This is a genomic window from Sphingobacteriaceae bacterium, from assembly GCA_002319075.1.
Classification (GTDB): Bacteria; Bacteroidota; Bacteroidia; order B-17B0; family Aurantibacillaceae; genus Aurantibacillus.
Genome location: NVQB01000001.1, coordinates 2,706,791 through 2,764,461 on the forward strand (window position 1 = coordinate 2,706,791; position 57,671 = coordinate 2,764,461).

Sequence of the window (57,671 nt, forward strand, 5' to 3'; positions counted from 1 at the left end):
ATACAAATTTCTTTAGAATGGTTTGTCTTTTTCATTGTAGCAACGGCTACAATTATTTATTTTATTCGAATGGCTTACCGTGAGGCTTCCGTTAATTACTTGGTTTTTTCTCTTACTTACGGATATATCATTTTCAATATAATTCTTACCAAGGTAATTTTTTTAAGAGATTTTTATGAAGTGATTATGTACTTGAGCCCCCTCTACCTGGTAGCTTCTATCTTGTTTTTTATAAAATGTCTCAAAGATTTTAAAAAGAAAACAAAAAATGCTGGCATACGATAAAGTCTTACTCGAAAATACCGACCTGGTTACAGAGGCCTCTGCTTTGGAAAGCGCTAATTTTATTAGTAAAGAGCAGCTGCAATTTATTGAAAAACAATTGCCCTCTTATCCTGACACAAATATTCTTGTCAGGATCGGTCTTTTTATTTTAGGCTGTTTTTTATTTTCTTCCTGCAGTGGTATTGTTGCTCTGTTTACATTATCAAGCGGGAGTTTTAATTTTGGTCCAACTCTTTTAGTGTATGCGATTTTTGGTTTTATAGGATTGGAATTTATTATTCGTAAATGGAAATATTTTGGAAATGGAATGGACAATGCTTTTCTTTTTTGTTCTGAGCTTTCTCTTATAGGCTCGGTAGGATTTTTCCTTGGCGAACACGATTACCTGGCGCCTGTATTTTTATTTGCAACAGTCGTGGGTCTGGGATGTTGTTACCGGTACGTAGATCAGTTCTCTGCAGTTGTTGCCTGCGTTGGCTTTACTGCCTTTGTTGCAAGACTTTATTTTGGACTGGGAAATTCTTTGAGCGCCTTTTTACCTTTTGTACTGATGTTGTTATCTGTGGGATATTATTTTCTTTATCTGAAAATAAAAGATAAAGTCTCTGAAATATTTTTTAGATGTCTGAATGTCTTCTATGTTTTTACTCTTGTTCTTTTTTATTTCAGTTGCAATTATTTCGTTGTACGCGAATCGTCGGAGCTATTGCTTAACATGTACTTTGCGCCGGGCGAAGAAATTCCTTTTGCATATTTGTTTTATGCTTTCACAATTCTTGCGCCTTTGCTCTATATTTATTTTGGACTTAAAAGTAAAGACCGTATTCTTTTATGGGTAGGATTTCTTTGCATGGTGGCTTCTTTATTTACCATTCGTTATTACCATAGTGTAATGCCTGTAGAAGTTGCATGCATGTTGGGCGGCTCTATACTTTTTGCCATTGCATTTTTTGCCATGCAAAAATTAAAAGGAAAGGCCAGTGGACTTACTTTTGAGCCGGATCGGTTTGCCCCGGCAGATGCCCTTGTAAACGCCGAAGTTCTGATTCTTCTGCAAAAATATGCAGTTAAGCCTGGCGCTGCGTCAGATTACTCCGGAGCAGATTTAGGAGGCGGTGAATTTGGCGGGGGCGGAAGCGGAAATAAATTTTAAGAACTAAGCGATGCCGCGTGTTTTTTTAATAGCGTCGTAAGCTTCTTGTACTTTCTGAAATTTTTCTTTAGCGCCTTTTTGATATTCTTCACCCATGTGAATAACCTTATCGGGATGATAACGGATGGCCATTTGACGGTAAGCTTTTTTAATTTCTTCTTCTGTTGCAGTAGGTTCAATTCCTAAAACATGATAATCGGAGTTTACGTCGCGGTAAAACATGTTCTTAACGCTTTCAAAATCTGTAGCGGGAACTTCTAATAAATTGGCTATGCGTTTTAACACGCGAATTTCTTCATCTGCAACATGCCCGTCGGCTTTAGCAATGCCAAATAGATAGTGTACCAGCTGAATACGCACCTCCTCTTTTGTGCGTAAAGTAATATCCCGGCAAATTTGGTCTAACGGAATTTGTTGAGCTTCTAAAAAATGTTTTAAGATCTGTAAATGCTGTTGTGTGTATTGCGCCCCGAATTGTTGTGTTAAAAAAGATTTAATGTATTCTAATTCTACTTTTAAAGGTTTACCGTCTGCTTTCATTACGGCCGCAGAGAGGGCAATTAGCATAGTAGCAAAATCTTCATGCGATTGCGATGCGTGATTACGGTAATATTCAAAAACATCTTCAGGTTTTTCGCCACCTGGAGATTTTTTACCCGCAGTAACAAAGTTGTCGATTACTGAACCAATAAAAAAGCCAATAAAAACACCGGAAAAATTTTTTAATAATAAAAGCCCTAAAATGGCCCCAATAAATTTAAACAAAGCTTAGAATTTAGAATTAGGTTGCAAATATAGCGTTTTGCAAGATTTTTGCAGAAACATAAAACGCTAATTTTGTTTAATTTAGGCAGAGGAATGCCCGGTTTAAAGCTTTAGATCAGAAGCAAATTTTAAAAAAAATGGCAGATGTTTAAGCGTTTCTATGCCAGTGAATGCAACAGTTTTACGCTATTTAACCACAAATCGTTAAGTTTTAACTTTTTTAAAATAGCGCTATTTTAAGTTCGCATTTTCAATACAGTTTAGTACATTCGTATTCCTCCTTATTTTAAGTGTTTAAAATCTCTGGAATTAGGAAACAAAATTAAGCATGAACAAATTTTTCTATTTTATTCTCAGCCTGGCTTTACCCTCAATGCTCGTTGCCCAGGCGCCTGCTTGGTTTCTACAGTTAAGCAGCAATGTAGAACTGAGAACTCTGAAACTAAGTAATAAAGCTGAACGGGAAGAACATGGACTGGGTGGCGCGAACATTGCACTTTACCAGGGCGATAAGCTGGTGAAAACCGTAAAAAGTACAGGCAGTGGCGATTTTACCATTGATGTTCCGGCAAATGGTGATTTTGTACTGGTTGTATCTTATGGCGACTGTAATGCAAAAAAATTCTCAGTAAATACTATGGGTGTTCCAGCTACCATTGGAACAGATAACTTCAGACCCACGTTTGGAATTGGTGGATTCTTAATGGCTAAACCACTTCCCGGTATTAATTATGGCATTCTGGCACAACCACTCGTGAAAGTAAAATGGATTGCAGACCGTAAAAAATTCGACCATGACGAAGGCTACACAGATCAGATTTTGGATGGTCTTGGTAAGGTAGCTGAAGCAGAGAATGCGCTCATTGAAAAATTTGTAGATGCAAACAAACAGGGAGATGAGGCTTTGAAGAAAAATGATTGCCCTCTTGCTAAGACTTGTTACGAAAGAGCTTTGGCACTCATTCCCGGAGAAATTTACCCGAAGGATCAATTAGCTAAAGTAGGATTATGTTTGAAAGGCAAAGATGACGAAGCTAAAAAACTGGCGGAAGCCGCTGCAGCAAAGGCAGCAGCGGAGAAAGCGGCCGCAGATAAGTTAGCAGCAGAAAAAGCCGCGAAAGAAAAAGCAGAGAAAGACAAATTAGCTGCAGACAAATTAGCGAAAGAAAAAGCAGCGGCAGATAAAGTTGCAGCGGACAAGGCTGCGGCAGATAAAGCCGCCGCAGATAAATTAGCGGCAGATAAGGCAGCAAAAGACAAAGAGGCTGCAGACAAATTAGCGAAAGAAAAAGCAGCGGCAGATAAAGCTGCAGCGGACAAGGCTGCGGCAGATAAAGCCGCCGCAGATAAATTAGCGGCAGATAAAGCAGCAGCGGACAAGGCTGCAGCAGATAAAGCTGCTTCAGATAAATTGGCCGCAGACAAAGCAGCAAAAGACAAAGAGGCTGCAGACAAATTAACGAAAGATAAAGCAGCGGCAGATAAAGCTGCGTCAGATAAATTAGCGGCAGACAAGGCAGCAAAAGACAAAGAGGCGGCAGATAAATTAGCAAAAGAAAAAGCTGCCGGTGAAAAAGTATCAGCAGATAAGGCAGCGGCAGATAAAGCGGCCGCAGATAAAAGTGCTAAAGAGAAAGCGGCTGCTGATAAAACAGCCGCAGATAAAGCCAATGCAGATAAACTGGCTGCAGAGAAGGCTGCCAAAGAAAAAGAAGCTTCAGATAAAGCGGCAAAGGCAAATGCGGATAAAGAAAAAGCGGCAAAAGATAAAGAAGAAGCTGATCGTGTGGCTAGAGAGAAAGCCGCGGCAGAAAAAGCCGAAGCGGATCGGATAGCTAAAGAAAAAGCCGGCAATGCAGCTAAAGAAAAACCTGTTGAAATACAACCGGCAGAAACGAAAACTACACCAACGCCCGAGCCTGCAACTACTACAACGAAGGAACCGTCTACCACGGAAAAGGATGGTTCGCTCATTCGAAAAAGAACCGGCGAATCAGATGAAAAACCTGGAAAACAAAAGAAAGGAAGTAGTAAGCATACTATTTACAAAAAACTTTAGTCTCGTTTTATTTCATGGATACTTATAGAGAATTACCCATTTTAACTGCTGTGGAATGTCGTGTATTAGGATCACTCATAGAAAAGAGTAAAACGACTCCTGATTATTATCCCATGACATTAAATGGGTTAACAGCGGCCTGTAATCAAAAAACTTCCAGACATCCGGTAACAGAGTACGATGAAGAAACCGTAGTGCTTGCTTTGAATAATTTAAAGGCGCAAAGTCTGATCGCAACTGCCGTTGGTGGTGGAAGCAGGGTAATAAAATACAAACATAATTTTACAACGGTTCACGAAATCGAAGCCAATGAACTTGCTATTCTTTGTCTTTTGATGTTACGTGGGCCACAAACACCGGGAGAATTAAATACAAACTCTGCACGTCTTTATGAATTTAAATCTCTTGATGAAGTTTATTCCGTGCTAAATAAACTCATGAGTTCTGAAACTCCTTATGTAAAAGAACTCGCAAAACGTCCTGGCCAAAAAGAAGTGCGCTATGCGCATTTATTAAGCGGCGAGATTTCAGAAGATACGGCTTCTTTTCAGTCGGATATTCCGCAAGAGCCTGCACGAAAACATGTCAATGAAATGGAGGCGCGTATCGCCACGCTTGAAACTGACTTAGCAGAGGTTAAAGAAACACTCGCAAAAATCATGAAGGAATTATTCTAATCCTTTATAAATTTCTCTTTACCGTTTTAAAGTCTTTCCTAATTTTTAGTGAGAACAATGGTTGTAATGATGAGATAGGTCATTGGAGAAGCAGAACTCATAGATTGAATATGGAACCCTTGATTTTGCCAGAGTTGAAGTTCTGTGCGAATCTTAACAAGGTTGTCACTTAAAGTTATATCAGCATCTTTTAAATAACTTGCTTTTTCAAGTGCTTTTGTTTCAATACCATTGTCGGGTTTTACAATAATGATTTTAGACTCTGCCTGAGCCGCAGCACCACCGTAAGTTGTTTCTACGAGTTTTATCAAAACCGTTTCAGGATATTTTTCTTCCTGGGATTTTAAGTTGCTGATAAAAAATAGCGTAATGACTAAACAAATAAAATTTCTGGCGTTCATAATAGAATTGGTTAAGGGTGAAAGCCAAATATAATAGTTTGCACTTGAATGAGAAATCAATCAAGGCTAAAATACAGGAAGAAAGAAGTTGATTTTATTTTCCTTCAGAAACCCAGGCAATGGCCTTATCCAGTTCTGAATGTTTAAAGCCCTTAAATTCTCCGGGAATTACAATGCTAAAAGCATCCGTAAAGGTCCGGATAGCATCCAGGTCACTCACAATGGCAGCGCGCTTCCATTTTGTGAGGTGCTTAATACCCATTAATCCGTCCTGCATCCAGGCACCCATTGTAAAGTTTTTGATAGAGGTGTCGAGAACTAACAGGTAATTCAAATGCCCTGTCTGGTCAATGACTTCTTTTACGGCAGGCATCACTGTATCAGTGAAGTCTTTTTCGGTAATAGTATCCGTAGCTCTGAAGCCAACCATGTTTGCGGGAAGATTTTCCAGTGGCGTAATCATAATATAAATTTAACTTAGCTCTGAAAAATTTATGCCAGCTCTTAAATTTCACCGTAAAGTGTTTTGGAGGGCATAAATTTTGAAAACAATAGCGTATGCAGGAAGCGGATATCATAATAATTGGCGCGGGTATTTGCGGCCTCTCAGCGGCAGCTCAACTCTCAGCGAGGGGAAAAAAGGTTTTGATTATTGAAGCACGTAACCGCACAGGTGGGCGTGTGGAAACTCACCTCGGAAAATTTGGGAATCTCTTGCAAGCTGGTCCGGAGTTTATCCATGGCAATTTACCTTTTACCAGGGCACTGATCAAAAAGGCTGGGGGAACAAGCATAGAGCATGAAGGCGAAATGTACCGTTCAGGCGAAGGAAAGATCTTTCCAATAAATGAATTTGCGCCTTTCATGGACGAGTTCATGAAAAAATTAAAGAAACTTAAAACGGACACAAGTCTTCACCATTTTTTGGCAATACACTTTCAAGGAAAAAAATACGCCCAACTGCGCCTTGCCGTTACTAGAACGGCGGAAGGCTTTGATGCTGCGGACGCAAAAAGAATCAGTGCAAAAAGTTTATTTGAAGAATGGAATGGTGACAGCATGCAGGGTGCATCACTTTTAAAAGAAGGCTATGGTATCATAGTTAGAGAATTGTCAGAACAATGTGTTGCTAAAGGCTGCGAGATCTTACTTTCAAAAAAAGTAAAGCGCATTAAATGGAAAAATAGTGCTGTGAAAGTAAGTTGCGGTGACGGAACTTCCTACACATCAAAACAAGTGATAGTAACGGTTTCTCTGGGAGTGCTGACTTCCAGGAAAAGTGATAAAGCTAACTTTCAATTTTCGCCGGCAATTCCTGATAAAATAAATGCTGCGAGGGAAATGGGTTTTGGTCCGGTGGTGAAAGTTCTGGTAGAATGCAAAAGCCGGTTTTGGAGCGACGAACGCTATAAAAAAGATCTTCAGCAAATCCCTGATCTAGCTTTCTTAATGAATGAGACTGCATTTCCGACTTTATGGTTTAGTAACGAAGATCAGATTCCGCTCATTACCTGTTGGGCAGGTGGCGGCAGAGCAGATAAACTAAAAAATTTATCAGCCAGAGAATTGGAGGCTAAAGCATTTAGCGCTCTGGCAAAGGCATTTAATTGTTCTAAAGAATTTATAAAATCTCACGCGGTTGGAATAAATGTTTTTAACTGGGCTAAAGACGAATTTTCAAAAGGAGCATATTCTTACACAACACCAAAAACGGAAGTATCGAAATTGATTTTAAGACAACCTTTAGAAAACACTGTTTTCTTTGGCGGAGAAGCATTAGGAAAAACGAGCGGAACAGTGGAAGCTGCCTTGGAAAGCGCGTCAGATCTTGTTAAGATGCTCAGTTGAATTAATTTATTGAAGCTTAAATAAGAAAGGTAAACGAAAATAAGTTTTAACTGCCTTGCCTTTGAGTCTCGCAGGCTTCCATCGCGGCATGGCATTTAATACACGCACAGCTTCTTTGTCGCAAGCCTGGCAATTTTCAATGCCATTTTCCACAGAAATTCGCTCTATGCATCCTTCTGTATTTATGACAAATTTTAGCATCACCTTTCCCTGGATTTTTTTCTCCCTCTCAGCTTTGGGATACTTGGTAGTACGCATTATAAACGTCATCATGGCCTGCAATCCGCCGCTGAATTCGGCATTTTCCTGCTCCAGATTTTCCTCAGGCACACCTTCTTTATTCCAATTTACATTCACCAATATGTTTTGCGCGTTGTATTTTAACTCTAGTTTTTGTGGCATATTCTGCAGTGTATAAATAATATAACTGAAGTTTGTTACGGTGCTGTCTGAATGATAGTCGACAATGGTTGTGCAAAAACGAAGTGTATCTGATCTTAAAGTTTGTATCCTGAACATCTCTTGTGATTCTTTATCTCCCAGGATGCCCGCAGCCATAAGATCTTCGAAGTAACCTGTTTTGTTATCTAATTTTAAACGCGCCATAGCCCTGTTGAAATAGGCGTCGGGATGCTGAGAAAGCCTCACAGATAGCGTGTAAAGACTATCTGCTTTTACGAATTCATTTTTTTTAAAAGCAAGCACTCCCTGATTGTAAAAAGCTACTGCGGGATCTTCCTGTGCGTTAAAGTTCTGAGCTAAACAAAGTATAAAAAGCAGAAATATATGTTTCGCCATAGTAAGTGTAAATATTTCTAAATATACCCTTAAATCTATCTTCAGAGATTTTAAAATGCTAATTTCGAGGTATGCAACAACTCAAAAATATTCTTATCCCAGGAAGCAAAGACAAACCTGTTTTACTGGATTGTTTTTTCAGGAGTGATGGTGAATTAAAACCGATTGTAATTTTTTCACATGGCTTTAAAGGCTTTAAAGATTGGGGACATTTTAATTTTGTGGCTGAACAATTTGCAGAGGCGGGTTTTGTATTTATAAAGTTTAATTTTTCACACAACGGCACAACACCCGAAGATCCTACAAATTTTAGCGATCTGGAAGCTTTTGGAAATAATAATTATACCCTTGAGCTAGATGATCTTAAAAAGGTTATAGACTGGTCGCTGACTTACGAGCCTTTAAAAAAAGAGGCCGATCCAACTAAATTGTATTTATTAGGACATAGTCGCGGTGGTGGAACAACCATTTTAAAAGCCGGAGAAGATTCTCGCGTTAAGAAAATTGTTACCTGGGCTGCAGTGAGCGATATGATGCGCAATAAACAAAGAACCATCGAGACCTGGAAGAAAGATGGAGTAGTATATGCCAAGAACGCGCGCACAAACCAGAGCATGCCTTTATATTATCAATTCTACGAAAATCAGGTTGCGAATAAAGAACGTTTAAACATTCACCATGCTTTAAAACGGTTTGAAATCCCGTTTTTGATCGTGCACGGTACTGCCGATCAAGCAGTTCCTTTTCACGATGCAGAAGATCTTTTGAAGAGCGCCAGGCACGGTAAATTATTAAAGATAGAACAGGGCGATCATACTTTTGGAGCGCGACATCCCTTTGATGGCAATTTGAATGACCAGGCCAGGGAAGTTCTTGAAAAGACGATTTCTTTTCTAAAGAAATAGCGCCCTCTGGCATTAACTTTGCGAAAATTAACGTGAGTATAAAAATTAAATTCTGAAATTTGAATATGAACTGGAATCAGCTTAACACTATAGATCAATTAAAAACAATCGACGACTTATCAAATACAAAGCCGGTTTTAATCTTGAAACACAGTACCACCTGCAGTATCAGTGCAACTGCGCTAAACAGGCTAGAACGTAATTGGAAAGAAGAAGACAGGATTTTCGTTGAACCCTACTATTTAGACCTTCTTTCGCACCGCAACGTTTCCAACGAAATAGCGAGTCATTACAATGTACAACATCAATCCCCACAAGTGCTTCTTATTAAAGAAGGCAAATGTGTATACTCTGAAACTCACATGGGTATTAACCTGGCTGAGATTATGAGTCATTTGGTGGGCTAATGTGAGCCTCATTAGAGTCGTTTTTAAAGAATTTAAGTGAAGATTCTGTATCTACAACTCAAGTCCTAAATTCAACAACTCATAGTTTTTACGTTTCTGAAGTAAATCTTCGTAGGTAGTTTTGATGCATAATTTAAACCCCTATGAAAAATTTTACATTAATTTTTATTTTAGCAAGCTTTATCTGCCCGGTTTTAGTAAAAAGTCAAACAAGCAATGTGACTTCACAAACCATTCGCGGAGTGGTGGTCGACAAGCAATCGCAAACACCTATTCCGGGAGCAAATGTTATTTTGCCCGGAACCGACCCTGTTAAAGGTTCGGTAACTGATACCGAAGGCCGTTTCAAAATTACAGACGTAAAGGTAGGACGCTACGACCTCAAGATCTCTTACCTGGGCTACAAGGAAATTGTAATGCCAAACGTTATTGTATCGGCGGGAAAAGAAGTGGTTATGGAAATCGGTATGGAAGAAAATATTTCTTCACTGCAGGAGGTAGTTGTTGCGGGAACTAAAAAGAACGAAACACAAAATGAAATGGTTTCGGTAAGCGGGCGTTCTTTTTCAATGGAAGAAGTCAACCGCTATGCTGGTGGAAGATCAGATCCTTCAAGGCTTGCGGCGAACTTTGCAGGTGTTAGTTCTCCCGATGATTCACGGAATGATATTGTTATCCGCGGAAATTCTCCAACAGGTGTTTTGTGGCGCATAGAAGGTCTGAATATTCCAAATCCAAATCATTTTTCTACAGTAGGTACAACAGGCGGACCCGTAAGTGCTATTAATACTAACGTTATTAAGAACTCTGATTTTTTTACTTCTGCCTTTCCTGCTGAATATGGAAATGCAAATGCCGGTGTTTTTGATCTGGGTTTTAGAGCTGGTAATTCTGAAAAACGCGAACATACTTTGCAGTTGGGCGCTCTCACAGGGGTAGAGGCTATGACGGAGGGTCCGCTTAATAAGGAAAAGGGCTCGTCTTACTTGTTAGCTTACCGCTATTCTTTTACGGGTGTGGCCCAAAATCTCGGCATTCCTATCGGCACAGCTGCTACTCCTTTTTACCAGGATCTTTCTTTTAAAATTGTAGGTGGACAAACAAAATTTGGAAAGTTCACACTTTTTGGATTAGGTGCAAAAAGTAAAATAGAATTCAAACACGATAAAATTGACGAGACTGATCTTTTTGCGAATCCCACGCGCGATACTTATTTCACGAGTGATATTGGTTTAGCAGGTATAAAACATTTCATTAAAGTGAACGAACGTTCTTATGTGAGTACGATTATTGGTGTAACTTATAATGGAAGCAATTACCTGGAAGATAAAATAGCTACCAGTTTAAAACCCTTAGAGCGCAATGTAGAAAACAAAACCAGCCAGATTCATTATTCTATAAACTCTTCTTACAATGTAAAAGTAAACGCAAGACTTTTTATAAAGGCGGGAATTATATCTGAGGTCATAGCCCTGCAGCTCGATGCCCGCGACAAAGATTCCAATTCTAACTGGAGACAGTATTGGGATTTTAATGACAAAACATCTTTGCACCAGGCCTATGCACAAGCTAAGTACAAATTCAACGATAAACTCGTTTTAAATGCAGGTCTGCACACGCAATTTCTCGCTTTAAATAATTCTACTTCTATTGAACCACGCGTGGGATTAAAATATCAGTTAACGCAGAAACATTCATTTAGCGCTGGTTTCGGTATGCACAGTCAGATGCAGCCGATAGACGTTTACTTTTACAGAACACGTTTACAGGATGGAACTTATATTCAGACAAATAAAGATCTGGGGTTTACGCGCAGTCAGCATTTTGTTGTAGGATATGATTTACTTCCTGCCAAAGATTGGAGAGTTAAAACCGAAGTTTATTATCAGCTGTTATCTAATGTACCGGTAACTCAGGACCCGTCCAGTTATTCCATGTTGAACGCCGGGGCCAGCTTTTTTCCGAATGATCAGAATTATTTGAAGAACGGCGGTACAGGCACAAACTACGGAGCAGAATTGACACTGGAAAAATTCTTCACTAAAGGATATTACGCTTTACTCACCGGAACAATTTACGAATCAAAATACAAAGGCAGCGATGGTATCGAACATAACACAGCGTTTAATGGAAAATTTGTTTACAACGTTTTGGCAGGGAAAGAATTTAAAGTAGGCAAAGAGAAAAGAAACGTAATCTCTATAGGTTTTAAAATGACACAAGCCGGCGGACGGTATTATACTCCTGTTGATCTTGCAGCATCACAGTTGGCCAATACTCAGGTAGTGCAGGGCGATGACGTAGCTTATAGTCAACGCAATCCTGATTTTTTCAGACTCGATATTAAAACGGGTTTTACTTTAAATGCAAAACATTCCAAACTTTCACAATCGGTCTTTTTAGACATTCAAAATGTTACAAATAACAAAAACGTATTTGCTCAGCGCTACAATCCTGTTACAAATACCGTAAATACAGCTTATCAGATTGGCTTTTTTCCAAACTTCGTTTATAAAATTCAGTTTTAATCCAAATACATTCTAATGAAAAAAATTCTGGTGATAAATGGGCATCCCACTAAAGACAGTTTTTGCAACGCAATCAGTGATACTTATGCCTCTGCGGCTGTTGCTCAGGGCAATCAGTTGGTTGTTCTAAACCTTTACGACCTTGAATTTGAAATTAATTTCAAAAGCGGTTACTCTAAACGCGAAGAGCCGGAGAACGATATTTTATTAGCCCAGCAAAAAATCAAATGGGCCGATCACATTGTTATCGTTCATCCCGTTTGGTGGGGCTCTGTACCAGCTCTGCTCAAAGGGTTTTTTGATACTGCGCTTTTGCCTGGATTTGCGTTCAAGTATAGAACGGAGGGTCCGTGGTGGGATAAATTATTGAGTGGAAAAACGGGTCACATTATTTATACTGCCGACACACCAATCTGGGTTTACAAGTATTTTTTTATGGCTCCATCTGTAACGCAGGTTAAAAAAAGAACACTACAGTTTTGCGGGATTAGCAAAGTGAAAGTAACCGGTATTGGACCTATACGTAAATCAAAACCAGAGTTCAGGCAAAAGTGGATCTCAAAGATTATGGAGCTTGGAAAAAAAGCTGCTTAGTAAAACTTTTATTACTTTTAAATCATGAGGAAAAAGAGAATAAGGTTAATATACATGATTTTGGTTGGAGTGATTATCTCTTTTTTACTTGAGACGATTGCTGTCGAAAAAAACGCGAGTAATCGATTTTTAGGTCTTCTGACTTCTATTATAATTACGATTTTTGTTTGGGAAGGGAATTTGATCATAGATGAACGCCTGAATAAAAAATTCTCCTGGGAAAAAAATCCGGCAAAACGTATTTTTGTTCAACTATTCATTTGTCTTTTCTTTAGTAGCAGCATTATTTATCTTTCAATGCTGGCGTTTGACAAGTATCTCTGTCATTTTCCGGAAGCCGCAAGAGATCGATTTATGGTAGTGGCAGTTATTGTGGGCATTATGGTGTCTCTTATTTTGCTATCTATTGATATTGGCTCGCAGTTTTTTGGCCATTGGAAGCGTTCTTTGGTGGAAGTGGAAAAGTATAAAACAGAAAGTCTCCAGGCCCAACTACAAAATCTTAAAGATCAGATCAACCCGCACTTTATGTTCAACAATTTGTCGGTACTTTCTTCTTTGGTTTATAAAGATCAGGACAAAGCAGTTGACTTTATTAATCAACTTGCCAAAGTATACAGGTATGTTTTGGATAGCAGGAACAGCGAACTTGTAACGCTGAAAGAAGAATTAACTTTTACAGAATCTTATACCTATCTTTTGCAAATACGTTTTGATAAAAATTTAATTTTTAACGTGAATCTTTCCGAAGAGTTCGAAAATTTACTTCTCCCACCTATGGCCTTGCAGATGCTCATCGAAAACGCCATAAAACACAATGAGGTTTCTTCGGAGTTTCCGTTAACTATTTATATAAAGATCAACCATGGCAAATTAGAAGTTAGCAATACGCTTTTATTGCGCGGCACGCCAGAGGTAAGTTGTAAAACCGGATTAAAAAATATTAAAGAACGTTATAAATTTTTCAGCGAAGAGCAAGTGGAAATAGAAGAAACAAAAAATACATTCACCGTACGCTTACCTTTATTAAAAAGTAAATGAGAGCAATAATCATTGAAGACGAAAAATTGTCAGCCGAACATCTGGCAACTTTATTAAAGAAAACTGATCCGGCTATTCAGATTATGGCAACCTATGACTCAGTTAAAAAAAGTCTGGAAGCATTTAACAAGGGTGTACGAGCCGATCTTCTTTTTGTGGATGTTCATTTAGCGGATGGTTTAAGTTTTGATATTTTTTCGAAAATCTCCATCGATACACCAGTTATCTTTACGACAGCCTACGACGAATATGCTATCAGGGCCTTTAAGATTAATAGCGTAGATTATCTTTTAAAGCCAGTGGGTCTTTCAGATCTAAAACAAGCTCTCGACAAGTTCAGGAAATGGAGTGGCCACGATCAGACTGCCGTTTTGGAAAACATAAGCAATGCTTACCAGACTATTACCAAACAGCATAAAAACCGGTTTATGGTAAAAATCGGAGATACAATTTCGTCTATTAAAACAGAAGATATTTCTCATTTTATTTCTGAAGATGGTGCGGTGCTTTTAGTCACTGAGAATAAACGGTATGTTGTTGATTACACGCTTGACAATTTAGAAACACTGATCTCAGCCGAACTGTTTTTCAGAATAAACCGGAAAGTTTTAATCAACATAAATAGCATTCAAAAAGTAAGCTCCTATTTTAACGGACGCTTAAAATTAAATCTTGACTTTTTAAAGGATGAAGATGGTATTGTAAGTCGGGAAAGAGTCGGCGATTTTAAGTCCTGGTTAGACAAATAGCCTTTTTTGGTCGACAAAGGGTTGTTATGCATGCATAAAATCCTGCGAATCGCTTACTATGTAATGGTTTCAGAGTACTTACCAAAAGTCAAGTTTCCTTACATTTATAAGATCTTTCACGAATCTTAACGTTATTTGCGCAAATCAGTGCTTATCTTTGTTGTAAGAAATTTTAAGATTAAGAAATAGTAGAATGGTACTTGCGGAATTTAATAAACTCGATTTTGATCATAGATGCGATGCTATCTGGGAATGGGGTTTTTATATAAGCAGAAATAAAACAGATGAAGTTACAAAAGTCCTTTATTCTCTAAACGGATTTTTCGCAGAGATGGTTATCCGTTCTGTGGATAATAAAATTATGGAGGTTAATGGCTTTGAAAAAGTAAACCAGGATGAACAAACTGGGTATTTTATAAAAAATGATAATCCCTTCATGAGGGTTTCTTAAATAGAATCGGGAAATTTACAATCCTTAGTGGCTCCGGTACAATTCTTTTTTTGGGTTTAAAAGATTGACGATTGCTGGTTTTTGTGTGTAAACAAAGTCATCAAATAAGACGATAGTTCTTTTTATCGCTACCGGAGTTGCTAAGGTTTTTTTACGAAAAATTTTAAGTACATTTTGCTACAGCGGGCGCTGATTCCGCAGATCGGTAAATTCAAAAATTATGTCGATCAATTAATCGAAACGTGATAAGTCGTCTTTATAATTTGTAAATACAAATTTAAGCGGGGATCGGCGAAAATCCAAGAAATCTGCAGATGGTATTTAGGCAGCGGTTATCAATCTCTCCATCACCGCATCAGCAATCCCATATTCTACAGACTCTTCAGCGCTCATAAAATAATCGCGGTTAAAGTCTTTTATAATGCGTTCTACCGTCTGGCCGCAATTTTCCGCTAAAAGTCTTGCGCTTATTTCTTTTGTTTTTAATAATTCTGATGCTTGTATTTCAATATCCGCTGAATTTCCGCCAGTACCACCGCTGGGTTGATGAATCATAACTCTTCCGTGTTGCAAAACAAATCTTCTTCCTTTTGCTCCGGCTGATAAAAGTATAGATGCCATAGAAGCTGCAAATCCACTGCAAACTGTTGATACAGGACTCTGAATGGTTTTAATCGTATCGTAAATAGACATTCCTGAAGTCACGTAACCGCCAGGACTGTTAATTATCAATTGAATTTCTTTGCCAGGATCTCTCAATTCGAGGTAAAGCAAACGTTCTACAACATGCTTTGCAGAATTATCATCCACTTGTCCCCACAAAAAAACTTTTCGATTACTCAGAAGCTTTTCGTCAATCATATCTTTTAGTCTGGGTGCGCTCATAAATTGAATTTAAAAATGGATAAAATTTTATGTTTAAAGGATGTATATTTTTTTTCGGAAAAAAGTTTTTGATGCACCAATTCGATTTCTGCTTTAAGTTTCTTGCGTCCAAATTCCTGAATAAGGATATAAGTAGTTTTCTGCCACTGTAAATTAGTACACAGATCTGAATTTAAAAGGAGACGGGCTTCCGTCAGTAAGCGCTCTTCAGGCTCTTGTGCTTTCTGAATGTAATTTTCTAATTCTTGTATTTCAGTCATAAAAATCTTCTTTGTTTAATGATTTTTCTTTTATGGCATTACGAACTTTTTCAAGGCACTTGTATTTTTGTGTAGTTGCTGACCTCTCGCCAGAAAAACCGAACTGTAGAGATAAATCTTTCATATTTAGTTTTTCGTAATAAAAGGCTTTTAAAAGTTCCATGCATTTTTTGCCGGATACTTCAACAAATTGCAGAAGATTTTTAGATACTTTAGGGTCTTCTTCTTCTTCTGTTTTGAGATCGGCTATACTGCTTAAGGACTTGGTTGATTTACTATCGCGGTATTTTTTATACCACAAGTGTCGCGCGATGCCTGTAATATAATGAGCTGAAGAATGTTCTTGCTCAAAAGGTTGTGTTCTTGTTTTTTCGTAATAAATAACAAGTGCATCCTGAAAAATATCTTTTGCTTCGTCAAAATTTCCGCCCATCTTTTTTACAAAAAGCGAGACTTTCGGAAAAGCCGTTTTATACGCATGAACAAAGATCTCTTCATTTGTCTGCGCCTTTTTTGTTTCTGTTACCATAGTCTTTATACTTATGTGTCAAAATCGAATAGTATATCACCCTAAAAAGTAAAAAATTTACCTTATTCTAAGGTAAGACTTTTGATCAAATGAACTTTTTAGAGAACAGTTTTGTTTAGGGAAGCTGGAAGCATTTAAAAACCACTGTGATATAATTTAAAATAAACTATATTTGTTGCGAATAAGTTCTTTTTCTTTATTTCATCATCAACCGGAAAAGGTTTCACTTAGCTGTAGATTAAAAGGGAATCGTGTGCAAATCACGAACTGTCGCGCAACTGTAAGTAACTCAAAAGTTTTTACCAATAAAAAGTCCACTGTTCAGACACCAGAAGGGGAAGGAGGGTAAAAATGTTACAAGTCAGGAGACCTGCCTGTTCCGAATTGACAAGTGCTTTCGCGAAATGAAGCAGGGTCAGGTCAGATGTATTAAGTCGCAATCATTTAAAGGACAGACCTGTCTGTATTGTACTTTATTATATTTACTTTCTTTATTATTTCACAAGCATTCGAAGTTCAGCAAAGAGCTTTTAAAAGATTTATTAATCATTTAGAAAAAAATGCAAACAACTACTTTTGTCTGCCAGCAATTGTTGGCGGCATAGAATTCAGAAAAAGCCTGTGAGCACTATTGGTGCGGCAAAATGGTAGTAACAGCAAAAGAAGTTAGAGAGTCGTAAAAATTCAGTAGCGTGATAAAGACCGGTAGGCGCAATGGTTGCCGGTTTTGTAATTAATTTTAGAACTTATCGTGGAAATAAAAAAAATATATTTGAACTGGAGCAGTGGTAAAGATTCAGCTTTAGCCCTGTATTATTTATTGCAGAATAGAAGTTATGCTGTAGACTATTTGCTTACATCCGTTAATGCTTTTCACAATAGGGTAAGTATGCATGGACTCAGAAGAGATTTATTATTGGAACAGGTTCAGTCGATTGGTATACCTCATGGCACCATTGACCTGCCCGAGCAGCCGTCTAATGAAGAATATGAAGCATTAATGAAAAACAAAGCCGAAGGTTTAAAAGCTAAGGGTTTTGAATACGCTGGTTTTGGGGATATTTTTTTGGAAGATCTCAGGAAGTATAGGGAAGAAAAGCTTTCAACTTTAAGTATCAGGACAGTTTTTCCTTTGTGGAAGAAAGATACGCATGAACTTCTTAATGACTTTATTGAGAAAGGTTTTAAAGCAATCGTTATTTGTATAAACGCAGATGTCTTGCCTGTTTCTTTTATCGGGAGAGTGATAGATAAAACTTTTATTAGTGATTTGCCGGAGGGAGTGGATGTTTGCGGCGAGAATGGAGAGTTTCATACTTTTTGTTTTGATGGCCCCATATTTAACTACCCTGTTAAATTTTCTGTTGGAGAAACTGTTTTTAAAGAGTATGACAGTGCTGAAAAAAAACATGGATTTTGGTTTTTGGATCTTTTACCGCTTAAAGAATAATAATTCACGCAAGATGAACAGAGATAAAAAAAACAATGCTGATTTAAATAGCATGATGTGTCTGGATATTTATTTAACTTCTTTAAGCCAGGTAGAATATCTGGGTATTAAGAATAGAATTAAACCCAGCTACTTTAAACCGCATCCTTTAACAAGTCTTGGAGTACCGGGCTCGATTACCAAAAATGTTGATCAGGATCTTACCGTTCTACAAAGATTTTCTAAACTACACACATGGCAAGTGAATTTAAAAGAGATTTTAGCTACTCCGCATCAGGCCTTAATTCTAACAGATGGCTCACTAAAAATTCAATGGATCAACGAGGGATTTACTAAAATGACAGGTTACGATCTTAAGCAAGTGGTCGGGCAAACTCCAAAGTTATTGCAAGGAAAAGGAACTTCGGAAGAAACAAAAGCGAGGATCAGAAAAAAAATAAATGCAGGCATGCCTTTCACGGAAGAAATTTTAAACTACCGATACAACAAAGAAGAATACACATGCCGGCTTTCGATTTTCCAGATCCATAATTCTAAAAATCAGGTAACACATTTTTTAGCTCTAGAAAGCGAAGTAGCATGACAACAGAAGAACAAATAAAAAACTCGGAAACGCGCATTTTTAAAGCAGTATTTCCGAATACAACAAATCACTATGACACCCTCTTTGGAGGAACCGCTATGCAACTGATGGATGAAGTGGCATTTATTGCTGCCACACGTTTCAGCAGGCAGCGCATGGTTACTATGAGCAGCGATAGAATTGATTTTAAAAAACCAATTCCCGCCGGAACAATCATAGAGCTTGTTGGTAAAGTAACATACCTTGGAAACACCAGCTTAAAAGTAAGGGTAGATATTTTTATCGAACAAATGTACTCCAATGAAAGAGAGAAAGCTGTAACAGGTGAATTTACATTTGTAGCCATTGATGAAAGTAAAAAGCCAGTTAAGATCCTGATGCAGCGAAATGAACAAAATTAGAGGGGTTTTAAACTAATCTAAGATTAAATGCCTTTCATCCCGCGGGCTATTAACTGATAAATTTCTGAGGGCAAGTATATCTTTCATGCAGACTATGTATAACGTATATTTCTGAATAGCAGGTACAGCGTTGTTTTTAACCAGAGTTTTCCAGCCTTCGTGCATCAGATCGTAAGGAGTAATTTGTGAACTTTGCGCGAACAATGTGTCAGAATGCGTAACCATATTGCCTCATGAAATAAAGGATTTTTAAAATCGTTTTGCCAACCGTGCCGGAAGCTTTCAGATCTGAAAATGAACTGGAAAGGCTATAAAAGTTTATTAGTGAAGTAAGTTGATATTCCCTTTTTTGCTAACCTGCCTGCCATCGCTGAAAGATGCGCTAACACTGTAGATAAAGACATCTGGATTTAGCACCTTACCTTTAAAAGTTCCGTCCCAGCAAAAAGAAGAATTACTGGACTCAAAAACTTTTTCTCCCCAGCGGTTAAAGATCAATACAGAAAAATGTGTAGTACAAAGATCCCAGCCCTGGATACAAAACAAATCGTTATTGCCGTCGCCATTAGGAGTAAAGGCGTTGGGAAGTGAGAGATCTCCACCAGTATCACAGGTAACTTCCACGTAAATACAACGTTTAGAGACACACCCTGAACTTGCAGAAGTAACGCAATAAATGGTAGTTACTTTTGGAGAAACTTCAGGATCACTGCAGTTGCTACAGCTCATATCTGTAGCGGGACTCCAGCTGTATGTGTAGCCTCCCTTGACTTCGAGTACCGCGGTTTTGCCAGGCGCAATTCTAGTGTCCGGACTAACCGTAAGTAGTGGAGCTTCAAGGATAATGATACTTGTAGTTTTGCTTCCACTGGCAATACAGTTTTGTTCCGCAATAGAATAGGTAATTATAAAAGTCCCCACGCCTCCCGAGACCAGATCTATAAGGCCTGTGCCTGAATTCACTGTTAGATCGGGCGAAGAAAAAAGACCTCCCGAACTAAATCCTGCGCTAAGTTGCGGTAGGGGATTTATATCACTGATGCAAACCGGACTTTTATAAGAAAAATCAAGCGTGGGAGTTCCACTTGACAGTATTGCGAGTGTAGAGCCGGCGCTGCTGGAACAGCCATTTACCGAAGAACCTGTAACAGAGTAAGAAGTTGTTAGGAGCGGAGAAACGAGTAAAGATGTGGTAGTAGCACCGGTATTCCACGTGTAGGAGTTAGCTCCACTAACAGTCAAAGTAGCTGAAGAACCTGCACATATCGAAGTCGGAGAATTTATAGTGAGCAATGGGAAAGGACCAATTGTTACATCTTGTGAAACAGTATCGGCACCGCATTCATGGTAGAGCAAAAGTTTTACTTTGTAGGTACCCGGAGAAGAAAAACTGTGAGAGGCTACAGAGAGTGTAGAGGTATTTGCAGCTCCGGAAGAGGGATCGGAAAAAATCCAGGAGCTGGCAGTGAAAGTTTGTCCTGCATCACAGGCGCCTTCTGGTAAAGGTGGCAAAGTAAAAGTAGCGAGGTTGCAGTTTTGTGTAAAAGAAAAACTCGGCAGTGTTTTCAAACTGCTTACAAGGAAATTTGGTAACCCCATAGTAACATTTCCGGTGGTAAGCGGTTGACCGTTAGGTACAAAATTGCTCGCTGAACCGGCAAGATTTGGATTATCAACTACGGCAAGCATGTTGCTTTGTAATTGCGCTATGTAAATTTTTCCGTTTAAGCCCAATTGGTATGACCCCAAGCCTACCTGACTATTTAGCCAGAGTGTTACCGACGAATTTTGAACAGCTGTAACGTTACCGGCGCAAAGATCCCACTGATAAACATTATCTACACCGGCATAAAGTTTTGTGCCATCAGGTGAAAATTCGCAGCCATAACTTACTATGTTTGATAAAATAACGTGATTCGATACAACACCAGTAGCTGTATTAAAATCAAATAAGCGGAGATTATTTCCCATTAAACTAGGCATCGCAATTTTTTTTCCGCTTGGAGATATTTTTAAAACACTGTTATAATTCATGTCTGATAAAACAGGACCTACAGCTGATAAAACAGGTGTAGAGTTTAAACCGGCAGAAGTTAATAGCACTGCGCGAAATACATTTGAATTATAATCATGCGTGAGTATCCACACATCACTGCCATTGCAATGTTTAACTGCCGATAGTTTTTCGCAGCTTGGTGTGTAAATAGGAATATTTTTTACCGTCACGGAGCCCATGCCGGCGGCAAGACTCATGTCTATTACCGAGTATCTAAATCCATTGGCATATCCTTTTTCCTCCTGGGTAAATAAATAATAGAGAAACGCGCTTCCGGGTTGTTTGATGATAACAGATGACTGAGTACTGGATTGATTTCCGAACAAGCCATTACCATTCGCCATCACTAAATGAATACTATTCCAAACAGTAACACCATCCGAGTAAAAAAGCAGATTTCCAGCTGCATCTGAAATAGAGGAACCTCCTTCGGTAGCATTGAACACCGGGCTCAGGACACTGCTTGGTGGATTCGATGCAAAATTCAGTCCACACTGATTTCCGAAAAACCAATTCTGAGTTTCGTTTTGTGTAAATACTTTAAATGATAAGAACAAAAAAAGTAACAGCAAATTTATCCTCGGCATAATTAAAGATACAGGTAAATCTTTTTGCTGGAAGTAGCCGACAGCTTTTTTTGAGTGAAAGCGTAGTATTAATGAGGGAGTGCAGTGTAAAAATTAAGAAATAATGATTAATAATTAACTTTCGCTTCTTAATTCCTCACTCTGTTTTTGTAAACTAAAACGCAAATTGTTTGGTATAAAGAATAATTTCAGCGCAATCTTTTGTCATGTATTCGTTATTACAAACGAAAACGAATCCCATTTCTGAGATTCGTTTTTTAAAAGGGTATGTTATCGCGCTTATCTTTTCAAAAGCTCTGCCATTTCCACAAGACGGATAAATTCTGCTCTATAGCCATCGTCGTCTTTTCCTTTAGAAGATTTTGCCATTTTTAAAATGGATTTATAATCTGCATCTCCTTTAAATTGTGAATCGCGAAGCACCATTCCGAATTCTGCCACAGCTAAAGCAAAACGACAATCTTCAGAAGCTGAAACAAAAGCTGTTTTTTTATCTTCGAGAACTTCGGTGATTAATTTTGAAGTTGTACCTGCAGGTTCTTTGTAACGGAATTTAATGGTCATCACGTCGGTGCTTGTTGATTTTACTACAGGAATTGTTCTTTGATATTTTAAAGAATCTACTGAGGCAAGTAATTCTTTAGACCCTGCAGGAATGATTTCATAGATCGCAGTCACATTATGTCCGGCGCCTAATTCACCGGCATCTTTTTTATCGTCGTTAAAATCTTCTTTGTTCAGCATCCTGTTTTCATAGCCCACCAAACGGTAAGCCTTTACTTTTGAGGGATTAAATTCGATCTGAATTTTTACATCTTTTGCGATCGTAAAAAGTGTTCCTCCCATTTCTTTTACCATTACTTTTTTTGCTTCCAAAAGGTTATCGATGTAGGCATAGTTTCCATTTCCTTTATCAGCCAATTGTTCCATTTTAGAATCTTTATAATTTCCTGAACCAAATCCAAGAACGGTAAGAAATACTCCGCTTTCTCTTTGTTTTTCAATCAAGCGAATTAATTCTCCATCGCTGCTTGCGCCAACATTAAAATCTCCGTCAGTGGCTAGAATTACACGGTTATTTCCGTTGGCAATAAAACTTTCTTTCGCTAGTTTGTAAGCCAGAATAATTCCTTCTCCACCTGCGGTAGATCCACCGGCACTCAATTTGTCAAGTGCATCTGTTATTCTTTCTTTGTGATTACCAGATGTTGGAGGCAATACAACTCCTGCGGCGCCGGCATATACAACTATAGAAACTTTGTCTTCAGCACGCATTTGGTCTATTAATAATTTCAAACCTGATTTTAATAATGGTAATTTATTTGCGTCTTCCATTGAGCCGGATACGTCGAGTAAGAAAACCAAATTGCTTGGTGCTGCTTTATCCATTTTTAATTCCTTACCCTGGATGCCGATATGTATGAGATTATGATTGCTGTTCCATGGACATTCTAAATACTGTGTAGTAATTGAAAAGGGATCTGGTCCTTTAGGCTGAGGATAACTGTAAGGGAAGTAATTGATAAGTTCTTCCACACGCACTGCATCCGCAGGGGGTAATTGTCCGCTGGTAATAAAGCGGCGCATGTTGCTATAAGAAGCTTTGTCTACATCAATGCTAAAGGTGGAAAGCGGATCTTTCTGCGCGTCTTTAAATTCATTGTCGGTTATTTTAGAATATTCTTCTGTGTTGAACTCCCGGTCTGGACTATAAGAATTTGTTAGAGGCGTAGCAGCGTATTCTGATTCATATGCGGCGGTGGGGGCAGCTACTATTGTTTTTATATCCTGTCGGCTGGTGTTTTTAAATTCTTCTTTCTTCGGGGATGCAGGTCCCTCAGCATCCTTTTCCGCCAGAGGTTCTTTGTAATTCACAATTTCCACTTTTGGTGTTTTTGAGCTGCTGATTTTTATACTCATATCAATATGTGTTGTGGCAGCGTCTCTAACAATAATATTTGTCATGAGTGTGGAGTTGTATCCCTTTGAATTCGCAAGTACTTTATATTTTCCTACTGGCACATTTAAAAAAGAAAATTCTCCGTTAGCGTTTGTCACAGATGTTTGAACAGTTATAGTTCTGCCAGCAGAGTCTTTTTGCAAGAGAATTCCCGCAGAAGAAATCGTTATGCCCTTATCGTCCTTAAGAGTTCCTGTGATTGTTCCGTTTTTTTTAAAGAGTGTCATAGCCGCTACGCTCACCAGAGCTGCAACAACTATACTATAAAATGACATTTTTAGCATGATTTTTAGTTTTAGATTTATAATTGATCTTTCTATTTAGATGCAGATCATTTTATAATTCCATAAAAGTTTTTTTGAGATGAATTACACAGATTTTTCCAGTGCTTTTTTTGCCATAGATGATGTCTGCGAAATCTAAGCTTAACGAAGTGGAGCTATTCTAAATTAGATGGAAAAGTTTTACCTGATCGGTCTTTGCTTCAGGTTTCGGGTATTCAATTGAAACTCAAAAAAAAGGCTTAGACATTCAGATCAGCGAATTCAGCGATCTGTGGCAACCTGCCAGGTAATTTTCTACTTAAAAAACTTATTGAATAGATAATAGAATAACACAATGGTTGCCAATGAAGAAATCAAAATAATAACCATCAGCTGTGTATCCGGACGTTTATTCCGTCCACCACTTTGACTTTTTTTGATTACGGACACACGATGAACACCCAGTGTTTTTTGAAGAAATTGAACTTCATCAAAATAGTCATTACCGTAAGTCACGGTGTAAAAATCCTCTTTATCGACTTTAAAAAATTTGCGGCTGCGGCTGCACCAATCCATTTTGGCATTGTCTACTTGTTTGTAGCGTGAATAAATAATCCATTCATCACCTACAGAAAATTTTTGCATGCACTCTTCGTTGCAGTCAAACAACACTTTAAATTCCTGAGTGGCAACTCCTTTGTAGAGTTCTTCCACCTCAAAAATAGCTTCCCCGAATTTGTGATCGCAATTAGCAACACTCAAAATTTTCCCTTTGAAAATAATTTCATATTTGTTACACTCTTCAAGACTTAACACCGTTAAAGGACATTGACAAGCCTTCAAGGGAGTATAACATGAAAAGATAAAAAATAGAATAAAATTTACCTGAATCAGAGGTCTATAAGAAAACTGCACAAAACTAATTTTCATTAAAATGTGATTTTACAAATTGTAAAGAAGAATGCATTAAATCATGAACTATTTCATCGTGACGCATTACAAAAACAACTTTTCGGTAGGCAGCCATCATCTCTTCAATTTTGGGAGAAGATTTTAAAGGTCTTCTGAATTCTAATGCCTGAGAAGCATTTAGCAATTCAATGGCGAGAACTTTTTCAGTATTATTTACAACGAGGTAGCATTTAGTAGCCGCGTTTGCCCCCATACTCACGTGATCTTCCTGGCCGTTACTGCTTACAATGCTATCAACGCTTGCAGGCGTACAGAGTTGTTTGCTTTGGCTTACAATACTTGCTGCCGTATATTGAGGAATCATAAATCCTGAATTCAATCCCGGGTTAGGAGTTAAAAATGCGGGAAGTCCACGTTGACCTGAAATTAAAAGGTAAGTTCTGCGTTCAGAAATGCTTCCTAATTCAGCCATGGCAATGCATAAAAAGTCCAAAGCTAGAGCTAAAGGTTGACCGTGAAAATTTCCACCACTTAAAATTTCGTCTTCTTCCTGGAAAATAGTAGGGTTATCGGTGACCGAATTTATTTCTGTTTCGAAAACACTTGTAACATAATTCACGGTGTCTTTAGTAGCGCCGTGCACTTGCGGCACACAACGGAAGGAGTAAGGATCCTGAACTTGTTCTTTGTGTTTTGTAATAATTTCGCTTCCTTCCAAATGCCTGCGAATAGCCTGAGCTGTTTGCAACTGACCAGAATGTGCACGAATGGTGTGCAAATGGTCTTTGAAAGGATCAATACGCGAATCAAAAGCATCAATAGATAAAGCAGTAATTACGTCGGCGGCTTTATTTAGTGTATGAGATTTTAACAGGCAATAAATTCCGTAAGCGCTCATGAATTGCGTACCGTTTAAAAGCGCAAGGCCTTCTTTAGATTTTAATTTAATGGCCTTGATATTTTTTTGCTCGAACACCGTGCGCGTGTCTACCTGCGAACCCTTATAATTTACTTTGCCCATTCCTAGAATAGGCAGACATAAATGCGCTAATGGAGCAAGATCTCCGCTGGCGCCTAAAGAACCTTGTTGGTAAACAACAGGGTAAATTTTATGATTGATCAGTTCACAGAGGTGTTCAACGGTTTCTAATTGAACGCCACTTTTGCCGTACGATAACGATTGAATTTTTAAGAATAACATCAGTTTCACAATCTCTTGTGGAACTTCTTCACCCATGCCGCATGCGTGACTCTTTACTAAATTCTCTTGTAACTGCTCGAGGTCTTTATCGGGAATAATAACATTACATAAAGAACCAAAACCAGTGTTGATGCCATATATAGGACCATCATTGCTTTTCATTTTATTGTCGAGATAGGCACGGCAATCACTAACGGCTTTTTTAGAAGCTGCAGACAGTTCAACAGTCGCGTCCTTATCTTTTAAAAAGTTGCTTAATTCTTCAAGCGTTAATCTTTTGGTATGATCAATTGTGAATGTCATGTAGTTCTGTTTTTATATAATGAATCATATCGGTAATATTTAGTTCTTTTTTGTTACCGGTAGTCATGTGTTTAATGGCGTATGCTCCTTTTTCTATTTCGTTGCTACCAACTGTGCACACAAAAGGAACATTTTTTTTATTGGCGTAGTCGAGTTGTTTACTTAATTTTTTTGTAAGATCAGGATAGATCTCGCACGAAATTTCATTCTTGCGCAGCTCTGCAGCTAAATGAATACAATGGTTCTGCGACTCTTCATCAAAGTGAGTAAAGAGCAGAGTAGTAGACGACGATTTTGAAATGCTTTCCGGAAACACATTCAGTTCTTCCATCACGTCGTAAATACGGTCTACCCCAAAAGAAATCCCCACACCACTCATGTTTGGCAATCCGAAAATTCCGGTAAGGTCATCGTAACGTCCACCGCCAAGAATACTTGGAGTAAAGGTTCCTGCGTTTGCTTTTACTTCAAAAATAGTACCTGTGTAATAATTTAAACCGCGGGCCAATGTTATATCGAGTTCAATATTGGCTTGTCCCTGCGGAATATTTTTCAATAAAAATTCAATTTCTTCAATCCCTTTTTTGCCTGCTTCATTGGATCCGACAAGTTTCCTTAGGACTTCGACTTTCTCAAGATTATTACCTTTAAAATCCAAAAGAGGCTGTAAAGTGGCAATAGCTGCAGCAGAAATTTCTTTTTCTGCCAATTCTTTGTTCACACCTTCTTTGCCGATTTTGTCAAGTTTGTCAATGGCAACTGTTATATCAATAATTTTGGAGGGCTCATTAATTACTTCCGCGAGGGCTGTTAAAATCTTACGGTTATTAAATTTTACAAGAACAGGGATTTGCAGTTCGTGAAAAGATTTTTCGATCAGGGCTATCAGATCAAGTTCGTTGATTAAAGAGTTAGAGCCGATCACATCCGCATCGCATTGATAGAATTCTCTATAGCGTCCTCTCTGAGGTTTATCTGCTCTCCACACGGGTTGTATCTGATATCTTTTGAAAGGAAAAACTAATTTACCTTGATTCATTACAACATATCTGGCGAACGGAACTGTTAGATCGTATCGCAAAGCCCTTTCGGTCAAAGCCTCCGAATTTCGGGGCGACTCAAGTGATAGGTCAAATTCTTGTTTGAGTAACTCTTTATTTTTGTGCTCGTGAATGCGCGAATTAAGAATTTTAAAGATAAGTTGATCCCCTTCCTCTCCATATTTTCCTGTGAGAGTACTTATATTCTCCATTGTGGGAGTCTCAATTGGCTCGTATCCAAACAGCTGAAAATTCTTGCGGAGAATCGAAAAAATGTATTGACGTTTTTGCATCTCTACAGGACCGAAATCCCTTGTTCCTTTTGGTATGGAAGGTTTCATAATGGCGTTTGGAAATATGGCGCAAACTTACTAAAAAGTATTGAGTAGTTAGTAGGGAGTATTAAGTATTGAATAGCGATATTAAGGGTAAGCAGGCAGTACCCACTACCTGATACCAACTACTTACTACCTTCAAGAAAAAAATTTCAAAACGCGATAGGGGTAAACACTATTAGTGTTGTCTCAACGTTAACAATTACAATTCGCCGACTTTACGATGCCATTTAAACCCTTTCAAAGCAAATTAGCCGCCTATTTTTACATAAAAGGTAAATATAGCGCATGGAAACTTGTGAGAGAATTTTAGTTTCCATAGTTTTGCCTGCGATTTTAAAACCCTTGAAATTAAAAACACTAAAATTTATGCGATTTAAATTAAGTTTCCTCTTTTTTCTGTTAACTATTGGGCTTTTTAGCCAGGAAAGTGCTACCATCAGCGGGTATATAAAAGATGCCAAAAATGGAGAGTCCCTCATAGGAGCAACCATCTCAAAGCAGGGGTCCAATGTTGGCGCTTCAGCAAATGAATACGGATTCTTCTCTTTAACGCTTCCAAAAGGGGAACATATAATCGCAGTTTCGATTATTGGTTATAGAACGTTTACGTTTTCTGTGAATCTTGATAAAAGCATCACTAAGACTTTTGAGTTAGAGGAAGAAGGAAAAGATCTTGATGAAGTTGAAATTACAGGTGAAGCCGCTGACAAAAACGTGAAGAGTGTTGAAATGGGTGTGGCTAAACTTGACATTAAGCAGATAAATAAAATTCCGGCTTTATTGGGCGAAGTGGATGTTATCAGGGCTATCCAATTATTGCCTGGTGTAACAACAGTAGGTGAGGGTGCCAGTGGATTTAATGTACGCGGGGGAAATATTGATCAGAATTTAATTTTGCTGGATGAAGCGCCGGTATATAACTCCTCGCACTTGTTCGGTTTTTTCTCTGTATTTAATCCGGATGCTGTAAAGGACGTGAAATTAATTAAAGGTGGAATTCCATCGCAATATGGTGGACGTGTATCCTCCATCTTAGATGTCCGTATGAAAGAAGGTAACAGCAAAAAACTCGCTGTGAATGGTGGCATCGGGACAATCTTCAGCCGCGTAAGTATTGAAGCGCCCATTATTAAAGACAAAGCAAGCTTTATTATTGCCGGTCGCCGCAGTTACATCGATGCTTTGGTAAAGCCTTTTTTAAAGAGCGGCAACGCCTTAAAGAACGCCGATTTTTACTTCTATGATCTTACAGCCAAATTTAATTGGCGTATTAATGAAAAGAATACCGTTTTCGCCAGCGGTTATTTAGGAAGAGACGTTTTTGGCGCTTCTGTTTTTGGATTTGATTGGGGAAATACTACAGCAACCACGCGCTGGAATCACATCTTCAATAAAAAATTATTTATGAATGCCACGGCCTTCTATAGTAACTACAGTTACAAGCTGGGTTTTACAGCCAGTAATGGTCAAGGGTTTAAATGGAAGAGCAACATTATTAACTACAGTGGTAAAACAGATTTTATCTACTACCTGAATTCCAGAAATACTATTCGTTTCGGTGCGCAGGCTCTTGCATACGACTTCTTGCCTTTTGATGCAACAGGTACTTTTGAAAACGGTACCGTTAAATTTCTTTCTGATAAACGTTACGGTGTAGAGTATTCGGCATACATAGGTAACGAACAAAAAATCACCCAAAAACTTACCGTTGAATATGGTTTAAGAGTAAGTATGTATACTTACATCGGGAAAGGAAAAGCTTATTATTTCAGAGATACTACCGAGAACACAGCTTTGCCATTGGATGATTCAAAAGACTTCTCCGCAGGAGAACTGATAAAAAAATATATTAATCCTGAACCACGTATTTCTGCAAATTATGTGTTAACAAAATCCAGTTCGGTAAAAGCGAGTTATAACCGCATGGCGCAATACATTCAGTTAATTAGTAACACTGCGGCAAGTACTCCTTTAGATGTTTACACAATTGCTTCAAACAATCTTAAACCCTTAACGGCAGACCAGGTGAGCGTAGGCTATTTCAGGAATTTTAAAGACAATATGTTTGAGACCTCTGTGGAGGTTTATTATAAATACCTGAAAAATCAGCTGGACTACATTGATAATGCCGATTTATTTATCAATTCTACCGTTGAGAACCAATTACTGCAAGGTTTGGGAAGAGCTTATGGAGCTGAGTTTTACGTAAAAAAATCGAAAGGTAAATTTCAAGGGTGGGTTAGTTACACCCTAAGCAAAACAGAACGTCTTGTGAGAGGCATCAGCAATAACGAATGGTTCTACAGCAGGTACGACAGAACGCACGTATTAAATACAAGTGTAAACTACGATTTATTTAAACGCTGGAATATTTCTGCCAATTTTGTGTTCTTGTCTGGTGTACCGGGAACCTTCCCAAATTCAAAAATTCAGATTCAGACTTTAAACATTCCTTATAACACAGATGGTATTCGTAATAATTACCGAATCACTCCGTATCACCGTCTTGACCTTGGGGCAACTTACACATTTAAGAAAAACGAGACACGCCGTTACAAACAAACACTTGTATTTAGCTGTTACAATGTTTACAACAGAAGAAATGCATTCAGTATTTATTTCCGTACAAAATCAGGTGAACCTCAGCAAACAGAAGCAGTTCGCTATTCTATCATCGGAACTTTTGTGCCGGCAGTAACTTATAATTTTAATTTCTAGAGTCTTAAAAATATTACAATGAAAACACTATTTAAATTTTTCTTTTTTTTCACCGGCGTTCTATTTCTTTCTTCGTGTGAAGATGTGGTGCAAATTAAATTGGACGAAGGTTCTAAGCTATATGTGATCGATGCTTTTGTGAATGATCTTCCCGGCAAACAAACTATCCGGGTGCTTACTAACGATAATTATTTTAGTAACCGTGAAGCGCCTCCTGTTGCAGGTGCTAACGTGCTTCTGAAGGACCTTACCGACGGTTCTCAATATGTTTTTACCGATGCCGGTAATGGCAATTATGTGTACAACGTTGGTGCATCTGAAGTGATGTCTAAAAGAGATCATCAGTATGAATTGAATGTTAGTATAGACGGTACAACATACACATCGCTTACAACACAAAAACGTACAGCGGTAATTGACAGTATTAGCGCAGAGTATGACGATGGCACAAGTGGTTTTGGCTCTGCCCAACCTGCCTATTTTTGCGGACTTTGGGCAAAAGATAAAGTAGACGCCAACGTAGATTATTACTGGATTAAAACATCACGTAATGATACTTTGTTTGATGACATAAATATTTGCATCGATGGCACAGGCGGTCCGGTTACTGATGCCTCTTTCGATTCTACGTACTTTACACCTCCTGCAACTTTTTTAGGTTTCAGATCTTATCAAAGCGGTAATACCTGTAAAGTAGAAGTTCACTCTATCGCGCGTGAGACTTACTATTTTTTTGTGCAGGCCCAGGCTCAGATCAATAACGGCGGACTTTTTGCAACAACACCCGAAAATGTGAAAACGAATATAGTAACTCCTGCTGACGCGAAAACGAAAGCGGTCGGTTGGTTTAATATGGCGTCTGTAGCAACAAAAACAAAAGTTATTCCCTAGAAAGTTTAATTAAAAGTAAACCCGGATTTCAATTTAGAATTCCGGGTTTTTCGTTTCATAGATCCGGGTACTAAAATACACGAGCTTACGTTATTAATTAATACATTAGTAGTAAATGCGGAAGCTGAAATTGAGTATCTGTTTATTTTTAATTGTCATTTTTTCTACAGAATGCACTGATGTGGTGCAAATTAAGCTCGATGAGGGCTCTGAACTGGTTGTTATTGATGCTTTTCTTGAAAGCCAATACGACCTTCAGTCGATTTTTATACATAAGAACTCGACTTATTTTAATACGCAAAAACCAGAACCGATAGTCAATGCAAAAGTAACGCTTCACGACCTTACAGCAAATATATCATACAAAGGCTACTATGCCAGGGATGACAGATACGAGTTGAGTGCTGAAAAAAAATCTTTTGTCGTAGGTCATCAGTATAAACTTGAAGTAGAAATAGATGGGGTTGTATACAGCGCTCTTACCACTCAGCCGAGGGCTGCAAAAATTGATAGTATTGAAGCAACTTATTACGACAAAGACCAATTTACGGGACAGTCGACTTATCCCTACTATATGTGCACTCTGTGGGCAAAAGATAAAGTAGATGAATTTCCTGATTACTACTGGATAAAAACCGACAATGACACAAGTTTCAATCTCTGCATTGACGGAAGCGGAGGCATAGTTAAGAATGTTGAACAAGATTCACTAAATTTTACACCTCCCTATAGTTTACTGGGCTTTAAAATGTACAGGCCAGGCACCGGTTGTGCTGCATCGATAAATGCTATCACGCGCGATACTTATAATTTTCTGATTCAAGCCCAGGCTCAAATTAATAACGGCGGTTTGTTTGCCACAACTCCTGAAAATGTAAAAACAAATTTCGTTACACCAGCCGGCGCAAAAACCAAGGCTGTAGGTTGGTTTAGTATTGCCAATGTAGATAAGTTAGTCAGAACAATCCCATATTAAACAATAAGACTTATGTCTTTCGAATGGTTTGGATTTTATAGTCTACAACATTTAATTCTGTGTTGCAGAAAAAATGTTCATCGGCAATGGCATTGGAGCAAACAACAACCGTTCGGTTTACCGTATATCCTGCTATTAAATCTTTGTACCACTGAATAGCATTTTTATCAAGATTAGAAATGGGTTCGTCCAGCAACAAAATCGGGGTATCTGCCAGTATAGCAAGACCAAGTTTTAAGCGCTGTTTCATACCGCTTGAAAATTGCCTGATAAATTTATTTTTGGCCGACTGCAGCTGAATTAACTCTATAACTTCATTAGAAGAAATGCTATTTAAAAAAGGTTTAAATAGCCTTGTGTGCTCGATCATTTCAAGCAGGGTAAAGTCTTCTATCAATTGTAAATACGGTGATGCAAACGAAATATAATTCCTGAGTTTATCAGGATTAATTTTATGATTGTCATTTCCATGAGCCCGTCCCGTCCCTATAGCAATAGGAGATCTTTCGGCATCATTTCGAGCGGAGTCGTTGTCGTGTCGAAGTGAGTCGATGTCATTTCGAAGGGAGTCGTTGTCGTGTCGAAGGGAGTCGATGTCATTTCGAGCGTAGTCGATGTCATTTCGAGCGTAGTCGATGTCATTTCGAGCGTAGTCGAGAAAAACCTCAACCCTCCCTTCATTCGGCGTCACAAAGCCGCTAATAACCTGCAGTAGCGTCGATTTTCCAGAACCATTTCCTCCAAGAATTAAAAGTTTTTGGTTGGGAACAATTTCGTAAGAGAGTTTTCTGAAGACCCACTCCTTACCAAATTTTTTACCAAGATTATTTAAAGTGATTGTGGGAGTCAAAATAGTCTATATTAAAGTTTATAGTCTATAGTAGAACAAGCTTTTGTTTTGTAACAAATCCCATAATTTGAGTATCAAATTCCTTTAATGATACCATCTGTCTGTTTGCGGATAAAGTCAACAATCTCGCGACGTGTTTCAGTGTCCGGAATTTCATTCTCAACAATTTCAAGAGCATTGGATACATTGTGTCCGCGTACAAAGATGATCCGGTAGATATCTTCTATTTGTTTGATTTTTTCTTTATCAAAACCTCTGCGCGCTAAACCAATAGTATTCACCCCGATAAATTGAAGAGGTTCGCGGGCAACACGAATGTATGGAGGAATGCTTTTACGAACTAAAGAAGCACCTGCTACAAAAGAGTGCGCGCCAATATTTACGAATTGCTGTGCGGCAACTACTCCTTCGATAATAACATAATCTTCAACCGTAATATGTCCGGCCAGGCTTCCATTGTTTGCAATGATCACATTATTCCCAATCGCACAATCGTGACCCAGATGCGTATAACACATGATCAGGCAGTTGTCGCCGATCTTGGTTGTCATACGGTCTGCCGTACCTTTGTGTATAGTGGCGTATTCGCGTATGGTGGTGTTTTTTCCAATAACCGTATTCGATTTTTCGCCTTTGTATTTTAGATCCTGGCTAACAATACCAATAACAGCGCCCGGAAAAATTTTGCAGCCTTCACCAATCACCGTGTCAGGATAAATAACTGCATTGGGGTGAATAAAACAATTGTCTCCAATTTCAACATCATGATAGATTGTAGCAAAAGCCTCAATCGTAACATTCTTGCCTATTTTGGCTTTCGGACTTACATTTGCAAGTGGTGATATCATAGATGTTAAGCTAATTGTGGTTCAGATTTTTTAACCTCGTGTCCTTTCACCTTAACGATCTGCGCCATCATTTCGCCTTCCATTACAGGTTTGTTATTAACGTAAGCTACACCACGCATGTGACAAATTCCGCGACGAATAGGGGTAACAAGATTTAAACTAAACACAACTGTATCTCCTGGAATTACCATCTTCTTAAATTTAACCCCATCAATTTTCATGAAGTAAGTGAGGTAATTTTCAGGATCAGGAACCGTTTTTAAAACGAGTACACCACCACACTGCGCCATTGCCTCAATAAGCATAACACCTGGCATTACCGGATTATCAGGGAAGTGTCCTTTAAAAAATTCTTCATTTAAAGTAACATTTTTCACACCGATTACATGGTTATCAGAAACTTCCATGATTTTATCTATCAGCAACATCGGTTGACGGTGAGGTAATAATTTCATGATGTCCATAATATTCAAAACAGGAGTAGCGTTCAAATCCACTTTCGGATAATCTTTTTCTGCTTTCTGTTTTTTAGCAAGTGCTTTTAATTTTTTTGCAAAGTCTACGTTGCCAGCGTGCCCAGGACGGCCAGCCAGTACGTGAATTTTCATAGGTCTGCCCACCAAAGCCAGATCACCCACTATATCCAACAGTTTGTGTCTCGCCGGTTCGTTGAAGAAACGCAGCTTTGTATTATTTAAAACACCGTGCCCTTTTACTTCTACGTCCGGCTTATTAAATACTTTACGAAGATGATCTAATTTATCTTTCGGAAGTTCGCTATCTACCAAAACAATGGCATTATCCAAATCTCCACCCTTAATTAAATTATGCGCTAGAAGAGCTTCTAACTCTCTTAAGAAAACGAAAGTACGGCAAGATGCAATTTCATTTTTAAACTCTCCGAGATTATACATGGACGCATGTTGTGTGCCCAAAACTTCGCTGCCGTAATCCACCATCACCGTTACACGAAATTCATCCTGCGGCACAGCAAGCATCTCTACTTTTTTAATGGGATCTTCAAAAGTTAAATTTTCAGTCAGTTCAAAATAATCACGTTCGGCTTCCTGCTCAACAATACCCGCTTCTTCAAGCACTTCAATAAATTTTAAAGCGCTTCCATCCATAATCGGCATTTCGGGACCAGTTACCTGGATCAAACAATTATCAATACCTAAGCCAACCAAAGCTGCAAGTACATGTTCAGTAGTATGAACACGAACCCCGTTTTTTTCAAGTGTAGTACCACGCGAAGTATCCACTACCAGATCAGCATCCGCTTCAATAACAGGATGACCTTCCAGATCAACACGTTGAAATTTAAACCAATGATTTTCTTCTGCTGGATTAAAAGTAAGGGTAACGGGTTTACCGGTATGTAAGCCAACTCCTGATACAGAAATAGCTTTTTTTATGGTTCTTTGTTTATCGCTCATGTGGAATCAATTAATTTTTAAAGATACTAAAAATCAACACATCAGAAGTAAAAAATCTTAGTCGAAAACCAAATAGGGCAGCAGTTTCTGGTAAATAGCAGGGTCGTTTATAATGTCTTTTAAATTTACCGGATTGATAGTTGTTTTTCTTCTCCAGTCGAAGATTGTTTTTGTGGTTTCGTAAGTTAAATAAGGATGTTTATTAATTAGTTTGAAATCGTCTTTGTTGAGATTTAGTTTCTTAACGCTTTTTGCATCCACTGTAAAAGTGTTTTTAATTTTTTCGTAAAGCTCTTCGCTTAAACCATAAACTTCTTTTAATTGCTCCACCGAAACATAACCTCCCAACATAGTTCTGTACTTAAGAATGCGTTTTGCATACACGGAGCCAATGCCATTTACAGAAATCAAACCTAAACTGTCGGCGGAGTTTAATTCGATTTTTGAACTTATAGACGTAGAAGCGGCCACGGCAGCATGAGTAGGATAAGACTTTTCAGGGCCGGTAGTTTTTTCAGGAACTTCTTTTTTGCCAGGAACGGAGTTAGCGATTAAAACATAAGGCTCTAATTGCGCGTATTGAGTTGAGGAAATACCATAGACTTTTTGAAGATCTGTTTTGTCTTTAAAAACAAAGCCTTTAGTTCTGAATTTTAAAAAAATCTGGGCGGTTTTTTCTTTTAATCCGAGTTGAAGGAGTTGTTCGAAAGAAACTGTGTTGGGATCAAAGACAAAGAGACGAAGTAATTTTAATTCTTTTTTATACTCCCGTTTTTCAAATTTTTCTGAAGTGGAATAAGAACTGTCTAATTTTTTTTCAATAAGCGGCAAATTAAGCAGCACAATGGGATCGGGCTTAATTAAGAGGGGGTACACTAAACGAATTACCAACAACAAAACACTTATTAAAATGAGAACAAACAAGCCATTACGTTGCTGTTTTGTGAACCCGAAATAATTATTCAGGAAGCTTTTGATCATTTTTACCTTTATTAAAAAAATAATAAACAGGAATGCCAATAGCCATAATGGCAAGACCTAAAAATGTATTACGCGATTTAAAAATTAAAAGATCAACGCAGATGGCGCCCGCTAACAAAATATATAAGGCTGGGATTACAGGATATCCAAACGCTTTGTAGGGGCGTGGGGTGGCAGGTTCTTTTTTACGAAGATAAAATAAAGCCGAAATGGTAATGATGTAAAAAACAAGCGAGGCAAAAGTACAATAATCGAGCAGCGAACCGTAAGAGCCGCTTAAACAAAGGATGGAAGCCCAGAAAGCCTGTAACCAAAGGGCTTTTGAAGGAACAGAGTACTTATTTAAGTAAGAAGCCGATTTAAAAAACAAACCTTCTTTTGACATAGCCTGGAATAGCCGGGCGCCTTGCAGAATGAGTCCATTGTTACAGCCAAATGTAGAGATCATAATGAGTAAAGCCATTATGGAAGAAGAAACATCTCCGAAAACGGGAAACATTGCGGCAGATCCTACGCGGTCGTTTTGTGCGTATTCTATACCGCGCTCTATAACAGTTTGACCATCTGGCGAACCAAGGGCTGGCAGGATCATAAAGTACGCAACGTTTGCCAGAAGGTAAAGCAGGGTTACAATAAGAACACCAATTAATAAACCCAGTGGAATATTTTTCTGAGGCTGTTTAATTTCTCCGGCAATAAAGGTAACGTTGTTCCAGGCATCACTACTGAATAGAGATCCAATAAGGGCAACGCCAAGCGCACTTATCAAAGCTGTCAAGTTAAATCCCTTTTCTCCCAGCGGATCAGCCGGATTTCTAAACGGAAGTTCTAAATTGGTATGCCAATAGCCGCTTTTATAGCCAACTACAAATCCCACTGAAATTAATGCAAAGAGGGCGAGCAACTTGGTGCTGGTAAAAATGCGTTGTATGATTTTTCCGTTGTTAATGCCAAGTGTATTTAAATAGGTGAGAAAAATAATGCTGCCTACGCCCAAAAGCTGCGTGGTAGAAATATAAAAATTACCAAGCGGAATAGCCACGTGCGATTCATCAAAAAAGGGAATAAAAACTCCGGTAAATCGCGCAAAGGCTACAGCTACGGCCGCTATAACGCCAGTTTGAATAACGGTAAAAACCGTCCACCCATAAACAAATGAAGTAAGTTTGCCATATGCGCGTTTTAAATAGATAAACTGTCCGCCCGCATCCGGCATCATTCCCGCTAGTTCTCCATAGCTTAATGCTGCAAACAAAGTAATTACCCCGCTAATGATCCAACACATCATCACCCAAAAGGGAGATCCCAGCACCCTGGTCATATCAGCGGTTACAATAAAAATTCCCGATCCTATCATACTGCCCGATACGAGCATTATAGTATCAAAAAGATTTAAACTTCTTTTTAGTTCTGACATGTGGGAATAGTTTTTAAAAGATACTTAAATTTGCAGGACAATATATCTATTTAAACAATAAGTAAGAAGCCCGCATAGTAATTTCTTTGCGTAAGGTAAATTCAAGTATGAAAGTTATAGGAGAAAGAATAAGCATCTTAAAAAAAGAAAATGTACTCAGCGTTGTTATTCTCGCAACTAACGACAAAACCAAACTTCGTATTTTGTTTTTATGGTTAATGGCCTGGACAGTTTGCGGGATAATTGTTTTCGCAAACTATTTTAAAGTGACCGATCAAAATTCAAAAGTTTTTATAATGATCTACCTTGCTTTCTGGTGCTATTTTGAATTTAATAGTGTACGGGCCTTTATGTGGAAACGCAGTGGAAAAGAAAAGCTCTGGATCAAAGATGGGGTACTGCACTATCAAAGAGAAATTAACGGCAAAGGAAAAATTCAGGAGTTCGATCTCAATGTTATAAGTCCTTTACAGCTTATAGAATTAAAACCAACCCGGTTCAGCGACACTATTAATCAAAGTTTCTGGATTAAGGGTGGTGAACGTTTGCAGTTTTATTCGCAGTCGCGACTTGTTTTGCTGGGCATGCAAATTACAGATGAAGAGGCAAAAAAAATCATGAAGGATGTAAATCCTATGATTTCTTAGGCCCTGTATTCAGGCGGAAAACAAGCAATTTACTTGGCATTTAAGGCTTTTCGTCTCATTTTTTTTACTGATATTATAAAAATCTTTACATTGCGTTTTCAGCTAATTTTTAAACATGAAAACACTATTATTTTTTTCGCTTACTTATTTTATAGTTTCAGATTCTTTAAAGGCTCAGCGCAGTTGCGCTACTCCTTTATTACCTCAGCAGTTTGAAACATGGGTACAAAGTATAACTCCGAAACCAGGAAAATATGGTTCGGCAAACGTTCAGTCTGTTTTTAATATTCCGGTAATTGTCCACATCATACATGACAATGAAGCGGTAAACAGTATTTCTGCTACGAGTGGTAACAACTTAAATGCTGCTCAGGTGATAGACCAGATAAATATTTTGAATAAGGATTTTAATGGAACCAACGCAGACACAAATCTTATTCCTTCAGTGTTTAAACCTCTTCTAGGAAAATTTCAGGTAAATTTTTGTCTAGCGGTTGTAAATCCTACGGGAGGAATAATGGCAGAGCCCGGTATTGATAGGATCAACAGGGTTTCAAAAGGCTGGAATGCCTTGCCCTATTCGAAGAGTTATGTGGACGCAACGGTGAAAGCTAACAGTATCTGGAATACCAATCAATACTTAAATGTCTGGGTATTGCCTCTCGGAAGCGGACTTCTTGGATATGCAACATTTCCAAACCCGGGTACATCTGGCATAGCCGGCCTCGGGAATACATTTGGCTCAGCAACTACAGATGGTGTTGTAATATTGAACACTTCTTTTGGTAGCATAGGCACTGCTCAAAGTGGGTCGTATAACAAAGGAAGAACTGTAACGCACGAAATTGGTCACTGGGTTGGCCTTCGTCACGTGTGGGGGGATGCAAATTGCGGCACCGATTATTGCAATGACACACCGCCTGCGCAGACTGCTAATTTTGGTTGTCCTACTTACCCCTTTAACTCAGGCACATGCACTGGAAATACTACCGGAGAAATGACAATGAATTTTATGGATTATACTGATGACGCGTGTATGCAAATGTTTACCGCAGATCAGAAATACCGTGCGCAGCTTATCTTATCAAATTCTCCAATGCGTGTTGCTCTTGTAACTTCAACAGTCTGCAATTTGCCAACCGCCAGTAATGACATAGGAATTTCTTTTGTGTCAAAACCAATTTATTCTGAAACCGTTAGTTGTATTAATTATATCGATCCTGTTATTAATGTTACAAATTATGGGTCAAACACAATTACAACAGCTCTTTTTAGTTTTAATGTAGACGGAGTAGCCACTCAAACTTTAGGCTGGACAGGGACAGTTGCTCCTAATGCTTCATTTACGCTGGCACTTACTCAAATTACCGGATTAAATCTGGGGTCGCATCTTTTTAATGTAAGTGTTTCGGCGCCAAATGCGGGTGTTGATAATAATCTTAGCAATAACTCTAATCAACAGCAATTTTCTATTGTAACAAACAGCTTTGTATTCACTGCTCCATCAGCTACTATTTGCCACGGAACTCCAGCTGTTGTAACAGCATCCGGAGCTACAAGTTATACATGGAGCTCAGGACCTATAAGTCAAAGCGTTTCTTTAAATCCTTCCGTAACTACAATTTATACGGTAACTGCAGGTTTAGGATCTTGTGTGATGACAAAAACTGTGAAGGTTACAGTACTTGCGAGTCCTGTTATAAGTATCGATAAAACGCATGTTTGCGAAGGAACTGCATCTACTATTACTGCTGCAGGAGCTAACACTTACACCTGGAGTAGCGGCGAAAACACTCCAGATATTGAAGTGATACTTTCAGCGAACTCTACTTTTACACTTAAGGCAAAAAGCACTTCCACATGCGTTACTACTGAAATTTATACTATTTCAGTTGATCCGCTTCCTACGGCAACACTCACTACATCCTATGTTAGTTGTGGAAATTGTTCAGATGGAACTGTTTATGCAATGGCTTCAGGAGGAACAGGCCCATATTCGTATTTGTGGGAACCGGGAGCCTCAACGAGCGAAACATTAACGGGTGTTGGAGCAGGTTGCTATAAGGTTATGATAACAGATAATCTTGGTTGTAAAACAGTTGATTCTGCCTGCGTAAGTTTTAATACAGGCCTTTTTAATCAAACTTTACCAGGCTCTTTATTTACAGCTAATCCTAATCCTTCAGAAGGGCTGTTTACATTTAACTTTTCTGATGCGGGAAGTAAAAGTATAATTATCACGGATGCCCTCGGAAAACTAATCAAAAACTACGAGACAAATTCCGAAACACTCTTAATAGATCTAAACGTTTTTGACGACGGGATCTATTACGCACGAATCGTTTCGGGTGCATCTCAGTCAGTCATAAAACTTTTGAAAAAATAAAGAGATTTCTTATTAAATTTTTAAATCCGGATTTCGCGAAATCCGGATTTTTATTAAGGAGAAGGCTTCTAAAAATTTAGATCGTATAAATAATTGATTTTTGTCAATAAGATTGCAATTTAAAGTTAAAAATAGCTAAAGGGACCTTGTAATAAGATGTAAAAATTATACTTTGGGCTTTATAACAAAACCACTAACAATTATGAAACAAAACTACCCCAACTTAGCGAAAGTATTTGCAGCGGCCGCTCTACTTACTACCGCAAAGGTGAACGCTCAAGTAGCATCACTTTATTCATTTTCCCAGGTCGCAGGCACTTACAACGCAATTACCACAGGAACAGTTCTCGGCAGTACTACAAGCGACGACCAGGTTTTCGCCGACCCGTCAAGTCTGGCAGGCTCAGGAAGCACAGGATCTGGTTTTGATATTGGATTCAGCTTTATGTTTAACAATCATACTTATGATCGCCTGGCAGTTTGCAACAACGGTTGGATCACTTTCGGACAGTCTTCCAGCTTTCCATCTGTTTATATAAACGGAGGATTTCAGGGTATTTCCTACAATTCGGGTGGACCGGCTATTCTTTCAGATGCAGTGAGTGGTTTGGCTACGGATATTCAAGGCCAGTCTGGATCTAGCCTGAGAGTGGCCACTATAGGTACTGCTCCATCAAGAACTTGTGTAGTTCAGTTTGCAAACTACCGAAAATATGCTGCCTCAGGGGACGCTTTTAATTTTCAGATCAGGTTATGTGAAACTACAAATATTGTTGAAATACAATTTGGCAGCTTCGTAATTAATTCCAGTGGTATTTATGCCGAAACAGGAATTCGTGGTGACTATAATTCCGACTTTAGCAATTTAACCACCAGTCTTAGTAATCCATGGAACAATCCTGCGATGGGTACTTCCAATACTGATCAAATTAACGCCAGTAACACCGGATCACTACTTCCAGCAAACGGGCAGATTTACCGCTGGTCGCCTCCGCAATGTTCTGGTGGATTAAGCAGTCTTGCCGCTACAGGGAGCCATTCTTTGGTTTGCCCTAATGGTGGAGTTAATTTAAGTCTTGTAAACACTTATACCGTTTCAGGGATCGTTTATAGTTGGGCTAGTTCAGCAAGTTCAGGTGTTGGCCCATTCATAACTATTCCAAACACAAACGGAGCCGAATATTTTGCCACCGGTATTACAAGTCAGCAGTGGTTTCGCAACTATGCTTATTGTCTTAATGGAGGATCAGGAACATCAACCTCTACCGCATTTGAAGTGCAGGTAGCTCCTACAACTACCGCCACAGTGCCATATTTCGAGAGCTTTGAAGGAATTGTTGTAGATAATGAATTGCCAAACTGTTCCTGGTTAGCTCCTGGTACAGGAACTTCAAGTCAGACTTATACAAGCACTATGAACTACAACAGATCAGCACGTACAGGGAGTAAATACGCCACCTTTGCGGCAGCATACGTTGCCGGCACTAATTATGTTTACACAAATGGTATTCAATTAAATGCGGGTGTAACTTACTCGGCAAGCATGTGGTATAAAACTGAAATCAACGGTTACACAAATGTTACTAATCTTGAATTACTTTATGGTACAGCGCAGAATCCGACAGGTCTTGTGAGTATAGTATCTACTGGACCAGCGACCAGCCCTATTTATCAGCCTTTGGCAAATACATTTATGGTTCCTACTTCAGGATTGTATTACATTGCTGTTAAAGCAACCACCAACGGAAGTTACGGAGCGCAGTTCCTTGTATGGGATGACCTTGCAATTAGTGTGCCTTGTGATCTAAATCCAGTTGCTGTAGCATTAACCACAAATTCTACAACTATTTGCTCGGGTCAAGAGTTAGATTTTTCAGCCAGCGGAGCTGATACTTACCTTTGGAGTACCGGAGAAACAAGTTCTTCAATCACTGCGCTTGCCACTAACTCAGGTGCTTATACAGTGGTAGGAACAAACACACTATCAGGTTGTACATCTACGGTATCTCAATACATCAATGTAAATCAAAGCCCAAGCATTTTTGCTTATGCATTCAACCCATCAATCTGCTATGGTAAACAAACCACCTTATTAGCAAGTGGAGCGCAATCTTATGTTTGGACAGGCGGAAATAACCCGAATGCACCTACCACTGTGGTTACGCCAACAATTACAACAACTTATTCTGTTACAGGTATAAATGGATCGAATTGTTCGACTACTGAAACTGTGATGGTTACAGTTAATCCAAATCCAACTATTACAGTATCAAGCAATGTAACTTCCGGTACAATCTGTAAGGGCGAAACAGCCGAGCTTTCGGGTAGCGGGGCAGTAAATTTTAACTTCTCTACGAATATGGGTCTTATTAGTGGATCACCTGTTAGTGTTAGTCCACAAGCTACAACTGTTTACTCGGTAACCGGTACCAATGCCTTAGGTTGTGAAGGTAAAACCACTTATGTTTTAAACGTCGAAGCATGCGTTGGAATTAACCAAATCGCTACAGCTATTGGTGGCTTAAGTATTTATCCTAATCCAACTACTGGTATTTTTACTGTAGAGTTAAGCACTTCTTCTGCTAAAACTATAGTTGTAACAGATCTTGCTGGACGAGTGGTTTTAAACACTACAAGTAACAACGAAAAGACAAACATCAATCTTAATGCCTTTGCAAACGGTATTTATTATGTAAAAGTTCAATCAGAAGATGCAGTTCAGGTAACTAAAATTATCAAAAACTAAATCGGTTTTTTTCAGCGAAAAAAGCCCCTTCTTTTCGGAAGGGGCTTTTTTTATTTCGCAGATAAGCTCTGTCTAAGCCATGGCATTATTTTCTTGAAGAGAATAAAAACTATAATTAATACAATCCATAAGCCCCAGCTTCTTATTAAAAACAAGACGAGATTTTGCAGAAGTTCGAAACCACTTATAAAAGCTGATTTAAGCTGGCTTAAAAAAGAGGGTTCAAAAAGAACAGGAGTGGATTCAATAGCTCTTTTTAAAATGCTCACCTGCTCCGTCTGGTAAAGGTCCAGAGAAAGGGTAGCATAATTTATTTTGTCTGAAAGAACATAAGAGTCAAGCATTGTATTATCTGCCAGAGTTTGCACTTTAAGTACTTCTTCTTCACCTTTTAACTCCTGTTTCAAATCGTTTTTACTTTTCTGAATTTTATTTGCCACTTTTGATTCATAAGTATGGTAACGCTTTTCGGAAAGACTATTGGCATAGAGAGATAATTTTAAATCATCGGCGGTTAATCTACGCGAGTCGATAAATACAGCGAGCTTGCTGATACACCGTACGACGCTATCTAATTCTTTATTTGGTACGCGCAGGGTGATTGTGTTTACCGTAGTATAATGGGTAATTTCAGCAAGTGAATCTTCTTTAAATTTAACGGAAGAGCTATAATTAATCTGCGAGGAAAGGTTACTTAAAGAAATATATCCACCGCACCCTTTTACCAAATCTTCAATCCGGTCACTGGCATCCAAAACGCTTTTTACTCTGAATCTAATGTCGGCAGTACGTGCAAAATTATGTGTTATGCCTTGAATGGTATCGGTGGCAAGGCCCGCACGGTATGCTTTTACGGAACCGGAAATAGCCGCTGATTTTTCCAGATATTCTTTTTCTTCTCTTGACGGGCCGCAGGAGTATAGTAACGCAAACGAAAGAGATACTAAAATAAGACTTAATTTTTGTGGCATAGAGATGCCAGGTCTGAAAATCCCGGGAAGATTTTCAGAACAATTTTTTGAATTGCTCATGTGATTGGATTTTATTATTTATACGGGCAACTTAAAAAGGTAACCTCTTTTTTAAGACTTATTTTAGTGAAGAATTTTAAAAACAAGTTCTTTCAATAATTCTCCATAGGTTACACCACTGTTATTAACGCCCTTGGATTTAAGGTCACATTCTTTCAAATAAGTAAAAATTTGTTTGAGTTTAGATGAATTATAATTTTGCGCAGCCTTGGCATAACCATCCACAAAAAAGGGATTCACGCCAAGTGCGCCCGCTGCAGCGAATTTACTTTTGTCAGCGAGGAAATGATATTTTAAAATTTTACTAAAATACCCAAACAAGGATATGAGTACTAATGCAGCTGGATTATCTTTTTCGTTAGAAGCAAAATGATTGATGATGCGGTTGGCTTTTAATATATCGCGTTTCGCCAGGGCATCCTGTAATTCAAAAACATTGTAATCTTTACTGATCCCGATGTTGTCCTGAATTAGTTCTGGTGTAATTTCTTTTCCTTCAGGCAAACTGATCATGAGTTTATCAATCTCATTTGAAATTTTACTGAGATCGTTACCCAAAAATTCAGCCATTAAAAACGTAGCCTTTGGGCCAATGGTGTATTTTTTTTCTTTTACATATTCATTGATCCATTCAGGCACCTGGTTATCATAAAGTTTTTTAGTTTCCAGGAATACAGCATTTTTTTGAAGTGCTTTTGCTATGGCGCTGCGTTTGTCGATGGTTTTATATTTAAAGCAAAAAACCAGAATAGTGCTGGGTTGAGGGTGCAGTATGTAATTCACGAACTGCGCCGCTGCCCCGTTAGCACCGCCGCCTTTTGATGATGAACTTCCCTCTTCATCAGAGCCTGCGCTTTTATTTAATTCTTTTAAATTCTGAGCTTCCTTTACAATTACCACATTGTATTCACTCATCATCGGGAATTGTTTGGCAAGACCGAGGATACTTACAAGGTCAGCATCCTTGCCGTAAACAATGGTTTGATTAAATTCTTTATCTGCATCTTCCAGTACGTTTTTTTCAATATAGTCGCTTATTACATCAATGTAGTGTGCTTCTTCACCGTTAAGAAAATATACCGGCTTAAAAATGCGCCGTTTAAGGTCGAGGAGTATTTGATTAACTTCTTTCAAAAAATCTTTTTTATTTTCGTTTAATTTTGTTTTCTAATGTCGAATAAAAACGCACAACCATTTTTATTTTCGATTGTAAGTTTTGAGTCGAGCTGCTCTACAAGTATAAAAACAAGTTCCATTCCCAGTGTTTTACTTCCTACCTGGTCAAAATCTTCAGGTAATCCAACACCATTGTCTTCTACTTTAATCGTAAAATTTTCGGCGTTATCGATCAGAGAAACAGTGATAATACCTTTTTTTCCCTGCGGAAATGCATGCTTGTAACAATTTGTAAGCAGCTCATTGATGATGAGTCCCAAAGGAACCGCACCGTCAATAGTAAGCCTTTCATCTGTGGGAATCAACCGCGTTACAATTTCAATTTTCGATGAAGACATGGTAGCTTCTATCTGCCTTACAAGTGTTTCAATATATTCTGCAAGGTTAATATTCGAGATGGTTGTTTTTTGATACAACATCTGGTGCGTAAGGGCAATAGCGTTTATTCTTTGTTTAGCTTCAAAAAAAATGCTTTCGGTTTTTTCGTCATCTATTTTCCCGATCTGCAAATTCAACATGCTTGTGATAATTTGCAGATTGTTTTTTACACGGTGATGAATTTCTTTGATAAGTGCTTCTTTTTCTTTTAGCGATTGCTCGATTTGTTTATTCTGATCTTGTATCTGCTCATTTTTTAGTGACAATTGAATTTCTCTCCGTCGAGCCTGGCGGTTATTTGCAATTAAAAAGAATATAATGACCAATAGAACAAGTAAACCTATAATTAATGAAACACGATAAGACTTTTGTCTTGCTTCTTCTGCTTCCCCTCGTTTTACCCTGTTTTCCTGCTCTGCATAAGCCTGCTCTCTTTGTTCAATATTGAATGTCAGACCCTGGTTTATAATGTCTTTTTCTTTTTCAATCCGTAGCAAACTATCATTCATCCGCTCATAATCGCGGTAACTTTCTGTGGCGTTTTTATAATCGTATACAAGCGTGTAATATTCTGCAAGAGTGGGCAAAAATTTAATTTTGAGGTTGGCTTTGTACAGTTTCGTGTTTAAGAGGTGCTGACAGGAATCAAGGTATGCCTTGGCAAGTTTCTTATCTCTGAGGTCAATGTAGCACTTTGTTATAAGGTTGTAGCTATTAAAAGCACTTTCGTAATTATCGGATTTTAAACTGTAATAAACATCGCGTTTTAATAAGGGTAGAGCCTCTTTTATTTGTCCTTTGTTGTATAAGCTTAAGCCAAGGTTACCATCAATTAATCCCTTATAAAATGTGTAATACAATTCACGACCATGTTCCACTTGTTTTTTAGATAATAAATAGGCAGCATGTAAAAAGTAAAATTCAGCACTATCTGATTTTTTTTGTTTATTAAAGTAAACGCCCATGTCATTATAATAATTCACGGTTGCAATGGTGTCTTTTTTATTTCCACTTAATTCATATTCTTTTCTGCGTTCTGCAACAGCTTCTTCGTGTAAACCCAGCATGTGAAATAAATAACTTTTATTCAGACCAAAATCAATATTTACTGTGTCGCTTTTGCGATGCCATTTGTTTTCAAGAATGTATTGCATTTCGAAAGCCCTGTTGACATTTTTTATTTTTATAAAAATGCTTTTTAGCATTGCCAGGCAAATCAAAGTATCATTAATGTTATTAGCGGTATTATGCAAAGCGTTCTCTAAAACAAAAATGGCCCGTCCATAATTTTGATTATACATTTCTTCGCCGGCGTCTATTTTATCGAATAAAAATTTAAGATCTTTATTTTTTTCCGGTGATTGGGTATAAGTTTCTTTCTTTATACGATCGAGCGTATCTTTAATGTAGGGATAAACTTCTCGCAGTTCGGTATAAGGGATAGAGCCCACAAGCCTGACTTTTGTGCGTGGACTGGCGGAGAAAAAATCTTTTTGAAATTTAGCTTTGTTAAGTTGTGCCGGAGCAATTCCGCTAAATATTAAAAAAAAGACGGTTAAATATATCTGGTAGGGCCTCAAAATTTAGTTTTTATCCTGCCCAGCCGTCTCTGTCAAGACTTCTGTATTGGATAGCTTCCGCAATGTGATTGGTTTCTATATTTTCTGAACTGTCAAGATCGGCAATGGTACGGGCTACTTTTAAAATACGGTCATAAGCCCTGGCACTCAAACCAAGTCGCTCCATTGCGTTTTTTAAAAGCGTGTTACCCGCATCTGTCAATGCACAATAGGTTTTAAGATGGCTGCTATGCATTTGAGCATTGCAGTGAATGTTTTTTTCGTTTTTAAACCGTTCGCCTTGTATTAAGCGCGCCTTTATAACACGTGCACGTATATCCTGGCTGAGCTCAGAAGCTTGTTGCTTATTTAGTTCGCTGAAAGCCACCGGTGTTACTTCGATATGAAGATCAATCCGATCTAATAAAGGCCCGCTGATTTTATTCAAATATTTTTGCACAATGCCCGGGGCACAAACACAGTCTTTCTCAGGATGGTTGTAGTAGCCACAAGGACAAGGGTTCATGCTCGCAATCAACATAAAACTTGCAGGATATTCTACGCTGAATTTTGCGCGGCTAATTGTTACTACACGGTCTTCTATCGGTTGACGCATTACTTCCAGAACGGTTCGTTTAAATTCGGGCAACTCGTCAAGAAATAAAACGCCATTGTGAGCAAGACTTATTTCTCCGGGTTGAGGATTATTTCCGCCGCCAACAAGCGCAATGTCGGAAATGGTGTGGTGCGGCGTTCTGAATGGGCGCTGCGTTACCAGGCCGCCTCCTGTTCTTCCAGTTTTGCCGGCAACACTATGAATTTTTGTAGTTTCAAGAGCTTCTTCTAAGGTTAGGGGAGGGAGAATTCCTGGTAATCGTTTGCTCAGCATGGTCTTTCCTGCACCAGGAGGCCCGATAAGTATCGCGTTATGTCCGCCGGCAGCCGCAATCTCCAGGGCACGTTTAATATTTTCCTGACCTTTTACATCTGAGAAATCAAATTCAGACATAGAGGTTTTATTCGAAAACGCTTCTTCAAGATTAATTTCAGCTATGGGTAGTTCGGTTTCATCCTGAAAAAAATCTATTACTTGTTTCAGATTGGTGGCGTATCTCACCTCTAGTCCACTTACTACTGCCGCTTCAGGCGCATTTGATTCAGGCAGGATAATCCCTTTAAAACCATCGTGCCTGGCTTGTATAGCAATAGGCAGCGCGCCTTTAATGGATCTTAATTCTCCATCAAGGGCAAGTTCACCCATAATAATGTAATCGTTTATTTTTTCTGACGAAATTTGTTCGCTTGCGGCCAGAATTCCCATAGCAATTGTAAGATCATAAGCGGAACCTTCTTTACGAATATCGGCAGGCGCCATATTCACTGTAATTTGTTTACCTGGAATTTTATAACCGTGTTCTTTAAGAGCGGTATCAATTCTTTGTTGACTCTCTTTCACAGCGTTGTCGGGCAATCCTACAAGAAAAAAATTTACTCCAATACCAATATTTACCTCTACTGTAATTTTAGTGGCATTTATTCCTTGCACCGCATATCCAAATGTTTTTACCAACATATATGCAAATTAACCAATTTAAAACGAATATTAATTTCTGAGTTTTTAATTTTTTTTGTAGGTTTGATTACTCACATAAAATGGACTTATAATTTTGGTCCTCAAAACAATTTTACAACGCATGAAGAAAATAATTTTACTTGGAACCCTATTTCTGGCAGTTAACTGCTTCTCTCAAACCGAAAAACAACCCGAATTAAATTGCTACAACAAATGGGCTGCTAAGTTCGAAGACCGTGGTGCAGAAGTGGTAAAAGACGGCGTTTATGAAGATGTGATCATCACCAATCGTCAGGGTTCTAAAGCTACCTGCAACAATGGAAAAGTAGAAGTTAGAAATGGCATGGTGGTTAAATTTTATCTTCTTTTAAGCGACGGCTCGCACGAAGAAGTGAAACGTACCTGGAAAAATAATTCAGAAAAAAACGTTACGATTACTAATGGCATCAGTAAAACAATGAACACCGTTCATGGGGAGTTAATCAACGTGATCTGGCCGAATTTGATCAAAGCCAAAAAAGCAAAACCAATTCTGGCTCCTGATCCTACCGACGATTAATAGTTAGCTATAAATTTTAAAAAAAGAGAATCCAGGTGGTTCTCTTTTTTTTAAGCTCATTTTTTTAAGAATCAAGAGTTTATAGTGGTTTTAGAGAGTTTAGTCATATTTAATTTTTAAAATATGACAATCTGATGACACTTTAGAGCCGTTTATATACCATCTTTGCGGTACAGTAGTTGGAATATTTTAAAGTCATAGCTTTTACACACAAAACGCTTCCCCTGGAACTCATTGGCAAGCTTCACCTCACTCAGGAAGAGCAAACCACCGTACTCGGGGCTTTCAAAATTAATTTCGGGTTTGAGGAACTGCTCTTTTTGAGCACCTGCAACCGTATCGAATTAGTGCTTAAAACCTCCCTGGAACTAAATCCTGTTTTTATTAAAGAATTAGCTTTGTTTTTGAACAGCCGCCTCAATAACGTTGAAGCAACAGCTTTATCGGAAGCGGCTGAGGTTTATGAAGGAAATGATGGAGTTCAGCATATTTTAAAGGTGGCATCATCACTTGATTCACTCGTAGTTGGCGAACGCGAAATTATTACCCAGGTTAGAAAAGCCTATGATTTTTGCAATGGTCTTGGATTGACCGGCGATTTTATTCGCTTGCTCATCAAACAAACTATTGAAACGGCAAAAGATATTTATACAAATACAGATATTGCAAAAAATCCGGTTTCAGTAGCTTCATTAGCTTACCGCCAATTGCGTCATTTGGGTATTAAGAACGAAGCGCGTATAATTTTTATCGGGAGCGGTGAAACAAACACCATTCTTGCAAATTATTTTCAAAAACATAAGTTTGCCAATTTTACTGTATTTAACCGCACACTAACCAATGGTCAAAAACTTGCCGCTCTTCTGAAAGGAAAAGCTTTTGAGCTTAGTACCCTTCCAGATTTTAAAGAGGGTTTCGACGTGATGGTAGTATGCACGTCAAGTTCGGAAATTATAGTTACGGAAGAAATTTTTTCTATTCTGAAAAGGGATGGCTCTTCAAAAAAAGTAATCATCGACTTAGGTATACCTTCCAACGTTCACAGTTCGGTAGCAAAAAATACGCAGGTAAGTTACATCGATATTAATTCTTTAAAAGCTCAAGCCGAAGCAAATTTACAATTACGTAAAAACGAAATTGTAAAGTGCGAAGAAATCATTCAGGCAAAAATAGAACAGTTTAATGCACTTTATGCCGAACGTCGCATCGAACTGGCCTTTGGCTCCGTTCCTAAGCAGGTAAGGGCTATTAAAGATCTTGCCCTAAATGAAGTATTCGCTAAAGAAATAAATTCAATGGATCTTCAAAGCAAAGAGGTTTTAGAAAAAGTACTTTCTTACGTGGAGAAAAAATACAATGCGGTAGCTATAAAAACTGCCAAGGAAGTTTTTCTGTCTTCCAAAAATTAGAATTCTCTGATTTATTCAATTACAATTTTTACACTGCAGAAGTTTCCTGTCGCACTTTTTACCCGTAGTATGTAAATACCTGATGATAAGGTCTCAACATTTAGAAAACTGTTACGTTGTGCGATATTCGCGGTGGTTAGAAGCTTACCGTAACTATCATATAACCATATTGTGTTAAACTCCTCTTCCTGGAATTTTAAGGCAACTTCAGTTTTAGCGGGATTTGGAAATACAAAAACAGATGCTTGCTCTTCGCGCTGTTCAACGGGAAATTCAGTAAAAGCAAATGCGCCCAATTCCGGATTTGCTTCTGTTAAGATCCATGGACCCGAATAGACACTCGGAATATTCGAAAAAATCGGCGGCAAATAAGAGATATTTTTTACTTCCGTTTCTTTTAAATTAAGATTCAGAAAAATTTTATTTGCTTCAACTCTCAAAGAATTTATATGAATTTTTTCAGAGAGGGTTTTGAAAAAATAGTCTTTCATATAAGCAATGCCTGCCTGAGGACTGGGATAAATGCAGCTGTCCTGTAACTGAATGTTTTTATTAAATTCTATACAAATTTCATTTGCGCTACTGTAATAAGCTCTCTGAATGTTTGCAGGTAAAATTATTTCTTCGTCCAATGGAAAATTGTACATGTATTTTTTTGCAAGGGGCAATAATTTTTTAGCAAGGCGTGTATACCCTGCAATCGTGTAATGACAGCCATCTGCATCGCGGTCCGAAAAGGGTGAACCAACCGTAGACATGACGGCGACATCGTGGTAGCGTTGGGGTAATTTTCTTTGTATTTCGCGCACAAGGTTATGATATTCGCCTCCGCAGCCAAGATTTAATTGCAGCACAACTATTTTCTTAAGTGAAGGATAATCAGCTTTCCACGATGTGTAAAGTGTCTCAAAGTTTTTACCATAGTTTAAACTGCTATCGCGTTCGGTATTTCCATCTGATTCGCCCTGGTACCAGAAAATTCCTTTTACCCCTTTAACTGCGTCATTTGCGCTCAGTTTTTTATAAATGCGATCATAGATAAAAGCTTTAGGCTTGTTATAGGCGCCGGTACTATGTACCAGAGAGTCTTCCACAGAAGGTGTATGAGATGCAAAATGTTGCCGGATAAGCGTACTGCCCTGACTTCCGTTAATAAAACAATTTGGAATTCCGGTCTCATTTGCCAGTTCGCTCTGCAGGGTAAGGGGCCAGATGCCTGAGAAACCATAATCGCCGTGAATATAAGAATCAGAAGAGGGTCTTTTAAACTCACAATCTCTGCCTACACTTTGAATGGGATAAGTTGCATCCTGAGAAAGAGCAGTGGCTACTGCAAAACTGGATCCAATAACTCTTGTAAACGGATTGTAATAACTACTGTCGTGACGGTAGGTAGATTCATGGCTGGGACATTCAGCATTCGATTGCCCGTCAACTATAAAAAAATCTCCGGCAACAAGCCCTAATACTAGTTTTTCACGGTGTTCGGCTTTGCCATTTTCTTTTAAAAATACTTCCAGCTGGTAATTTTTCAGGCAAGCGGGAATGGTATGTTGAAGCGTAAAGGTTTCGTAGCTTTTTACCGGTTTGCTCAAAGTTTGGATAACTACGCTCCCGGTCATTTCTGAAACAACCGTGCGAATCGTTCCCGGGAAAGGAGAATAACCCTGCACCTCAAAGTGCCCGTTATTATTACTATCGCGTGCAAAGAGCTGAAGGTATTGAGGGATTTTGGAAAATTCGACCTGCCCAGAAAGGGTGTAAGTGGAAAGCCCGAAAAGTAGTATTTTTATGACAGTACGCATCTAAAATCTTTCTCAAGATAACGAATTAATGGGCTGTTTTGCTTCTTTCAGAGGTTTTAATGTTTCCCCGCTTTTCTTACCTTTGCCGCGTGGAAAGAAAAATTATTATAGGTACACGCGGAAGTGACCTCGCACTTTGGCAGGCAAATTATACAAAAGAATTGCTTGAGGATAAAGGTCATCCTGCAGAAATTAAAATCATTCAAACCAGCGGCGACCGCTCTCAGCAATGGGATACAAGTTTCGAAAAACTGGAAGGAAAAGGTTTTTTTACGAAAGAGCTGGAAGATGCTTTACTCGATAAAACGATCGATCTGGCCGTACATTCGCATAAAGATCTTCCTACAACAAGTCCTGAAGGGCTTATGGTTGCTGGCGTAAGTCGCAGAGAAGATCCTTCTGATATTCTTATCATGAGCAAAGAGGCGGTAGATGAAAAACAGAAATACGGCTTAAAAAAGAATGCGATAGTGGGAACTTCTTCTTCAAGAAGAAAGTCTCAGATTTTGGCTTTTCGTCCCGATGTGGAATTGAAAGATCTGCGCGGGAATGTTCCAACGCGTATTAATAAATTGAGAAATGGCGATTACGATGCCATTATTTTAGCTACGGCTGGTGTTGAACGCCTGGAGCTTGATCTGGATGATCTCCACGTCGAGAAATTAAATCCTGAAGAGTTTGTTCCTGCTCCTGCTCAGGGTGTGCTTGCCTGGCAAACGCGCGAAGATGATAATGAGTTACTCGAAGTTATAGATGAAATTAACGACCTGGATGTTCGTATTAAGATAAACATTGAACGTGAAATTTTAAATATGTTTGATGGTGGGTGTCAATTGCCACTTGGTGTTTACTGCGATACAGAAGAGGATGATGAAGACCGCTTAAGATTCAAAGTCTGGATCAGCATGGCAGAAGCCTGGGACAAACAACCAAAGCAATTGTATTTTGATACATTAGATACGGATGGTTTTTCGGACATGATCGTCGATCATATTCATGCCATCCAGCCGAAGAAAATTTTTGTAACCAAAACTTTTAAAGACGATGACTATTTGCCAACGGCGTTAAAGCGCCTCAATTTCGAAATAGAAGGAAAGAGTCTTATCGAATTCAAGCAAATCCGAATTAAAGAGTTACCGAAAACAGACTGGATATTTTTTAGCAGCAAGCACGCCGTACGTTATTTCTTTAACCAGAATCCAAAATTAGAAAATGTGAAATTTGGCTGCATCGGAACTTCTACAAGTGCCGAGTTACGCCAGTTTGGAAGACGCGCTGATTTCATAGGACAAAGTACCGATATTAAATTAGTGGGTAAACAATTCAGTAGCAAGGTTGGGAATTCCAGGGTTTTGTTTCCTATTGCCCGCGGGAGTATGCAAAGCATCCAGTGGCAAATGGTGAAGCGTGACAACGTTATTAACCTTGAGGTGTACGCAACTCTGAAACACAGCATCGAAATTTCTTCGGAATACGAAGTGCTTATTTTTACAAGCCCCAGCAACGTGGAGGCCTATTTCGAGAAGAATACCATTCATCCGCATCAAAAAGTTATTGCCATGGGCGAGAGCACAGGCAAGGCTTTGGAGAAATTGAAATTCAAAAAGTATACTATGCCCAGGAGTTTTGATGATTTAGGATTATTTCAGGTAGTGTTGGGGCTTTCAAATTAATGCCCATGTTTAGTAAACTGCTTTTGGTGGAAGGTTGATCCGTTCGTCCATAAGAGAATGAAATTCTTATTATACAACAGAGAGTTTAGGAGGCAAAAAACGCACGTATAGATGTGGTTGTTTAGGGTAGCTCACGATTGAGGCCAATGAAGATATCGGAAACGTCTTACTGAATGAAAAGTTTCTTTACTTGCGAATAAGACCCGCTCTGCATTTTGAGCAAATAAACACCTGCTTGAAGACGAAGCTCTTCGAGCAAATATTCTGCTTTGCTTCCCGAACCGGTATAGATATTTTCCATCCACACCTGTTTCCCCGTAAAATCAGTTATAGTAACTACAAACTCTTTAATAGCCGAGTTTTTAGTGAAGGTAAATGAAACAGTTTCACCGCTTTTTATGGGATTAGGAAAAAAAGCAAAATCAGGAATACCAGAAAAATTTACCGGCACAATGGGCGAATATTTATAACTTTTATTATAGTCTATTTGTTTTAAGCGGTAGTAGCTCATACCTTCTACAGGTTCGTTGTCGTAAGCAGCGTATTTATTATAGCTACTAGTTGTTCCGGCGCCTTTTACTTTTGTAATTGAAACAAAGTCAATACCGTTAGTGCTTCTTTCAACCATAAAACAATCGTTATTAGTTTCGGAGGCGGTGGCCCAATTTAATAAAATACGTGCTTCCAGCGATTCTGCTTTAAAGTCAATTAATTCAACCGGTAAAGGTCCTGAACCTGCAGTTATAATACCGGCGCCACTTGCACCACCCCCTGGCGCGGCACTGAGTGTTCCCCCGCTATTATCTGCTCCGGCCAATCCATTATTGGTTTGTGTGGTAACGTTTACAGTGGGTTGAGCCGAAGAGTAAATAACAACACCTTGTCCGCCGCCGCCGCCTCCAGCATGAGAAGCACCATCAGAAACGCTACCTCCATTACCTCCATTAGCCGCAAGGGTTAATGGGCAGGCAGTTGTAACTGAAAAAGTAGTAGCTTCAATAACAATAGAACCAGCCGCACCACCACCACCCATGCCATCGTTACCTCCATTAATGGCGCTAACGCCGTTTGCTGAAATTCGGGTGGTTGCGCTGCAGACAGTACTGGTGGCAATGGTATTTGCTTTTATTAAAATAATACCTCCCCCGTTTCCACCCGAAGAGTTTTGACCATTATTTTGTTGTGGTCCGCCTCCGCCTCCGCCCATAAAAATTCTGCTGGCACTAATTTGTGTTGAGAAAGAAATGCCACCTAAACCACCTCCCGGAAAACCTGTACAAGCGTTGTACCCATCACCACCAACACCTCCGGCAGTATAGTTTCCACCGCCACCGCCCCCGGCATTGTGATCATTTCCACCACCACCACCATTTAATAGTCTGCCTCTGGCATTGTTAAATGTGTTGTTTGTGTTTTTGTAAATACCTTCGCCTTTAAATCCTAATAAATTATTATTGGCAATGTATAGGGTGTTGCTATTTGCCGTGCAAATGGGGCCAGAGTTACTGCCCGAATAAATCCCTCCTCTAAAACCGAGACCGTCTGCTAAAATGCGATGATTTATAGTCAGTGTATTGGTTACATAAAAAGCTACAACGCCCCCTACATTTCCGTCCCAGGTTAAACCACTCAGGTTGGCTGTGGTGGTGTAATTAAGACCCATATCGCGAAAACTAATGAGTTGTACCGATGAGTTGGCGCCTGTGTTGTAAGTATTTGAAAGCACACTTGTAAGTGTTAGAGAAGTGGGAGTGCCTGTTGTTGGTGTTACAGCGGCTATAGTTCTAATTTCGTAGAGACCGGCACTACCTATAGCAGAAAGATTGCCAAACGTGGAAACGTTTGTAGTATTTGTTCCAATTACATTGTCTTGCATCTGCATGATAATAACGCTGCCGCCTACTGTAAAGGTGTGATTGGAAATATTTACATTGGATAAGGCAAGTACATTAGAGCCTGTAATGGATGTGATTTTCGCGTAGGCATTTACGGTGGTTTGTCCCGTTATTAAACTAGTTACATATAAAAGAACTACCAAGAAAAAATATTTCATTGTTTATTTTTTGAATGTGACTGGAAGATCTGAGTACGGATAGTGTTTATACGTAGTAAATGGTTTTTGGGTTGCACAAGAGGTCAAAATAGGCATATTATCTGTCGCTTTTTATGGGTAGCCGAAACCAATCGGACACCGGCTTTAACTAACTGCATTTTAATAATAAGTGTTACTTTATCAGGCACTTCCTGAAAATTGTAAGACTAGAATACTAGTATAAAAGGGCGCGGGATTCTTCCGTTCAGACCATTGCGTCAATGCGCTGTGAGTTAGTAATAGTACTTGTTATAAAGCCAGGGGTCAGGCTTAGACAGTCTTTTGCATCAAAATACCAGCTTGCAGAATCTTTGCTGGGTTTTGCAGAACGCGCAGTTTAGCTCCGCATAACATTTCTATCTTCGTGGTATATCCAAATTAGAATGTATTGTTTAGAAACACAGGCCTTAAGTTACAGTTTTTCAAAAACGGAAAAAATCTTAGATGCTATAAACCTGCAGGTGCCCAAAGGTTGCATTTATGGGTTTCTTGGTCCGAACGGCGCTGGCAAGACTACCAGTTTAAAATTGGTAATGGGACTACTTAAAAAACAAGAAGGAGAGATTTCTATTTTTGGTCAATCTTTTGAAAAGAACCGTGTTGCTCTTCTGAAAAGAGTGGGCGCACTTATAGAAAGCCCTTCATTGTATGGCCAATTAACCGCGTTTGAAAATCTCCTGGTGCTGCAAAAAGTGTATCAATGTCCAAAGTCAAGAATTGACGAGGTTTTACAACTTGTTGGACTTTCCCACACTAAGAATAAAAAAACTTCTGCATTTTCGTTGGGGATGAAACAACGTCTAAGTATTGCCATGGCATTGCTTCATGATCCTGAACTTCTTATTCTCGACGAACCCACAAACGGCCTCGATCCTAATGGTATTTTAGAAATGCGCATTTTATTAAAACGCCTCAATCAGCAAAACGGAACTACACTTATCATATCCAGTCATTTATTAAGTGAGATTGAAAAGCTGGTAACACATGTTGGCGTTATTCATAAAGGCAGACTTATTTTCCAGGACAGTTTGCAAGCGTTAATGAACAAGCAAAATTTAAGTTCGGTTGTACGGCTTGATACCAGTGATGAT

General features: G+C 38.7%; 48 protein-coding genes, 1 pseudogene and 1 riboswitch (2 of these 50 running past the window's edge). Of the genes and pseudogenes, 25 read left to right on the forward strand and 24 right to left on the reverse strand.

Annotated elements, in window-relative coordinates:
* Together CNR22_11740 and CNR22_11745 are read left to right on the forward strand one after the other, a co-directional pair.
* Nucleotides 1–285, forward strand: partial view of a DUF2157 domain-containing protein gene (locus CNR22_11740; protein ID PBQ32413.1) — the 3' portion only. The gene continues 705 nt to the left of window position 1, outside the view; only the last 285 of its 990 coding nucleotides appear in the window; its start codon lies beyond the left edge, outside the window; the stop codon is at nucleotides 283–285.
* The gene (locus CNR22_11745; protein ID PBQ32414.1) at nucleotides 269–1,438 is read left to right on the forward strand and encodes a hypothetical protein; all 1,170 of its coding nucleotides are present in this window, start codon (nucleotides 269–271) and stop codon (nucleotides 1,436–1,438) included. The genes CNR22_11740 and CNR22_11745 overlap by 17 nt, the downstream gene beginning before the upstream one ends.
* Nucleotides 1,439–1,441: 3 nt before the next feature.
* Here CNR22_11745 and CNR22_11750 read toward each other — a convergent pair whose 3' ends face one another.
* Nucleotides 1,442–2,203, reverse strand: coding sequence for a molecular chaperone DjlA (locus tag CNR22_11750; GenBank protein PBQ32415.1), 762 nt, complete (start codon nucleotides 2,201–2,203; stop codon nucleotides 1,442–1,444).
* Between the two features lie 1,120 nt (nucleotides 2,204–3,323).
* On the opposite strand from CNR22_11750, the pseudogene CNR22_11755 reads away from it, so the two are divergent.
* Nucleotides 3,324–4,040 (forward strand): annotated as a pseudogene (locus tag CNR22_11755) (protein TolA).
* Between the two features lie 236 nt (nucleotides 4,041–4,276).
* Nucleotides 4,277–4,939 carry a DUF480 domain-containing protein gene (locus CNR22_11760; GenBank protein PBQ32416.1) on the forward strand — a complete coding sequence of 221 codons (663 nt, stop codon included), beginning with the start codon at nucleotides 4,277–4,279 and terminating at the stop codon, nucleotides 4,937–4,939.
* A gap of 38 nt (nucleotides 4,940–4,977) precedes the next feature.
* On the opposite strand, the gene CNR22_11765 is transcribed toward CNR22_11760, so the two are convergent.
* Entirely contained in the window at nucleotides 4,978–5,340 is a 363-nt protein-coding gene (locus CNR22_11765; protein PBQ32417.1) for a hypothetical protein, read from the reverse strand.
* 94 nt (nucleotides 5,341–5,434) lie between these two features.
* Nucleotides 5,435–5,803 carry an STAS/SEC14 domain-containing protein gene (locus tag CNR22_11770; protein PBQ32418.1) on the reverse strand — a complete coding sequence of 123 codons (369 nt, stop codon included), beginning with the start codon at nucleotides 5,801–5,803 and terminating at the stop codon, nucleotides 5,435–5,437.
* A 95-nt stretch (nucleotides 5,804–5,898) separates the two neighbouring features.
* Between CNR22_11770 and CNR22_11775 the strand changes: the two genes are divergently transcribed.
* On the forward strand, nucleotides 5,899–7,188 hold the full coding sequence (locus CNR22_11775) for a hypothetical protein (protein PBQ32419.1): 1,290 nt from the start codon (nucleotides 5,899–5,901) through the stop codon (nucleotides 7,186–7,188).
* 6 nt (nucleotides 7,189–7,194) lie between these two features.
* Here CNR22_11775 and CNR22_11780 read toward each other — a convergent pair whose 3' ends face one another.
* The gene (locus CNR22_11780) at nucleotides 7,195–7,986 is read right to left on the reverse strand and encodes a hypothetical protein (GenBank protein PBQ32420.1); all 792 of its coding nucleotides are present in this window, start codon (nucleotides 7,984–7,986) and stop codon (nucleotides 7,195–7,197) included.
* 71 nt (nucleotides 7,987–8,057) lie between these two features.
* On the opposite strand from CNR22_11780, the gene CNR22_11785 reads away from it, so the two are divergent.
* From CNR22_11785 to CNR22_11815, 7 genes are all read left to right on the forward strand, one after another.
* Complete coding sequence (locus CNR22_11785; GenBank protein ID PBQ32421.1) at nucleotides 8,058–8,891, forward strand: alpha/beta hydrolase; 834 nt, start codon at nucleotides 8,058–8,060, stop codon at nucleotides 8,889–8,891.
* A 65-nt stretch (nucleotides 8,892–8,956) separates the two neighbouring features.
* Nucleotides 8,957–9,298 (forward strand): thioredoxin family protein, encoded by a 342-nt coding sequence (locus tag CNR22_11790; protein PBQ32422.1) that lies wholly within the window; start codon nucleotides 8,957–8,959, stop codon nucleotides 9,296–9,298.
* Between the two features lie 143 nt (nucleotides 9,299–9,441).
* Nucleotides 9,442–11,826, forward strand: coding sequence for a TonB-dependent receptor (locus tag CNR22_11795; protein PBQ32423.1), 2,385 nt, complete (start codon nucleotides 9,442–9,444; stop codon nucleotides 11,824–11,826).
* Between the two features lie 15 nt (nucleotides 11,827–11,841).
* Nucleotides 11,842–12,420, forward strand: a complete 579-nt coding sequence (locus tag CNR22_11800) for an NADPH:quinone reductase (protein ID PBQ32424.1) — start codon at nucleotides 11,842–11,844, stop codon at nucleotides 12,418–12,420.
* 24 nt (nucleotides 12,421–12,444) lie between these two features.
* Nucleotides 12,445–13,461, forward strand: coding sequence for a hypothetical protein (locus tag CNR22_11805; GenBank protein ID PBQ32425.1), 1,017 nt, complete (start codon nucleotides 12,445–12,447; stop codon nucleotides 13,459–13,461).
* Complete coding sequence (locus tag CNR22_11810) at nucleotides 13,458–14,210, forward strand: DNA-binding response regulator (GenBank protein PBQ32426.1); 753 nt, start codon at nucleotides 13,458–13,460, stop codon at nucleotides 14,208–14,210. Before CNR22_11805 ends, CNR22_11810 begins: the two co-directional genes overlap by 4 nt.
* A 193-nt stretch (nucleotides 14,211–14,403) precedes the next feature.
* Nucleotides 14,404–14,661 carry a hypothetical protein gene (locus CNR22_11815; GenBank protein PBQ32427.1) on the forward strand — a complete coding sequence of 86 codons (258 nt, stop codon included), beginning with the start codon at nucleotides 14,404–14,406 and terminating at the stop codon, nucleotides 14,659–14,661.
* Nucleotides 14,662–14,982: 321 nt separating this feature from the next.
* Here the strand turns inward: CNR22_11815 and CNR22_11820 are convergent, their stop codons facing one another.
* From CNR22_11820 to CNR22_11830, 3 genes are read right to left on the reverse strand one after another with little or no spacing between them, the layout of a single operon-like run.
* A complete protein-coding gene (locus CNR22_11820; GenBank protein ID PBQ32428.1) occupies nucleotides 14,983–15,546 on the reverse strand; it encodes an ATP-dependent Clp protease proteolytic subunit in 564 nt (187 codons plus the stop codon).
* Nucleotides 15,543–15,806, reverse strand: a complete 264-nt coding sequence (locus CNR22_11825; GenBank protein PBQ32429.1) for a hypothetical protein — start codon at nucleotides 15,804–15,806, stop codon at nucleotides 15,543–15,545. Before CNR22_11825 ends, CNR22_11820 begins: the two co-directional genes overlap by 4 nt.
* Nucleotides 15,799–16,335, reverse strand: coding sequence for an RNA polymerase subunit sigma-70 (locus CNR22_11830; GenBank protein PBQ32430.1), 537 nt, complete (start codon nucleotides 16,333–16,335; stop codon nucleotides 15,799–15,801). Before CNR22_11830 ends, CNR22_11825 begins: the two co-directional genes overlap by 8 nt.
* Nucleotides 16,336–16,536: 201 nt before the next feature.
* Nucleotides 16,537–16,728, forward strand: a riboswitch (cobalamin riboswitch).
* Nucleotides 16,729–17,086: 358 nt separating this feature from the next.
* Between CNR22_11830 and CNR22_11835 the strand changes: the two genes are divergently transcribed.
* From CNR22_11835 to CNR22_11845, 3 genes are read left to right on the forward strand one after another with little or no spacing between them, the layout of a single operon-like run.
* Nucleotides 17,087–17,785 (forward strand): ATP-binding protein, encoded by a 699-nt coding sequence (locus CNR22_11835; GenBank protein PBQ32431.1) that lies wholly within the window; start codon nucleotides 17,087–17,089, stop codon nucleotides 17,783–17,785.
* Nucleotides 17,664–18,368: a diguanylate cyclase gene (locus tag CNR22_11840; GenBank protein ID PBQ32432.1), complete on the forward strand. Its 705-nt coding sequence runs from the start codon at nucleotides 17,664–17,666 to the stop codon at nucleotides 18,366–18,368. The genes CNR22_11835 and CNR22_11840 overlap by 122 nt, the downstream gene beginning before the upstream one ends.
* Complete coding sequence (locus CNR22_11845) at nucleotides 18,365–18,769, forward strand: acyl-CoA thioesterase (GenBank protein PBQ32433.1); 405 nt, start codon at nucleotides 18,365–18,367, stop codon at nucleotides 18,767–18,769. Before CNR22_11840 ends, CNR22_11845 begins: the two co-directional genes overlap by 4 nt.
* Nucleotides 18,770–18,781: 12 nt before the next feature.
* On the opposite strand, the gene CNR22_11850 is transcribed toward CNR22_11845, so the two are convergent.
* The 6 genes from CNR22_11850 to CNR22_11875 form a co-directional block, all read right to left on the reverse strand.
* Nucleotides 18,782–18,994: a hypothetical protein gene (locus CNR22_11850; GenBank protein ID PBQ32434.1), complete on the reverse strand. Its 213-nt coding sequence runs from the start codon at nucleotides 18,992–18,994 to the stop codon at nucleotides 18,782–18,784.
* 96 nt (nucleotides 18,995–19,090) lie between these two features.
* Nucleotides 19,091–21,412, reverse strand: a complete 2,322-nt coding sequence (locus CNR22_11855; GenBank protein PBQ32435.1) for a hypothetical protein — start codon at nucleotides 21,410–21,412, stop codon at nucleotides 19,091–19,093.
* A 279-nt stretch (nucleotides 21,413–21,691) separates the two neighbouring features.
* Nucleotides 21,692–23,599, reverse strand: a complete 1,908-nt coding sequence (locus CNR22_11860) for a hypothetical protein (protein ID PBQ34886.1) — start codon at nucleotides 23,597–23,599, stop codon at nucleotides 21,692–21,694.
* Between the two features lie 351 nt (nucleotides 23,600–23,950).
* A complete protein-coding gene (locus tag CNR22_11865) occupies nucleotides 23,951–24,565 on the reverse strand; it encodes a hypothetical protein (protein ID PBQ32436.1) in 615 nt (204 codons plus the stop codon).
* Nucleotides 24,555–26,051, reverse strand: a complete 1,497-nt coding sequence (hutH, locus tag CNR22_11870; protein PBQ32437.1) for a histidine ammonia-lyase — start codon at nucleotides 26,049–26,051, stop codon at nucleotides 24,555–24,557. Before hutH ends, CNR22_11865 begins: the two co-directional genes overlap by 11 nt.
* A complete protein-coding gene (locus CNR22_11875) occupies nucleotides 26,035–27,432 on the reverse strand; it encodes a histidine--tRNA ligase (GenBank protein PBQ32438.1) in 1,398 nt (465 codons plus the stop codon). Before CNR22_11875 ends, hutH begins: the two co-directional genes overlap by 17 nt.
* A gap of 363 nt (nucleotides 27,433–27,795) precedes the next feature.
* On the opposite strand from CNR22_11875, the gene CNR22_11880 reads away from it, so the two are divergent.
* The 3 genes from CNR22_11880 to CNR22_11890 all read left to right on the forward strand — a co-directional run bounded on the left by CNR22_11880 (nucleotide 27,796) and on the right by CNR22_11890 (nucleotide 32,014).
* Nucleotides 27,796–30,147, forward strand: coding sequence for a hypothetical protein (locus CNR22_11880; protein PBQ34887.1), 2,352 nt, complete (start codon nucleotides 27,796–27,798; stop codon nucleotides 30,145–30,147).
* Nucleotides 30,148–30,165: 18 nt separating this feature from the next.
* Nucleotides 30,166–31,038, forward strand: a complete 873-nt coding sequence (locus tag CNR22_11885; protein PBQ32439.1) for a hypothetical protein — start codon at nucleotides 30,166–30,168, stop codon at nucleotides 31,036–31,038.
* A gap of 115 nt (nucleotides 31,039–31,153) precedes the next feature.
* Complete coding sequence (locus CNR22_11890; protein ID PBQ32440.1) at nucleotides 31,154–32,014, forward strand: hypothetical protein; 861 nt, start codon at nucleotides 31,154–31,156, stop codon at nucleotides 32,012–32,014.
* A gap of 10 nt (nucleotides 32,015–32,024) precedes the next feature.
* Here CNR22_11890 and CNR22_11895 read toward each other — a convergent pair whose 3' ends face one another.
* From CNR22_11895 to CNR22_11915, 5 genes are all read right to left on the reverse strand, one after another.
* On the reverse strand, nucleotides 32,025–32,867 hold the full coding sequence (locus tag CNR22_11895) for a hypothetical protein (GenBank protein PBQ32441.1): 843 nt from the start codon (nucleotides 32,865–32,867) through the stop codon (nucleotides 32,025–32,027).
* A gap of 71 nt (nucleotides 32,868–32,938) precedes the next feature.
* Nucleotides 32,939–33,712, reverse strand: a complete 774-nt coding sequence (locus CNR22_11900; GenBank protein PBQ32442.1) for an acyl-[acyl-carrier-protein]--UDP-N-acetylglucosamine O-acyltransferase — start codon at nucleotides 33,710–33,712, stop codon at nucleotides 32,939–32,941.
* A 5-nt stretch (nucleotides 33,713–33,717) separates the two neighbouring features.
* Complete coding sequence (locus tag CNR22_11905; GenBank protein PBQ32443.1) at nucleotides 33,718–35,148, reverse strand: UDP-3-O-[3-hydroxymyristoyl] N-acetylglucosamine deacetylase; 1,431 nt, start codon at nucleotides 35,146–35,148, stop codon at nucleotides 33,718–33,720.
* Between the two features lie 57 nt (nucleotides 35,149–35,205).
* Nucleotides 35,206–36,129 carry a hypothetical protein gene (locus CNR22_11910; GenBank protein PBQ32444.1) on the reverse strand — a complete coding sequence of 308 codons (924 nt, stop codon included), beginning with the start codon at nucleotides 36,127–36,129 and terminating at the stop codon, nucleotides 35,206–35,208.
* Nucleotides 36,107–37,546, reverse strand: coding sequence for an amino acid transporter (locus CNR22_11915; GenBank protein ID PBQ32445.1), 1,440 nt, complete (start codon nucleotides 37,544–37,546; stop codon nucleotides 36,107–36,109). Before CNR22_11915 ends, CNR22_11910 begins: the two co-directional genes overlap by 23 nt.
* 107 nt (nucleotides 37,547–37,653) lie before the next feature.
* Between CNR22_11915 and CNR22_11920 the strand changes: the two genes are divergently transcribed.
* From CNR22_11920 to CNR22_11930, 3 genes are all read left to right on the forward strand, one after another.
* A complete protein-coding gene (locus tag CNR22_11920) occupies nucleotides 37,654–38,193 on the forward strand; it encodes a hypothetical protein (protein ID PBQ32446.1) in 540 nt (179 codons plus the stop codon).
* A gap of 115 nt (nucleotides 38,194–38,308) precedes the next feature.
* Nucleotides 38,309–40,579, forward strand: coding sequence for a hypothetical protein (locus CNR22_11925; protein PBQ32447.1), 2,271 nt, complete (start codon nucleotides 38,309–38,311; stop codon nucleotides 40,577–40,579).
* 202 nt (nucleotides 40,580–40,781) lie between these two features.
* Nucleotides 40,782–43,325 (forward strand): hypothetical protein, encoded by a 2,544-nt coding sequence (locus CNR22_11930; GenBank protein ID PBQ32448.1) that lies wholly within the window; start codon nucleotides 40,782–40,784, stop codon nucleotides 43,323–43,325.
* Nucleotides 43,326–43,375: 50 nt separating this feature from the next.
* On the opposite strand, the gene CNR22_11935 is transcribed toward CNR22_11930, so the two are convergent.
* The 4 genes from CNR22_11935 to CNR22_11950 form a co-directional block, all read right to left on the reverse strand.
* Complete coding sequence (locus CNR22_11935; GenBank protein ID PBQ32449.1) at nucleotides 43,376–44,356, reverse strand: hypothetical protein; 981 nt, start codon at nucleotides 44,354–44,356, stop codon at nucleotides 43,376–43,378.
* A 63-nt stretch (nucleotides 44,357–44,419) separates the two neighbouring features.
* On the reverse strand, nucleotides 44,420–45,490 hold the full coding sequence (holA, locus tag CNR22_11940) for a DNA polymerase III subunit delta (protein PBQ32450.1): 1,071 nt from the start codon (nucleotides 45,488–45,490) through the stop codon (nucleotides 44,420–44,422).
* A 20-nt stretch (nucleotides 45,491–45,510) separates the two neighbouring features.
* Entirely contained in the window at nucleotides 45,511–47,490 is a 1,980-nt protein-coding gene (locus tag CNR22_11945) for a hypothetical protein (GenBank protein PBQ32451.1), read from the reverse strand.
* A gap of 10 nt (nucleotides 47,491–47,500) precedes the next feature.
* Nucleotides 47,501–49,042 (reverse strand): magnesium chelatase, encoded by a 1,542-nt coding sequence (locus CNR22_11950; protein PBQ32452.1) that lies wholly within the window; start codon nucleotides 49,040–49,042, stop codon nucleotides 47,501–47,503.
* A gap of 121 nt (nucleotides 49,043–49,163) precedes the next feature.
* Here CNR22_11950 and CNR22_11955 point away from each other — a divergent pair, with 121 nt between their 5' ends.
* Nucleotides 49,164–49,601 (forward strand): hypothetical protein, encoded by a 438-nt coding sequence (locus tag CNR22_11955; GenBank protein PBQ32453.1) that lies wholly within the window; start codon nucleotides 49,164–49,166, stop codon nucleotides 49,599–49,601.
* Nucleotides 49,602–49,780: 179 nt separating this feature from the next.
* Nucleotides 49,781–51,010 carry a glutamyl-tRNA reductase gene (hemA, locus tag CNR22_11960; GenBank protein ID PBQ32454.1) on the forward strand — a complete coding sequence of 410 codons (1,230 nt, stop codon included), beginning with the start codon at nucleotides 49,781–49,783 and terminating at the stop codon, nucleotides 51,008–51,010.
* Nucleotides 51,011–51,021: 11 nt separating this feature from the next.
* Here hemA and CNR22_11965 read toward each other — a convergent pair whose 3' ends face one another.
* The gene (locus tag CNR22_11965; GenBank protein ID PBQ32455.1) at nucleotides 51,022–52,815 is read right to left on the reverse strand and encodes a hypothetical protein; all 1,794 of its coding nucleotides are present in this window, start codon (nucleotides 52,813–52,815) and stop codon (nucleotides 51,022–51,024) included.
* A gap of 59 nt (nucleotides 52,816–52,874) precedes the next feature.
* Here CNR22_11965 and CNR22_11970 point away from each other — a divergent pair, with 59 nt between their 5' ends.
* Nucleotides 52,875–54,488 (forward strand): hydroxymethylbilane synthase, encoded by a 1,614-nt coding sequence (locus CNR22_11970; protein PBQ32456.1) that lies wholly within the window; start codon nucleotides 52,875–52,877, stop codon nucleotides 54,486–54,488.
* Nucleotides 54,489–54,654: 166 nt separating this feature from the next.
* On the opposite strand, the gene CNR22_11975 is transcribed toward CNR22_11970, so the two are convergent.
* A complete protein-coding gene (locus CNR22_11975) occupies nucleotides 54,655–56,541 on the reverse strand; it encodes a hypothetical protein (protein ID PBQ32457.1) in 1,887 nt (628 codons plus the stop codon).
* Nucleotides 56,542–56,963: 422 nt separating this feature from the next.
* Here CNR22_11975 and CNR22_11980 point away from each other — a divergent pair, with 422 nt between their 5' ends.
* Nucleotides 56,964–57,671 carry the 5' portion of a multidrug ABC transporter ATP-binding protein gene (locus tag CNR22_11980; protein ID PBQ32458.1) on the forward strand. The gene runs 195 nt beyond the window's last position, so only the first 708 of its 903 coding nucleotides appear in the window; it begins with the start codon at nucleotides 56,964–56,966; its stop codon lies off the right edge, out of view.

What these genes read in the sequence shown, in the direction of transcription:
- CNR22_11910 (PBQ32444.1), bottom strand. Translation starts at nt 36,129, where the DNA reads ATGATCAAAAGCTTCCTGAATAATTATTTCGGGTTCACAAAACAGCAA.
- CNR22_11900 (PBQ32442.1), bottom strand. Translation starts at nt 33,712, where the DNA reads ATGATATCACCACTTGCAAATGTAAGTCCGAAAGCCAAAATAGGCAAG.
- CNR22_11885 (PBQ32439.1), top strand. Translation starts at nt 30,166, where the DNA reads ATGAAAACACTATTTAAATTTTTCTTTTTTTTCACCGGCGTTCTATTT.
- CNR22_11775 (PBQ32419.1), top strand. Translation starts at nt 5,899, where the DNA reads ATGCAGGAAGCGGATATCATAATAATTGGCGCGGGTATTTGCGGCCTC.
- CNR22_11905 (PBQ32443.1), bottom strand. Translation starts at nt 35,148, where the DNA reads ATGAGCGATAAACAAAGAACCATAAAAAAAGCTATTTCTGTATCAGGA.
- CNR22_11865 (PBQ32436.1), bottom strand. Translation starts at nt 24,565, where the DNA reads ATGAAAATTAGTTTTGTGCAGTTTTCTTATAGACCTCTGATTCAGGTA.
- CNR22_11935 (PBQ32449.1), bottom strand. Translation starts at nt 44,356, where the DNA reads ATGAGCAATTCAAAAAATTGTTCTGAAAATCTTCCCGGGATTTTCAGA.
- CNR22_11845 (PBQ32433.1), top strand. Translation starts at nt 18,365, where the DNA reads ATGACAACAGAAGAACAAATAAAAAACTCGGAAACGCGCATTTTTAAA.
- CNR22_11950 (PBQ32452.1), bottom strand. Translation starts at nt 49,042, where the DNA reads ATGTTGGTAAAAACATTTGGATATGCGGTGCAAGGAATAAATGCCACT.
- CNR22_11815 (PBQ32427.1), top strand. Translation starts at nt 14,404, where the DNA reads ATGGTACTTGCGGAATTTAATAAACTCGATTTTGATCATAGATGCGAT.
- CNR22_11850 (PBQ32434.1), bottom strand. Translation starts at nt 18,994, where the DNA reads ATGGTTACGCATTCTGACACATTGTTCGCGCAAAGTTCACAAATTACT.
- CNR22_11780 (PBQ32420.1), bottom strand. Translation starts at nt 7,986, where the DNA reads ATGGCGAAACATATATTTCTGCTTTTTATACTTTGTTTAGCTCAGAAC.
- CNR22_11770 (PBQ32418.1), bottom strand. Translation starts at nt 5,803, where the DNA reads ATGATTACGCCACTGGAAAATCTTCCCGCAAACATGGTTGGCTTCAGA.
- CNR22_11800 (PBQ32424.1), top strand. Translation starts at nt 11,842, where the DNA reads ATGAAAAAAATTCTGGTGATAAATGGGCATCCCACTAAAGACAGTTTT.
- CNR22_11820 (PBQ32428.1), bottom strand. Translation starts at nt 15,546, where the DNA reads ATGAGCGCACCCAGACTAAAAGATATGATTGACGAAAAGCTTCTGAGT.
- CNR22_11765 (PBQ32417.1), bottom strand. Translation starts at nt 5,340, where the DNA reads ATGAACGCCAGAAATTTTATTTGTTTAGTCATTACGCTATTTTTTATC.
- CNR22_11855 (PBQ32435.1), bottom strand. Translation starts at nt 21,412, where the DNA reads ATGCCGAGGATAAATTTGCTGTTACTTTTTTTGTTCTTATCATTTAAA.
- CNR22_11880 (PBQ34887.1), top strand. Translation starts at nt 27,796, where the DNA reads ATGCGATTTAAATTAAGTTTCCTCTTTTTTCTGTTAACTATTGGGCTT.
- CNR22_11975 (PBQ32457.1), bottom strand. Translation starts at nt 56,541, where the DNA reads ATGAAATATTTTTTCTTGGTAGTTCTTTTATATGTAACTAGTTTAATA.
- CNR22_11875 (PBQ32438.1), bottom strand. Translation starts at nt 27,432, where the DNA reads ATGAAACCTTCCATACCAAAAGGAACAAGGGATTTCGGTCCTGTAGAG.
- CNR22_11785 (PBQ32421.1), top strand. Translation starts at nt 8,058, where the DNA reads ATGCAACAACTCAAAAATATTCTTATCCCAGGAAGCAAAGACAAACCT.
- CNR22_11970 (PBQ32456.1), top strand. Translation starts at nt 52,875, where the DNA reads ATGTTTCCCCGCTTTTCTTACCTTTGCCGCGTGGAAAGAAAAATTATT.
- CNR22_11955 (PBQ32453.1), top strand. Translation starts at nt 49,164, where the DNA reads ATGAAGAAAATAATTTTACTTGGAACCCTATTTCTGGCAGTTAACTGC.
- CNR22_11745 (PBQ32414.1), top strand. Translation starts at nt 269, where the DNA reads ATGCTGGCATACGATAAAGTCTTACTCGAAAATACCGACCTGGTTACA.
- CNR22_11920 (PBQ32446.1), top strand. Translation starts at nt 37,654, where the DNA reads ATGAAAGTTATAGGAGAAAGAATAAGCATCTTAAAAAAAGAAAATGTA.
- CNR22_11795 (PBQ32423.1), top strand. Translation starts at nt 9,442, where the DNA reads ATGAAAAATTTTACATTAATTTTTATTTTAGCAAGCTTTATCTGCCCG.
- CNR22_11810 (PBQ32426.1), top strand. Translation starts at nt 13,458, where the DNA reads ATGAGAGCAATAATCATTGAAGACGAAAAATTGTCAGCCGAACATCTG.
- CNR22_11840 (PBQ32432.1), top strand. Translation starts at nt 17,664, where the DNA reads ATGGCCCCATATTTAACTACCCTGTTAAATTTTCTGTTGGAGAAACTG.
- CNR22_11760 (PBQ32416.1), top strand. Translation starts at nt 4,277, where the DNA reads ATGGATACTTATAGAGAATTACCCATTTTAACTGCTGTGGAATGTCGT.
- CNR22_11965 (PBQ32455.1), bottom strand. Translation starts at nt 52,815, where the DNA reads ATGCGTACTGTCATAAAAATACTACTTTTCGGGCTTTCCACTTACACC.
- CNR22_11925 (PBQ32447.1), top strand. Translation starts at nt 38,309, where the DNA reads ATGAAAACACTATTATTTTTTTCGCTTACTTATTTTATAGTTTCAGAT.
- CNR22_11890 (PBQ32440.1), top strand. Translation starts at nt 31,154, where the DNA reads ATGCGGAAGCTGAAATTGAGTATCTGTTTATTTTTAATTGTCATTTTT.
- CNR22_11805 (PBQ32425.1), top strand. Translation starts at nt 12,445, where the DNA reads ATGAGGAAAAAGAGAATAAGGTTAATATACATGATTTTGGTTGGAGTG.
- CNR22_11930 (PBQ32448.1), top strand. Translation starts at nt 40,782, where the DNA reads ATGAAACAAAACTACCCCAACTTAGCGAAAGTATTTGCAGCGGCCGCT.
- hutH (PBQ32437.1), bottom strand. Translation starts at nt 26,051, where the DNA reads ATGACATTCACAATTGATCATACCAAAAGATTAACGCTTGAAGAATTA.
- CNR22_11825 (PBQ32429.1), bottom strand. Translation starts at nt 15,806, where the DNA reads ATGACTGAAATACAAGAATTAGAAAATTACATTCAGAAAGCACAAGAG.
- CNR22_11860 (PBQ34886.1), bottom strand. Translation starts at nt 23,599, where the DNA reads ATGACACTCTTTAAAAAAAACGGAACAATCACAGGAACTCTTAAGGAC.
- CNR22_11790 (PBQ32422.1), top strand. Translation starts at nt 8,957, where the DNA reads ATGAACTGGAATCAGCTTAACACTATAGATCAATTAAAAACAATCGAC.
- CNR22_11915 (PBQ32445.1), bottom strand. Translation starts at nt 37,546, where the DNA reads ATGTCAGAACTAAAAAGAAGTTTAAATCTTTTTGATACTATAATGCTC.
- CNR22_11830 (PBQ32430.1), bottom strand. Translation starts at nt 16,335, where the DNA reads ATGGTAACAGAAACAAAAAAGGCGCAGACAAATGAAGAGATCTTTGTT.